Source organism: Sphingomonas elodea ATCC 31461, from assembly GCF_000226955.1.
Classification (GTDB): domain Bacteria; phylum Pseudomonadota; class Alphaproteobacteria; order Sphingomonadales; family Sphingomonadaceae; genus Sphingomonas; species Sphingomonas elodea.
Genome location: NZ_AGFU01000021.1, coordinates 1 through 57,671 on the forward strand (window position 1 = coordinate 1; position 57,671 = coordinate 57,671).

General features: G+C 68.1%; 48 protein-coding genes (1 of these 48 running past the window's edge). 27 read left to right on the forward strand and 21 right to left on the reverse strand.

The features are described 5' to 3' along the window. From KK7_RS0107145 to KK7_RS0107205, 13 genes are all read left to right on the forward strand, one after another. A partial coding sequence (locus KK7_RS0107145) for an FAD/NAD(P)-binding protein (protein ID WP_010543956.1) occupies positions 1-919 on the forward strand: 919 nt, incomplete at its 5' end. Positions 920-970: 51 nt separating this feature from the next. After that, positions 971-2,011, forward strand: a complete 1,041-nt coding sequence (gene hppD / locus KK7_RS0107150) for a 4-hydroxyphenylpyruvate dioxygenase (protein ID WP_010543957.1) — start codon at positions 971-973, stop codon at positions 2,009-2,011. 124 nt (positions 2,012-2,135) lie between these two features. Further along, positions 2,136-3,413 (forward strand): homogentisate 1,2-dioxygenase, encoded by a 1,278-nt coding sequence (hmgA, locus tag KK7_RS0107155; RefSeq protein ID WP_010543958.1) that lies wholly within the window; start codon positions 2,136-2,138, stop codon positions 3,411-3,413. A 30-nt stretch (positions 3,414-3,443) separates the two neighbouring features. After that, positions 3,444-3,812 carry a Rieske (2Fe-2S) protein gene (locus KK7_RS0107160; protein ID WP_010543959.1) on the forward strand — a complete coding sequence of 123 codons (369 nt, stop codon included), beginning with the start codon at positions 3,444-3,446 and terminating at the stop codon, positions 3,810-3,812. Continuing rightward, the gene (locus KK7_RS0107165; RefSeq protein WP_010543960.1) at positions 3,809-4,963 is read left to right on the forward strand and encodes an isovaleryl-CoA dehydrogenase; all 1,155 of its coding nucleotides are present in this window, start codon (positions 3,809-3,811) and stop codon (positions 4,961-4,963) included. The genes KK7_RS0107160 and KK7_RS0107165 overlap by 4 nt, the downstream gene beginning before the upstream one ends. A gap of 6 nt (positions 4,964-4,969) precedes the next feature. Beyond that, positions 4,970-6,571, forward strand: coding sequence for a carboxyl transferase domain-containing protein (locus KK7_RS0107170; protein WP_010543961.1), 1,602 nt, complete (start codon positions 4,970-4,972; stop codon positions 6,569-6,571). 110 nt (positions 6,572-6,681) lie between these two features. After that, the gene (locus KK7_RS0107175) at positions 6,682-7,077 is read left to right on the forward strand and encodes an endonuclease domain-containing protein (RefSeq protein WP_237709155.1); all 396 of its coding nucleotides are present in this window, start codon (positions 6,682-6,684) and stop codon (positions 7,075-7,077) included. 5 nt (positions 7,078-7,082) lie between these two features. Further along, positions 7,083-7,610, forward strand: a complete 528-nt coding sequence (locus tag KK7_RS0107180) for a nuclear transport factor 2 family protein (RefSeq protein ID WP_010543963.1) — start codon at positions 7,083-7,085, stop codon at positions 7,608-7,610. Further along, complete coding sequence (locus KK7_RS0107185) at positions 7,607-7,921, forward strand: DUF3088 family protein (RefSeq protein WP_040597969.1); 315 nt, start codon at positions 7,607-7,609, stop codon at positions 7,919-7,921. The genes KK7_RS0107180 and KK7_RS0107185 overlap by 4 nt, the downstream gene beginning before the upstream one ends. Beyond that, positions 7,918-9,846, forward strand: coding sequence for an acetyl-CoA carboxylase biotin carboxylase subunit (locus KK7_RS0107190; RefSeq protein WP_010543965.1), 1,929 nt, complete (start codon positions 7,918-7,920; stop codon positions 9,844-9,846). The genes KK7_RS0107185 and KK7_RS0107190 overlap by 4 nt, the downstream gene beginning before the upstream one ends. Then, on the forward strand, positions 9,843-10,307 hold the full coding sequence (locus tag KK7_RS0107195; RefSeq protein WP_010543966.1) for a GNAT family N-acetyltransferase: 465 nt from the start codon (positions 9,843-9,845) through the stop codon (positions 10,305-10,307). Before KK7_RS0107190 ends, KK7_RS0107195 begins: the two co-directional genes overlap by 4 nt. After that, the gene (locus tag KK7_RS0107200) at positions 10,308-10,757 is read left to right on the forward strand and encodes a MaoC family dehydratase (protein WP_010543967.1); all 450 of its coding nucleotides are present in this window, start codon (positions 10,308-10,310) and stop codon (positions 10,755-10,757) included. Next, a complete protein-coding gene (locus KK7_RS0107205; protein WP_272941568.1) occupies positions 10,712-11,992 on the forward strand; it encodes a flavin monoamine oxidase family protein in 1,281 nt (426 codons plus the stop codon). Before KK7_RS0107200 ends, KK7_RS0107205 begins: the two co-directional genes overlap by 46 nt. Positions 11,993-12,368: 376 nt before the next feature. Here the strand turns inward: KK7_RS0107205 and KK7_RS0107210 are convergent, their stop codons facing one another. The 5 genes from KK7_RS0107210 to KK7_RS0107230 form a co-directional block, all read right to left on the reverse strand. Next, entirely contained in the window at positions 12,369-13,835 is a 1,467-nt protein-coding gene (locus tag KK7_RS0107210; RefSeq protein WP_010543969.1) for a flavin-containing monooxygenase, read from the reverse strand. A gap of 51 nt (positions 13,836-13,886) precedes the next feature. After that, a complete protein-coding gene (locus KK7_RS0107215) occupies positions 13,887-18,104 on the reverse strand; it encodes a translocation/assembly module TamB domain-containing protein (RefSeq protein ID WP_010543970.1) in 4,218 nt (1,405 codons plus the stop codon). Further along, positions 18,104-20,293, reverse strand: a complete 2,190-nt coding sequence (locus KK7_RS0107220; protein WP_237709156.1) for an autotransporter assembly complex protein TamA — start codon at positions 20,291-20,293, stop codon at positions 18,104-18,106. Before KK7_RS0107220 ends, KK7_RS0107215 begins: the two co-directional genes overlap by 1 nt. A 240-nt stretch (positions 20,294-20,533) precedes the next feature. Then, on the reverse strand, positions 20,534-20,980 hold the full coding sequence (locus KK7_RS0107225; protein WP_010543972.1) for a MarR family winged helix-turn-helix transcriptional regulator: 447 nt from the start codon (positions 20,978-20,980) through the stop codon (positions 20,534-20,536). Between the two features lie 204 nt (positions 20,981-21,184). Further along, positions 21,185-21,991, reverse strand: a complete 807-nt coding sequence (locus KK7_RS0107230; protein WP_010543973.1) for a prepilin peptidase — start codon at positions 21,989-21,991, stop codon at positions 21,185-21,187. Positions 21,992-22,198: 207 nt separating this feature from the next. Between KK7_RS0107230 and KK7_RS0107235 the strand changes: the two genes are divergently transcribed. Then, complete coding sequence (locus KK7_RS0107235; RefSeq protein ID WP_010543974.1) at positions 22,199-23,386, forward strand: acetyl-CoA C-acyltransferase; 1,188 nt, start codon at positions 22,199-22,201, stop codon at positions 23,384-23,386. Between the two features lie 99 nt (positions 23,387-23,485). On the opposite strand, the gene KK7_RS0107240 is transcribed toward KK7_RS0107235, so the two are convergent. Then, positions 23,486-23,968: an SH3 domain-containing protein gene (locus tag KK7_RS0107240; protein ID WP_010543975.1), complete on the reverse strand. Its 483-nt coding sequence runs from the start codon at positions 23,966-23,968 to the stop codon at positions 23,486-23,488. A gap of 74 nt (positions 23,969-24,042) precedes the next feature. On the opposite strand from KK7_RS0107240, the gene KK7_RS0107245 reads away from it, so the two are divergent. Beyond that, positions 24,043-25,041 carry a 2-hydroxyacid dehydrogenase gene (locus KK7_RS0107245; RefSeq protein WP_029623009.1) on the forward strand — a complete coding sequence of 333 codons (999 nt, stop codon included), beginning with the start codon at positions 24,043-24,045 and terminating at the stop codon, positions 25,039-25,041. Positions 25,042-25,178: 137 nt separating this feature from the next. On the opposite strand, the gene KK7_RS0107250 is transcribed toward KK7_RS0107245, so the two are convergent. From KK7_RS0107250 to KK7_RS0107260, 3 genes are all read right to left on the reverse strand, one after another. Next, positions 25,179-26,582: an NAD(P)H-dependent flavin oxidoreductase gene (locus tag KK7_RS0107250; protein WP_010543977.1), complete on the reverse strand. Its 1,404-nt coding sequence runs from the start codon at positions 26,580-26,582 to the stop codon at positions 25,179-25,181. Between the two features lie 79 nt (positions 26,583-26,661). Next, positions 26,662-27,795: a glycosyltransferase gene (locus KK7_RS0107255; protein ID WP_010543978.1), complete on the reverse strand. Its 1,134-nt coding sequence runs from the start codon at positions 27,793-27,795 to the stop codon at positions 26,662-26,664. 12 nt (positions 27,796-27,807) lie between these two features. After that, positions 27,808-28,692, reverse strand: a complete 885-nt coding sequence (locus KK7_RS0107260) for an alpha/beta fold hydrolase (RefSeq protein ID WP_010543979.1) — start codon at positions 28,690-28,692, stop codon at positions 27,808-27,810. 18 nt (positions 28,693-28,710) lie between these two features. On the opposite strand from KK7_RS0107260, the gene KK7_RS0107265 reads away from it, so the two are divergent. The 6 genes from KK7_RS0107265 (at position 28,711) to KK7_RS0107290 (ending at position 35,965) form a co-directional block, all read left to right on the forward strand. Continuing rightward, positions 28,711-30,060: a protein adenylyltransferase SelO family protein gene (locus tag KK7_RS0107265; protein WP_010543980.1), complete on the forward strand. Its 1,350-nt coding sequence runs from the start codon at positions 28,711-28,713 to the stop codon at positions 30,058-30,060. Between the two features lie 60 nt (positions 30,061-30,120). Continuing rightward, complete coding sequence (gene astD / locus KK7_RS0107270) at positions 30,121-31,536, forward strand: succinylglutamate-semialdehyde dehydrogenase (RefSeq protein ID WP_010543981.1); 1,416 nt, start codon at positions 30,121-30,123, stop codon at positions 31,534-31,536. Positions 31,537-31,621: 85 nt separating this feature from the next. Next, positions 31,622-32,563, forward strand: coding sequence for a PilZ domain-containing protein (locus KK7_RS0107275; protein ID WP_100207534.1), 942 nt, complete (start codon positions 31,622-31,624; stop codon positions 32,561-32,563). A 41-nt stretch (positions 32,564-32,604) separates the two neighbouring features. Beyond that, on the forward strand, positions 32,605-33,786 hold the full coding sequence (locus tag KK7_RS0107280; protein WP_010543983.1) for a molybdopterin molybdotransferase MoeA: 1,182 nt from the start codon (positions 32,605-32,607) through the stop codon (positions 33,784-33,786). Positions 33,787-33,843: 57 nt separating this feature from the next. After that, a complete protein-coding gene (gene lexA / locus KK7_RS0107285; RefSeq protein WP_010543984.1) occupies positions 33,844-34,518 on the forward strand; it encodes a transcriptional repressor LexA in 675 nt (224 codons plus the stop codon). A 535-nt stretch (positions 34,519-35,053) separates the two neighbouring features. Next, positions 35,054-35,965 (forward strand): hypothetical protein, encoded by a 912-nt coding sequence (locus KK7_RS0107290; protein ID WP_138983929.1) that lies wholly within the window; start codon positions 35,054-35,056, stop codon positions 35,963-35,965. A gap of 308 nt (positions 35,966-36,273) precedes the next feature. Here the strand turns inward: KK7_RS0107290 and bla are convergent, their stop codons facing one another. Both bla and KK7_RS0107300 read right to left on the reverse strand, forming a co-directional pair. Then, positions 36,274-37,131, reverse strand: coding sequence for a subclass B3 metallo-beta-lactamase (gene bla / locus KK7_RS0107295; protein ID WP_010543986.1), 858 nt, complete (start codon positions 37,129-37,131; stop codon positions 36,274-36,276). Further along, entirely contained in the window at positions 37,128-39,242 is a 2,115-nt protein-coding gene (locus KK7_RS0107300) for a ComEC/Rec2 family competence protein (protein WP_193378001.1), read from the reverse strand. Before KK7_RS0107300 ends, bla begins: the two co-directional genes overlap by 4 nt. Positions 39,243-39,321: 79 nt before the next feature. Here KK7_RS0107300 and gltX point away from each other — a divergent pair, with 79 nt between their 5' ends. Beyond that, on the forward strand, positions 39,322-40,746 hold the full coding sequence (gltX, locus tag KK7_RS0107305; protein WP_029623011.1) for a glutamate--tRNA ligase: 1,425 nt from the start codon (positions 39,322-39,324) through the stop codon (positions 40,744-40,746). Positions 40,747-40,774: 28 nt separating this feature from the next. Then, positions 40,775-42,058, forward strand: coding sequence for a citrate synthase (locus tag KK7_RS0107310; protein ID WP_010543989.1), 1,284 nt, complete (start codon positions 40,775-40,777; stop codon positions 42,056-42,058). Positions 42,059-42,191: 133 nt separating this feature from the next. Here the strand turns inward: KK7_RS0107310 and KK7_RS20280 are convergent, their stop codons facing one another. The 5 genes from KK7_RS20280 to KK7_RS0107335 all read right to left on the reverse strand — a co-directional run bounded on the left by KK7_RS20280 (position 42,192) and on the right by KK7_RS0107335 (position 48,924). Beyond that, positions 42,192-42,662, reverse strand: a complete 471-nt coding sequence (locus KK7_RS20280; RefSeq protein WP_010543990.1) for an RICIN domain-containing protein — start codon at positions 42,660-42,662, stop codon at positions 42,192-42,194. Positions 42,663-42,828: 166 nt separating this feature from the next. After that, on the reverse strand, positions 42,829-44,682 hold the full coding sequence (locus KK7_RS0107320; RefSeq protein ID WP_010543991.1) for an ABC transporter ATP-binding protein: 1,854 nt from the start codon (positions 44,680-44,682) through the stop codon (positions 42,829-42,831). A 157-nt stretch (positions 44,683-44,839) separates the two neighbouring features. After that, positions 44,840-46,792 carry a glycoside hydrolase family 97 protein gene (locus KK7_RS0107325; RefSeq protein WP_010543992.1) on the reverse strand — a complete coding sequence of 651 codons (1,953 nt, stop codon included), beginning with the start codon at positions 46,790-46,792 and terminating at the stop codon, positions 44,840-44,842. Continuing rightward, positions 46,789-47,508 carry a GDSL-type esterase/lipase family protein gene (locus KK7_RS0107330; RefSeq protein WP_010543993.1) on the reverse strand — a complete coding sequence of 240 codons (720 nt, stop codon included), beginning with the start codon at positions 47,506-47,508 and terminating at the stop codon, positions 46,789-46,791. The genes KK7_RS0107325 and KK7_RS0107330 overlap by 4 nt, the downstream gene beginning before the upstream one ends. An 87-nt stretch (positions 47,509-47,595) precedes the next feature. Next, a complete protein-coding gene (locus KK7_RS0107335; protein WP_010543994.1) occupies positions 47,596-48,924 on the reverse strand; it encodes an MFS transporter in 1,329 nt (442 codons plus the stop codon). 161 nt (positions 48,925-49,085) lie between these two features. On the opposite strand from KK7_RS0107335, the gene KK7_RS0107340 reads away from it, so the two are divergent. Both KK7_RS0107340 and KK7_RS0107345 read left to right on the forward strand, forming a co-directional pair. Beyond that, entirely contained in the window at positions 49,086-50,705 is a 1,620-nt protein-coding gene (locus KK7_RS0107340) for a L,D-transpeptidase family protein (RefSeq protein ID WP_010543995.1), read from the forward strand. Between the two features lie 23 nt (positions 50,706-50,728). Continuing rightward, entirely contained in the window at positions 50,729-51,046 is a 318-nt protein-coding gene (locus KK7_RS0107345) for a hypothetical protein (protein ID WP_010543996.1), read from the forward strand. A gap of 41 nt (positions 51,047-51,087) precedes the next feature. Here KK7_RS0107345 and KK7_RS0107350 read toward each other — a convergent pair whose 3' ends face one another. Next, positions 51,088-51,456 (reverse strand): hypothetical protein, encoded by a 369-nt coding sequence (locus tag KK7_RS0107350; RefSeq protein WP_010543997.1) that lies wholly within the window; start codon positions 51,454-51,456, stop codon positions 51,088-51,090. Between the two features lie 312 nt (positions 51,457-51,768). Between KK7_RS0107350 and KK7_RS0107355 the strand changes: the two genes are divergently transcribed. Further along, a complete protein-coding gene (locus KK7_RS0107355) occupies positions 51,769-53,259 on the forward strand; it encodes a DUF885 family protein (protein ID WP_010543998.1) in 1,491 nt (496 codons plus the stop codon). A gap of 93 nt (positions 53,260-53,352) precedes the next feature. After that, the gene (locus KK7_RS0107360; RefSeq protein ID WP_010543999.1) at positions 53,353-53,655 is read left to right on the forward strand and encodes a hypothetical protein; all 303 of its coding nucleotides are present in this window, start codon (positions 53,353-53,355) and stop codon (positions 53,653-53,655) included. A 4-nt stretch (positions 53,656-53,659) separates the two neighbouring features. Here the strand turns inward: KK7_RS0107360 and KK7_RS0107365 are convergent, their stop codons facing one another. The 4 genes in view from KK7_RS0107365 to KK7_RS0107380 are tightly spaced (at most 35 nt apart) and all read right to left on the reverse strand, a layout consistent with a single transcriptional unit that may run on beyond the window. After that, positions 53,660-55,078: a sensor histidine kinase gene (locus KK7_RS0107365; RefSeq protein ID WP_010544000.1), complete on the reverse strand. Its 1,419-nt coding sequence runs from the start codon at positions 55,076-55,078 to the stop codon at positions 53,660-53,662. Then, positions 55,075-56,127: a DUF2336 domain-containing protein gene (locus KK7_RS21805; protein ID WP_010544001.1), complete on the reverse strand. Its 1,053-nt coding sequence runs from the start codon at positions 56,125-56,127 to the stop codon at positions 55,075-55,077. The genes KK7_RS0107365 and KK7_RS21805 overlap by 4 nt, the downstream gene beginning before the upstream one ends. Positions 56,128-56,162: 35 nt before the next feature. Further along, positions 56,163-57,371 carry a hypothetical protein gene (locus KK7_RS0107375; RefSeq protein WP_237709159.1) on the reverse strand — a complete coding sequence of 403 codons (1,209 nt, stop codon included), beginning with the start codon at positions 57,369-57,371 and terminating at the stop codon, positions 56,163-56,165. Beyond that, positions 57,371-57,671 carry the 3' portion of an exo-beta-N-acetylmuramidase NamZ family protein gene (locus KK7_RS0107380; protein ID WP_010544003.1) on the reverse strand. The gene runs 896 nt beyond the window's last position, so 301 of the gene's 1,197 nt are visible here — the last part of the coding sequence; its start codon lies beyond the right edge, outside the window; the stop codon is at positions 57,371-57,373. Before KK7_RS0107380 ends, KK7_RS0107375 begins: the two co-directional genes overlap by 1 nt.

A 57,671-nucleotide genomic window follows, 5' to 3' on the forward strand; every position in this document is an offset into this window, starting at 1 on the left:
GGCGGTCGGCAACCTGCCGCCGCATGATCCGCCCGGCCTCGACCCGACACAGCTCTCGGCGACCCGCTACAAGGGCGACCCCTGGGACCCAAGCGTTTCCGAGGGCCTCTCGGACGACGATACGGTGCTGGTGATCGGCACCGGCCTCACCATGGTCGACGTGGCCCTGCTGCTGGAGGCGCGCGGGTTCGGCGGCAAGATCGTCGCGGTCTCGCGCCGCGGCCTGCTCCCCCGTGCCCATGCCGCCGGGCAGGACTGGGACAAGATCCGCGAGCGCCCCCGCACCAAGGCCTCCACGCTCGTCCGCACTGTTCGCGACCGCGCCGAACAAATCGGCTGGCGCAACGCGGTGGACGAGCTCCGCCCCTTCACCCAGCCGATGTGGGCCAATGCCAGCGAGGACGAGCGCGCACGCTTCCTCCGCCACCTGCGCCCCTGGTGGGACGTGCATCGCCACCGCCTCGCCCCCGAGGTCCATGCCCGGCTGCAGGCGCTGATCGACCACGGCCAGCTGACGGTGCTCGCCGCCAAGACGCTCGCGTTCGATGAGGGACCGGACGGGATCGCCGTCACCATCCGGCCGCGCGGGCAGGATGCGACGGAAACGGTCACCGCCCAGCGCATCGTCAACTGCACCGGCCCGCTCGGCGACCTCGCCCGCAGCCGCGAGCCCCTGCTCCAGCGCCTCGCCGCACGCGGCGTGATCCGCCCCGACCCCGCGCATATCGGCATCGATGTCGACAATCAGGGTCAGACGATCGCCGCCGACGGCCGCGCCAACGCCAACCTTTATGCCCTCGGCCCGATGACCCGCGGTGCGTTCTGGGAAATCGTCGCGGTGCCCGACATCCGCACCCAGACCTGGGCCGTCGCCCGCCGCCTGTCCAACGCGCACTGGGTCGGCGGCGAGGGTCTGTAGCAAACTGGTAACATTTGACACTAAATCGGGAATTGGGGTATCAGGTCTCCCATGACCGATACCGCCAATCCGCTCGGCCTCAACGGCTTCGAGTTCGTCGAGTTCACCTCGCCCGATCCGGACGCGATGGCGCGCCAGTTCGAGCAGCTGGGCTTCGTTGCCAGCCACCGCCACCCGCGCAAGAACATCACGCGCTACAAGCAGGGCCGCATCAACCTGATGCTCAACCGCGACGATGCCGGCCGCGTCGCCGCCTTCCGCGGCGAGCATGGCCCTTCGGCCAGCGCGATGGCGTTCCGCGTAGCGGACCCGAAAAAGGCGATGGAATGGGCGCTCGCCCACGGCGCCAAGCCTACGGACGAGGACGACACCGTCATCCAGGGCATCGGCGGCTCCTATCTCTATTTCATCCAGGACGAGATCGACCTCTATGCCGACTGGGCCGAGTTCCCCGGCTGGCGCGAGGCAGAGGCGGCGAACAGCGTCGGGCTCGACCTGCTCGACCACCTCACCCACAATGTCCGCCGCGGCCAGATGCGGGTGTGGAGCGAATTCTACCGCACGCTCTTCGGCTTCGAGGAGCAGAAGTATTTCGACATCAAGGGCAAGGCGACCGGCCTGTTCAGCCAGGCGATGATCGCGCCCGACAAGGCGATCCGCATCCCGCTGAACGAGAGCCAGGACGACGCCAGCCAGATCGAGGAATTCATCCGCGAATACAACGGCGAAGGCATCCAGCACCTCGCGCTGACCACGGACGACATCTACGACACGGTCGAGCGCCTGCGCGCCCGCGGCGTGCGGCTGCAGGACACGATCGAGACCTATTACGAGCTGGTCGACAAGCGTGTCCCCGGCCACGGCGAGGACCTCGAGCGGCTGCGCAAGAACCGCATCTTGATCGACGGTTCGGTAGAGAATGACGAGGGCATCCTGCTCCAGATCTTCACCGAGACGATGTTCGGGCCGATCTTCTTCGAGATCATCCAGCGCAAGGGCAATGAAGGCTTCGGCAACGGCAATTTCCAGGCGCTGTTCGAGAGCATCGAGCTCGACCAGATCCGCCGCGGCGTGATCAAGGTCGACGCCTGACGAGTTCGGAGAGGGAGAGAGCCGGGGGTGCCGTCGCAGGAACAGTGGCATACCCCGGCCCCACCGAACGTCCCCCCTCCCCTTTCGATCGACAAGGGGAGTCGTGCTGGAGAGGACGAGCCTTGTGACCACCTATTTCCCCGGCTTCGGCAACCATGTCTCCACCGAAGCGGTGCCCGGCGCGCTGCCCATCGGCCGCAACAGCCCGCAGCGTCCGCCCTATGGCCTCTATGCCGAGCAGCTTTCCGGCACCGCCTTCACCGCGCCGCGTGCCGAGAATCGCCGCAGCTGGCTCTATCGGCTGCGTCCCAGCGCCGAACATCCCCCTTATCAGCCCTACGCAGGCGCTCCGCTGTTCTCGCCGCACACCCCGGCAAAGCCGCTTGCGCCCAACCGCCTGCGCTGGAACCCGATCCCCACCCCTACCACGTTGGTCGACTGGATCGACGGCGTGGAGACGATGCTCGCCACGCGTGATCCCGCTGATCTGGAGGGCGTGGTCGTCCACCGCTACGCCGCCAATCGCGACATGCACAATCGAGCCTTCGTCGATGCGGACGGCGAACTGCTGTTCATCCCCCAGGCGGGCGCGCTGACGCTGCTGACCGAGCTCGGCCGGATCGATATCGCGCCGGGCCAGATCGCGGTGATCCCCCGCGGCATCCGCTTCCGCGTGCTGCTGCCCGAAGGCAGCGCCGCCGGCTATGTCGCCGAGAATTACGGGGCGCCGTTCCGCCTGCCCGATCTTGGGCCGATCGGCGCCAACGGCCTCGCCAACCCGCGCGACTTCGAGACGCCGGCCGCCTGGTTCGAAGATCGGGACGAGCCGTTCCAGCTTGTGCAAAAGTCGTTGGCAAGTCTGTGGATAACCACGCTTCCCCACAGCCCGCTCGACGTGGTGGCATGGCACGGCAACCTCGCCCCCTATCGCTACGATCTCGCCCGGTTCAACACGATCAACACGGTGAGCTTCGACCATCCCGATCCGTCGATCTTTACGGTCCTCACCTCGCCCAGCACCGTGGCGGGGCGTGCGAACGCCGATTTCGTGATCTTCCCGCCGCGCTGGATGGTCGCCGAGGATACGTTCCGCCCGCCCTGGTTCCATCGCAACGTGATGAGCGAGGCGATGGGCCTGATCCACGGCGCCTACGACGCCAAGGCGGAGGGCTTTGCGCCCGGCGGTCTTTCGCTCCACAATCTGATGGCCGGCCACGGCCCCGACGTCGCCAGCTGGCGCGGCGCGACCAATGCCGCGCTCAAGCCGCACAAGATCGACGGCACCATGGCATTCATGGTCGAGACCTGCTGGCCCTATCGCCCGACCGAGCATGCCCTGGCGCAAGCCCAGCCAGACTATGACACGGTGTGGGAAGGCTTCCCGAAGGCACAGCTGCCGTGAGGTTCCTCCCCATGCTTGGAAGGATCTGACATGGACCGCCTCACCACCACCCCCGCCGGCGTGACCCTCGGCCCGCTCGACCTGATTGCCGACGGCAACGCCCGCAACTTCGTGCTGGAGATGCGGGCCGGTCGCTTCCACGGCTTCGTCGTCCGTCGCGGCAAGCAGGTCTTCGGCTATGTCGACCGCTGCGCGCACATGCCGGTGCCGCTTAGCCAGCAACTCGACGCGTATCTCACCCCCGATGCCACCCATATCCAGTGCAGCTGGCACGGCGCGCTCTACACCGTGGAGGAGGGCCGGTGCGTCGGCGGGCCTTGCGTCGGCGCGCGACTGCTTCCATGGCCCATAACCATAATCGACGGCATGATCGTGACCGTTGGAGAGGAACAAGCATGACCCCGGACTTCGACTTCGCCCTCGGCGATTCCGCCGACATGATCCGCGATACCACCGCCCGCTTCGCCCGTGACAGGATCGCCCCCCTTGCCGCACGGATCGACGCGGAGGACTGGTTCCCGCGCGACGAACTCTGGGCGGCGATGGGCGAACTCGGCCTGCACGGCATCACCGTGCCCGAGGCCGATGGCGGCCTCGGCCTCGGCTATCTCGAACATGTCATCGCCTGCGAGGAAGTCGCCCGCGCCTCGGCCTCGATCGGGCTCAGCTACGGCGCGCATTCGAACCTGTGCGTCAACCAGATCGCCCGCTGGGGCAATGCCGAGCAGAAGGCCAAACATCTCCCCAAGCTGATCTCGGGCGAGCATGTCGGCAGCCTTGCGATGTCCGAGGCGGGCGCGGGCTCCGACGTCGTCTCGATGAAGCTCAAGGCCGAGAAGACGGATCGCGGCTATGTTCTGAACGGCACCAAATTCTGGATCACCAACGCGGCCTATGCCGACACCCTCGTCGTCTATGCCAAAACCGGCGAAGGTTCGCGCGGCATCACGACCTTCCTGATCGAGAAGGACATGCCGGGCTTCGCCATCGGCCAGAAGATCGACAAGATGGGCATGCGCGGCTCGCCCACGGCGGAACTGGTGTTCACCGATTGCGAGGTGCCCGAGGCGAACATCATGGGCCCGCTCAACGGCGGCGTCGGCGTGCTGATGAGCGGGCTCGACTATGAGCGTGCGGTGCTGGCGGGCATCCAGCTCGGCATCATGCAGGCCTGCCTCGACGTCGTCCTGCCGTACCTGCGCGAACGCAAACAGTTCGGCCAGGCGATCGGCAGCTTCCAGCTGATGCAGGCCAAGGTCGCCGACATGTACGTCGCGCTCAATTCGGCGCGGGCCTATGTCTATGCCGTGGCGCGCAGCTGCGACGCGGGGAAGACGACTCGCTTCGACGCGGCGGGCGCGATCCTGCTGGCGAGCGAGAACGCCTTCCGCGTCGCCGGCGAGGCGGTGCAGGCGCTGGGCGGCGCCGGCTATACCAAGGACTGGCCGGTCGAACGCTTCCTGCGCGACGCCAAGCTGCTCGATATCGGCGCCGGGACCAATGAGATCCGCCGCATGCTGATCGGCCGCGAACTGCTGGGGGCGGCGTAACCTATCATGTCTGCCCCCGTCCTTCCCACCGCCGTCAACCCGGACAGCGAGCAGTTCCGCGCCCAGGCCGCGCACCACCGCACGCTCGCCGAGAAGCTGCGCGCCGATGTCGCGCAGGCAGCGCTTGGCGGCAGCGAAACCGCCCGTGCCAAACACGTCGCGCGCGGCAAGCTGCTCCCCCGCGAGCGGGTCGAGCGGCTGCTCGACCCCGGCAGCCCCTTCCTCGAGATCGGCCAGCTCGCCGCCTGCGACCTGTATGACGGGGAAGTGCCCGGGGCGGGCGTGATCGCCGGCATCGGCCGCGTCTCCGGCCGCATGGTGATGATCGTGTGCAACGACGCCACCGTGAAGGGCGGCACCTACTACCCGATGACGGTAAAGAAGCATCTCCGCGCGCAGGAGATTGCCGAGGCCAACCGCCTGCCGTGCATCTACCTCGTCGACAGCGGCGGCGCCAACCTGCCGCACCAGGCCGAGGTGTTCCCGGACAAGGATCATTTCGGCCGGATCTTCTTCAACCAGGCCAACATGAGCGCGCAGGGCATTCCGCAGATCGCCTGCGTGATGGGCAGCTGCACCGCCGGCGGCGCCTATGTGCCCGCCATGTCCGACGAGAGCGTGATCGTTCGCAGCCAGGGCACGATCTTTCTCGCCGGCCCGCCGCTGGTGAAGGCGGCGACCGGCGAGGAGATCAGCGCCGAGGACCTGGGCGGCGGCGACTTGCATAGCCGCCGCTCGGGGGTGGTCGATCACCTGGCGGAGAATGACGAACACGCGCTGACCATCGTCCGCGACATCGTCAGTCACCTCCCCGCCGATCGTGTGCCGGATGTCGCGCTGAAGGAGCCGCGCCCGCCGAAATACGCGCCCGAGGAACTGTACGGCATCCTCCCCGCCGATGTGCGCGCGCCCTATGACGTGCACGAGGTGATCGCGCGCCTGGTCGACGGCTCGGAATTCCACGAGTTCAAGGCGCTCTACGGCAGCTCGCTGGTCTGCGGCTTCGCGCATATCTGGGGCATGCCGGTGGCGATCCTCGCCAATAACGGCGTGCTCTTCTCGGAGAGCGCACAGAAGGGCGCGCATTTCATCGAACTCGCCTGCCAGCGCCGCATTCCCCTGCTCTTCCTCCAGAACATCTCCGGCTTCATGGTCGGCGGCAAATATGAGGCGGAAGGCATTGCGAAACATGGCGCAAAGCTGGTGACGGCGGTGGCGACGGCGAGCGTGCCGAAGCTCACCATCCTGATCGGCGGCAGCTTCGGCGCGGGCAATTACGGCATGTGCGGCCGGGCCTATTCCCCCCGCTTCCTGTTCAGCTGGCCCAATGCCCGTATCAGCGTGATGGGGGGCGAGCAGGCGGCGAGCGTGCTGGCGACGGTCCACCGCGACGCTGATAAATGGTCGCCGGAGGAAGCGGAGGCGTTCAAGGCGCCCATCCGCCAGAAATACGAGGACGAGGGCAATCCCTGGCACGCCACCGCGCGGCTGTGGGACGACGGCATCATCGATCCGGCGCAGACCCGCGACGTGCTGGGCCTGGCGCTGGCGGCGACGCTGAACGCGCCGATCCCGGAGCGGCCGCAGTTCGGCGTGTTCCGGATGTGAGCGGGGAAGCGACCCCTCCAATTCCTCCCCGGGACGGGGAGGGGGACCGCGCGGCGAATCCGCGTGGTGGAGGGGAAACGCCCGAAATCCTCCGCACGCCCCGCCGCACGGTGGAACAGGCTCGTCAGGACCGCGCGAGGCTGGAACTGCCGGAAGTTCTCCTCCGGCAACAGTTGCGCAAGCGCCCAGGGGGCTTCAAGTTCCGGCAACAGAATCCACAGCTCGGTTATCGGATCGACTTTGCCTGCCTGGAGGCGCGGCTCGCGATCGAAGTAGACGGCGAGGCCCATGCACGTAGCGACCGGCCGAAGCGTGACGCTTGCCGCGATCATCGCCTCGAACAACGCGGCTTCGCAACGCTTCGCATCCCCGCCAATGAAATCCTGCGCGATCTCGATGCCGTTCTGATCCACATCGTTCGCGCCTGCCGCGCGCGACTTCCCCTCCACCACCGGCCTTCGGCCGGCGGTCCCCCTCCCCGTTCCGGGGAGGAATTTGAAGGCTGAACCCCATGCTCCTCCCCCTCCTCGCCCTCACCCTGGCGCCGCAGACCGCAGGCCTGCCGCCACCCGCCGCCAATCCAACCCGCAGCGTGCCCTCGCCGACCAAGCTGCCGCCGGCCAACCCGCTCGCCCCGCCCGACGGCAGCGACGAGCGCGCCGTGCTCGCGACGGTCGACCGGCTGCTCGGCGGAATCAACACCCGCGACGCCGCCGCGATCGGCGCGACGCTGCGGACGGAAGGCGGTGCGACGGTCGTGACGGAGGCTGCGAACGGCCCGGCAACCGTCCGCACGATGACCTGGCCCGAACTGCTCGCCCGCTTCCAGCCGGGTGCCGAGCGCTTCGACGAGCGCATTTCCAGCCCCGCGGTGGAGATCGACGGCGACATCGCGATGGTGTGGGCACCCTATGTCTTCCGGCTGAACGGCGCCGTCCATCACTGCGGCACCAACCATATCAGCCTCGTCCGCGAGGCCGGCGCCTGGAAGATCGCCAGCCTCAGCTGGAACCAGCGCACCACCGGGTGCCCGGCATGACGGCGCGCGACACGCTGTTCGTCCTCGACACCGACTGGGCGGACCCCGCCTATGGCGGCACGCGGCGCTTCTACTGCAAGGACTGCGTGACCGTGGAGGGGCTGCTCGCCGCCTTCCCGGAGCGCGCCGGCGCCATCGAGGTGGTCCGCGTCCCCTGGCCCCGTCCCCGTGGCCCAGTGGTCGCCCGGTTGGGCGAAGCGAACCAGAACCTGCCCGCGCTCGCCTTTGCCGAGGGCGGTTTCGCCAATGACATCGAGGGCGTGCTCGCCGCGCTCCACACCCGCCACGGCTTTCCGGAGCGCCACCCGTGATCCAGTCCCTGCTCATCGCCAATCGCGGCGAAATCGCCTGCCGCATCCTCCGCACCGCCCGCGCGATGGGCATCCGCACCGTCGCCGTCTATTCGGATGCGGACGCCAACGCGCTGCACGTCCGCCAAGCCGATGACGCGGTGCATATCGGCCCGTCGCCGGCACGCGAAAGCTATCTGGTGGGCGAGAAGATCATCGCCGCCGCCAAGGCGACCGGCGCCGAAGCGATCCACCCGGGCTATGGCTTCCTCTCCGAGAATGCCGAGTTCGCCGAGGCGGTGCTCGCCGCCGGGCTCGTCTGGGTGGGCCCGAAGCCGGACAGCATCCGCGCGATGGGCCTCAAGGACGCCGCCAAGGCGCGGATGATCGCGGCGGGCGTGCCCGTCACGCCGGGCTATCTCGGCGAGGACCAGAGCCCCGAGCGGCTCCAGGCCGAAGCGGAGGCGATCGGCTATCCGGTGCTGATCAAGGCGGTCGCCGGCGGCGGCGGCAAGGGCATGCGGCGGGTGGAAAGCGCAGGCGACTTCGCCGACGCGCTCGCGAGCTGCAAGCGCGAGGCTGCCTCCTCCTTCGGCGACGACCGGGTGTTGCTCGAGAAATACATCCTCTCGCCCCGCCATATCGAGGTGCAGGTGTTCGGCGACAGCCATGGCAATGTCGTCCACCTGTTCGAGCGCGACTGCTCGCTCCAGCGCCGCCACCAGAAGGTGATCGAGGAAGCCCCCGCCCCCGGCATGGATGCCGGGACGCGCGCGGCGATCTGCGGCGCAGCCGTGCGCGCGGCCCAGGCGGTCGACTATGTCGGCGCAGGCACGATCGAGTTCATCGCCGATGCCAGCGAGGGCCTCCGCGCCGATCGCATCTGGTTCATGGAAATGAACACCCGGCTCCAAGTCGAACACCCGGTGACGGAGGAGATCACCGGAGTCGACCTGGTCGAATGGCAGCTCCGCGTGGCAAGCGGCGAGCCCTTGCCCAAACGGCAGGACGAGCTGTCGATCAATGGCTGGGCGATGGAAGCGCGGCTCTATGCCGAGGATCCGGCCAAGGGGTTCCTGCCGAGCGTCGGTCGGCTGGAGATTTTCCGCCCCTCGCCCGACGTCCGCTACGAGACCGGCGTGTACGAAGGCGCGGAGATCACCGGCTTCTACGATCCGATGATCGCAAAGATCGTGGTGCATGCCGAAAGCCGCCTCGACGCGTGCGAGGCCCTTGCTCAGGCCTGCGCCGCAACGGACATCTTCCCGGTCAAGACCAACGCACCGTTCCTGTGGCGGGGGCTGGATGACCAGGATTTCCGGGCAGCCCGCATCAACACCGGCTTCATCGCGGAAAAGGGCGACGCCCTGCTGCCCCCGGCAGAGCCGACCGACGACATGGTCAAGCAGGCCGCAGCCGCGCTGATCGTCCAGGAATATCAAGGCGCGCCCACCATGCTGCACGGTTGGGACGACGACCTTCTGGGCGCACCGCAGCCTCATCCGTGGCGCGGCGCCCTCGGGTTCCGCCTGAATGCAGCGGTCAACCGGCGCGTTGCGGTGGCCGTCGACGGGAAGGTGCATGTCACCGAACTGCCTGCGAACTGGCGAAACGCCACGGTCATCGCCGAACCCGTGGCAGACGGCGTGGCGGTGAACGACGACGGCCTGTCGTTCCTCGCCGCGCTGCCACGCACGGGCCCCACGAGCGGGGCCGCGGCCGCTGACGGCGCCCTGCTCGCCCCCATGCCCGGCCGAATCACCGCGGTGGATGTCGCCCCCGGCGCGCAGGTCACCAAGGGCCAGCGGCTCGTCACGCTGGAGGCGATGAAGATGGAGCACGCCCTCACCGCGCCGTTCGACGGCATTGTCGCCGAGCTGCCGGTCACCGCCGGCGGTCAGGTGACCGAGGGCAGCCTGCTCGTCCGCGTGGAGAAAGCGGCGTGATCTTCCGCGACGCCACCCTCGCCGACCTGCCCGCGATCGTCGCTTTGCTCGACGACGACGCGCTCAGCCAAGGCCGCGAAGATCCCTCGCTGCCGCTCGATCCCCGCTACGAGATGGCCTTTGCCGACATTGATTCCGATCCCAATCAGCGGCTGATTGTCGCAGAACGGGACGGCGATGTGGTCGGCACGATGCAGCTGAGCTACCTTCCCGGCATCGCCTTTCGCGGTGCCTGGCGCGGCCAGATCGAGGCGGTACGCATCGCCTCCTCCGTGCGCGGCCAAGGGCTTGGCGCGCAAATGATAGGATGGGCCGTCGAGCAATGCCGCGCGCGCGGCTGCCTGATGGTGCAGCTCACCTCCATGCGCGACCGGCTGGATGCCCACCGCTTCTACGAAAAGCTCGGCTGGACCAAGAGCCATTTCGGCTTCAAGCTGAAATTGCACGAGGGACATGGGTAGATGGCACGCTTTTTCGACGAATGGCAGCTCGGCGACCGCATCGAGCATGCATTGCGGCGCACGGTGACGGAAACCGATAACCTCCTGTTCACCACCCTCACCCACAATACCCAGCCGCTGCACCTTGATGCAGAAGCCGCCCGCGCCTCCGAATTCGGCCAGATCCTGGTCAACGGCACCTACACGTTCAGCCTGATGATCGGCATCACCGTGGCGGATACCACGGCGGGATCGCTGGTCGCCAATCTCGGCTATGACAAGCTGACCATGCCCAAGCCGGTCTTCCTGGGCGACACGCTGCGCGCCAGCTCGGAAGTCGTGGAACTGCGCCCCAGCAAGTCGCGGCCGGGCCAGGGCATCGTCACCTGGCGGCACCAGATGCACAACCAGCGCGACGAGCTGGTATGCGAGTGCCTCCGTTCCGCCCTGCTGCGCAGCCGCTCGGCCTGATCGCGCGTTCGGTGCCCATGCAGGACCTCGACGTGATCGTGATCGGCGGCGGCGCGGCGGGCATCGGCGCGGCCCGGACGCTTGCCGATGCGGGCAAGGACGTGCTGCTCGTCGAGGCCGATACGCGGCTCGGCGGCCGCGCCCGGACCGAGCATGTCGACGGCATGGCGCTGGATCTCGGCGCCGGGTGGCTCCATTCGGCGGAGCATAATCCCTGGGTGGAGATCGCCGCTCTGCACGGCTTCGCTCTAGACCAGACGCTCCCGCGCTGGCGCGAGCAATGGCGCGGGCTCGGCTTTTCCGTCGCCGAACAGCGCGAGGCAGGGCAGGCCTTCGCGAGCTTCGAAGCGCGGCTGCGCACCGATCCGCCGCCAGGGGACCGCGCCGGCGCGGCGCTGACGCCGGGAAGCCCGTGGAACGTGTGGATCGATACGATCAGCGGCTTCGTCAACGGCACCGATACGGCCAAGCTCTCGATCGCGGACTATCTGGCCTATGAGAATGCCGCGACCGAGACGGACTGGCGCGTGCCCGCCGGCTATGGCGCGCTGGTAGCGGCACAGGCGAACGGGCTGCGCACCGCCCTTGCCACGCCGGTCACGAGTATCGATCGGTCCGGCACCCGCCTCCGGGTGGAGACATCGCGCGGGACCCTGGACGCCGGACAGGTCATCGTCACCGCTTCCACCGATGTGCTGGCGCAGGGCAGCATCGCGATAGCCGGGCATGACGCGCTGTTCCACGCCGCTGCCGCGCTGCCGCTGGGCGTTGCCGACAAGCTGTTCCTCGGCATCGACCACGGCGAGGACGACCTCGACGCCAACGCCCATCTGCTCGGCGACCCCCGCAACGCGATCACGGGCACCTACACGCTGCGGCCGTTCGGGCGCCCGGTGATCGAAGTGATGTTCGGCGGCGAGGGTGCCCGCGAGATGACCGAACGCGGCCTCCAGGGCGCGGCCGACTTCGCCATCGAGGAACTATGCGCCCTGCTCGGCGGCCAGTGGCGCCGGCGGCTGCGGCTGTTGGCGGGCTCGGCCTGGAGCCGGGAGACGCATATCCGCGGCAGCTACAGCCACGCCCTCCCCGGCCGCGCCGCCGCCCGCCAGATACTGTCGACACCGGTGGATCCGCGGATCCGCTTCGCCGGCGAGGCCTGTTCGGCGACCGAATTCTCCACCGTCCACGGGGCGTACAAGACCGGCGTGGCGGCTGCCCGCGGATTGCTCGGATAGGTTCGGCTTCGCACGGAAACGCCGCGCTCCGGGGCGTGCGGTTCCTAGCCGCCGCTGCCAGTGCCTACTTAGGTCGTCCTGACCATGTGAAAGCCAGACCTGATCGGCGTCGGACGATCTCAGCGAGAATGCCCACGAAGGTCACGAAGGCGAGGCCGGCAAGCCCCTCGTCGCCGCTATGCCCAGCGTGGGAGAACTGCCAGATTTGGTAGAAAACCAATAGAGCGGCTACGGAGAGCTGAACCCATCGAAGGGCCACGTAGACGTGGCGTCCACGTGCGCGCTGGATAGTTTGCACGGACATCAGCGTTGAATACTGCACTTGGGTAGCGTCTGCAATTGGGGCGTTAGCCAACACGGCACCTTCAGCGCAGCCCTATGCCGCCGCCCGCTTCGCCGGCTCGGGATTGGAGAACAGCATCTCGTCATCGATCCCGCCGAACTTCAGCGCCATCAGGTCGCGCGTGTAGCTCTGGTGGACGCGCCATGGCTTGCGATGGCCTTGCCGGGGCAACATCGCCAGCGCGCGCTGCACATAGCCGGAGGTAAAGTCGAGAAAGGGCTGCGCCTCTACCGGGCCGCTCGGCTGCGGCGTCACCTGCCGCATGCCGCGCTTGGACATCGCGCCCAGCAGCCGGGCGACGTAGCTGGCGGTCAGGTCGGCCTTCAGGGTCCAGCTGGCATTGGTGTAGCCGAACGCGATCGCGAAGTTCGGCACGCCGGAGAACATCATGCCCTTGTAGGTGAGCCGCTCGGCCCAGTCGACGCGCTCGCCGTCCACCGTCACCGGAATGCCGCCCATCAGCTGGACCTCCAGCCCGGTCGCCGCGATCACAAGGTCGGCGGGCAGTTCGCGGCCCGATTGCAGCCGGATGCCGGTGGGAACGAAGCGATCGATCCGATCGGTCACCACCTCCGCCCGGCCTTCGCGGATCGCGGCGAACAGGTCGGCGTCGGGTACCAGGCAGAGCCGCTGGTCCCAGGGATCGTAGCTGGGGGTAAAATGGGTGGCGACGTCATACTCCGGCCCCAGCTCGCAGCGGACCATCTCGACGAGGCGCTCCTTGGCCTTGGCCGGGTGCTTGCGAGCCAGCCTGTAGAAATACTGGCCGAGCAGCACGTTCTTCCAGCGGGTAAGGCCATAGGCGCTCCTGGCCGGCAGGTGCCGCCGCAACCAGTTGGCGATCCCGTCCTGCGAGGGTCGCGCGACGATATAGGTGGGAGAGCGCTGCAGCATCGTGACATGTGCCGCCTGCCGGGCCAGTTCGGGCACGAGCGTCACCGCCGTGGCGCCGCTGCCGATCACCACCACGCGCTTGCCGGCATATTCGATATCCGGTGTCCAGAACTGCGGGTGGACGATGCGGCCTGCGAAGTCCTCCCGCCCCTCGAACACGGGAAGATGGCCGCGCTCGTAATTGTAATAGCCGGCGCAGAGGAACAGGAAGCTGCAGCTGAATTCGCGGGTACGGCCGGCGGCCTCCACCGTTACCGTCCACAGCGCCTCCTCGCTCGACCAGGCGGCCGCGACCACCTTGTGCCGATAGCGAATGTGCCGATCGATACCGAACTCGCGGGCGGTATCCTCCAGATAGCGCAGGATCGCATCGCCGTCGGCAATCGCCTTCGCATCCGTCCATGGGCGGAAGGAAAAGCCGAGGGTGAACATGTCCGAGTCCGAACGGATGCCGGGATAGCGGAACAGGTCCCAGGTACCCCCCATCCGCTCGCGGCCTTCCAGGATCGCATAGGTGCGGCCGGGGCACTGGGTTTGCAGGTGATAGCCTGCCCCGATGCCCGATAGCCCCGCGCCCACGACGAGAACGTCGAAATGTTCGCGCATGTTTTGCCTCTCCGCGAGGCATGGTTGCACGACTATTGCCGGCGCGCCACCTCAATAATCCCGCGAATAGCGCAATGTCGCACCCGATCCGCCGAACGAACTGGTCTGCGACAACACGCTGAGCGCCCGCGACAGCGATATCTCCAGCTGCGTCGCGGTGAAGCCGCGGGCGTCCGTAACGATCTCGATATAGATGTTGTTGGTAATATACTTGCCTGCCGCCAGCGACGTACCGCGCCCGGTGGTATCGTCGGCACCGAGAACGCGCAGCCGGTCGATGCCGGTCGCCGACTTGAGCTGGCCGAGCGGATTGAGCCCGCCGCCGGTGGCGCGCAGCGAGTTGAGCGCCGCGGCCAACTGGATCGCCTCGGTGGCGGACAGGTTCGTCACGTTGGTACCGAAGAACAGCCGCGACAGCACCTCGTCCTGCGGCAGCGCCGGGTTGGAGGTGAAGGCGATCTGCGGCTTCTGTGCGGTGCCGGTGATGTTGAGGATCGCGGTCACGCCCTCTGCCGTGGTGTTGGCGGAGATGTCGATCGTCGGGTTGGTCAGCTCGGCGCCCTGGAAGCGGATGATGCCCTTGGTCAGATCGAACCGGCGGCTGGCGAAGCTGTAGGTGCCGCGGACCACTTCCATGGTCCCACGGACCTGTGGGGCAAGCGTGGTGCCGCCGATGGTGATGTTGGCCTGCCATTCGGATTCCAGGCCCATGCCGCTCACCATCAGGCGATTGTCGGCGCGCACCCGGATCGCCAGATCGAAATTGGCGAAGGCACGTGCCGGCTTCTTCGCCTGCGCCAGCTGGTTGGGGTCGAGATCACCCTTGCGACGGACCCCGGTCAGCTCGGGGATCTCGGCCGCACCCTGGCGGATGATCTGGTACTTGGCCTCGGGGATGTTGATCTGCCCCTCGATCTTCTGGACATCGGCGCTCTTGGTGATGGTGAGCGTGCCGCTCGCCGTTGCCCCCAGCGCCTCGCTGCGGGCCAGCCGCGCGTCGTCCAGCTTCACCGTGATCGCCATCGGAAAGCCGTCCGCCGAAGAGAGGCCGACGCGGCCGCTGGCGCTCACGGTGCCGTTGCCGGCGCGTGCGCTCGCCTGGTTCAGCACGAAGGCGTCGTTGGAAAACTGACCGTCGATCTTGAGGTTGGTCAGACGGGTGCCGGTCCCCTCATTGTCATAGGTGAGGTTGTCCGCGCGGACGACGCCGTTCAGCAGCGGTCGGTCGACGCGGCCGGTAAAGTCCGCCGCCATGCCGATCGCGCCGGTCAGCTGTTGGTTGGGCAGGCCGGTAAAGGCGAAGGGCAACGCCGCCGGGCCGTTGTAGCGCACGCCGCCGGAAAGCTGCGCCGCCATCAGCCGCTCCGTCCAGCTGCCGGCGCCCGGGCCGAGCGGCCGCAACGTCGCAACGACGCGGCCGATGGTGCTGGTTCCCCGCCGGATGAGCGCGCGCAGGTCGCCGCCGTCGGGCAGCAGCTTGCCGACCATGCTGATGTGCACCGGGGTGGAGACGCGCACCAGGCTGGAGCGGGTCAGATCGTCGATCTCCAGTCGCAGGTCGGCGCTGGGGAACGCATCGGGCGAGGTCTGGGCGAAGTCGAGGCTGCCGGTGGCAGTGCCACCGATGCCGAGATCGGGCACGAACGCGTTGACGATCGCAAGATCGAGCTTGTCGAGACGCGCCTGCAGCACGGTGCCGTTGCCGTAGCGCCCGGCCAGTCGCACGCTGCCCTGATCGAAGTCGATCTGGGTGGGGAGCAGGCGATAGACGCCGTTCTCCACCGCGATCCGTGCGGCGGAGGGCGTGCGGAACTTCACCCCGCTCGCTTGGCCCTGGAGTGCCGCGGTCCACAGGCCGGGGGTCATCCGCCCGTTGAGCGCGACGTCGAACGCCACACCGGACGATCCGCTCGCCACCGCCTGCACCGTACCGTTGCCGCCCCGATAGTCGATCTTGGCGCGCGCCGTGCGCAGCAGGAACTCGCCGCGCTTGAGGTTGGCGATCTGCACGTCGGCGACGACCTGCGGCTGTTCGGCGAGCACCACGCTGGCGGTGGCGATCGCGCGGCCGATGGTGAGTTCGGCGACGCCGGGGATCGTGGCGTTGTCGGCGGTCGCACGCAGGTCGGCGCGCTGGAACTTGCCCTCGGCACCCAGCGTGGCGACGCCGTCCACGCCAGAGCCGCGGAAGGTCAGCTGGCCTGCGAACGGGCCCGCCGGAGTCGCCTGCAGCTGGCCGGCAATGTCCATGCCGGCAAACTTCGCGGCATTGACCTGGATCGCCAGCGCCTTGCCCGTGCGGACGAGCACATCGGCGTTGAACGGCCCGTAACTGCTCTCGCCGGTCGCGGTGACCGCATAGGCATCACCCCGCCCGATGACCTTCGCCTCGACCTTCGCCAGCCCCACGCCCAGCCCGGGCTTTTCTGCACGGAGCAGCAATTGCGGCGCGTTGAGCGTCCCCGTAACGCGGGCGCTGAGCGGCCCATAGGCATCGGAAACGGCATCGGCGGTAAGCCGGATCGGCCCGGCGGGATCATAGGTCCCCTGCCCGCGCAGCACACGGAACTTGGGTGCACGGACGCGGACATCGGCAATGCCAATGATGCCCTTGGGATCCAGGTTGAGCCGGGCCGAGGCGATCGTGTTGCCGCCCAGGAAGTTGCGGACGCCCTCGTTGAACAGCTTGCGGCTGCGCCCGGCAATCTTGCCGCGAATCCCCCAGCCGCCGCCAGGCGCAGTATACAGCTCGGCATCGGTATTGAGGTCGACAACGCCGACGCCGGCGATGGTATAGTCGTTCACGCGCCCCTTGAGCGCGCCGGTGTAGCGGCCCGTCGCCATGTCGGCGGCAACGATCGCGATCGCGTCGATCTTGTCCGATTTCAGGCGCAGATTGTCTGAGAGGATCCGGCTGCCGGAGATTGCGAGGTCGCCATTCACGGTCACGTTGGTGACTAGCCCGCCCGCCGCGGCGTTGAGGCCGGAGACGCGCGCGGCCTTCGCGCGCACCGGCACCAGGATGCGATCGGAATCCACCCGCGCCCGCCCTTCGGCATAGAGCTGCTCGACCACCGTCTCGCCGAAGCCGATTGCCCCGGCCGAGAGCTTGTACTCCACCATCGGCGTCGCAAAGGCGCCTTCAAGGGCCAGCGATGCCCGTACCGACCGCCCGACGAGCTTGGGCGCGATCGTACCCGGTTTCAGCAGTAGCGCATCGACATGCACGCCGCGAAACCGGTTGTTGCCCAGGTCGACGAGCCCCCGTGCCTGGGCGGAAAGCGCATCGGACTTGAGCTTGATCACGCCGTCCGCCTTGCGATCCGCCCAGCGGAAATCGGTATCCAGCCGCAGACCCGGTGCGGTAAGCCGTTCGACGGGACCGGCCATGTACAGGCCGGGGTACGTCATGCCGCGGATTTGGAAGCGGCCATCGTCCGCCGTCAGGCCGAGATCGGCGAGGGTGCGCCCGCCCAGCGTCGCGACACCCTTGCCCTGCCAGTGCTTCCAGTCGCCCGCCCCCTGCACACTGGCGACCAGCGGTGCCTGGAGTTTGGCGAGCCCCGCAACCAGACCGCCCTTCGGCGCATCCAGGCGCAAATCGATGTCCAGACGGTTGGCAGACGGCACCGCATCCAGCCGCAGCGTCAGCCGGTCGCCGCCAGCGACGCCGCGCGCCATCAGCGTGCCGGCATTCGCGACGAGCTGCGCGCGGCCATCCGCCAGATGCGCGGAACCGCTCAGCCGGGCGATATGGCGCTGTCCGTCCACCGCCGGTGCGATATCGATCCGCGCGACGTTCACGCGCGCGACGTCGATGTTGAGGTCCGGCAGTAACGGCGCGTTGGGATCGCCCGATGGCTTGAGCGCGGGGAGCCGCGCCAGACGGATCTCGGGGCTTTCGAGGTTCCGGATGTCGATGCGGTTCTTGAGGTAGGACAAGGGCCGCCAGTCGAGCCGGATCTCTTGAGCGGTAGCGAACACGCCCTGGGTATCGTTTACCCGAACGTCCCGCAAAATCATGCCGCCATAGATCGACCCGTCGATCCGTCCGATTCGGAAGCCGAGGCCCGATTCGAGCTGCAGCTTGCCCAGCTGATCGGCGATCAATCGCCGACCGGGCTGGGTGTCCAGCCCGAGCACCGCCAGGCCGGCCAGCGCGACCAGCGACACGACCCCCAGCGCGACCCATTGCAATAGCTTCACCCACAAGGGGCGGCCGGTGCGCACGACCGTCACGGTCTCGGTTTCGGGCATGTCGTCCGCCATTAGAATGCCTGCCCGATCGAGATGTACAGCGCGACCTTGGACTCGCCCCTGCGACGCGCGATCGGTGTGGCCACGTCGATGCGCAGCGGACCGAAATTGGTGTAGAGGCGGCCACCGATACCGGCGCCGAAACGCAGGTTTCGCCCGGTGGGCGTCACACCCTCATACACCTGCCCGGCATCGAGGAACGGCACGATGCCGTAGTTGCCGAAGCGATAGCGCGCCTCGATGCCGAACTCGTTGAAGGCGCGTCCGCCCACCGGCTTGTCGTCCGGAGAACGCGGCCCCAGTTCCTGATAGCCGAAGCCGCGGACCGAGCCGCCGCCGCCGCCATAATAGCGCCGTGAGGGCGGCAGGTCGTCCCGCCCGATCCCGTTGATCGAGCCGACCCGCGCGCGCCCGGCGATCACGATATTGCTGGTGACCGGGTAATAGCCGTCCACTTCCAGCATCATCCGTGCATAGGGCCGCGCCTGGCCGCGCACCGAAGTTTCGGCGCTCAGATTGCCCTTGATACGATAACCGCGCGTCGGGTTGAGCAGATCGTCCGAGGTATCGTACCCGACAAAGGTGGGAATGGCGGCGATGAGCCAGGTACCACGGTCGCGCTTGCCGGCCTGGAAATTGTACCGGTCCTCGTTCGATCCGACGAGCTCGGCGCCGTAATAATAGGTCCAGCGCTTCTGCCAGATCGGCGTGGAATCGCGTGAGATCCGCGCCGAGAGCGTGGAGGTGAACGCTTCGAACGCGTCGTAATCCTGATGGTTGAGCGACGCGGTGATCAGCAAGGTCCGATCGCGCCGGCCAGCATTGGACCTGCGGAAGGTAGTGGTCAGCGCCTGTTCCTGCGTGCCGAGGATGCTGCTGACGGTGAGCGCGCCTTCGGGCGGGAAAAGGTTGCGGTGCGCCCAGCTTGCCTGCGCCTTGATGCCCTGCCCGGTGCTGTAGCCAAGTTCACCGGCCAGCGTTCGCGCCTTGCCCGCCACCTGCCGCACGAGAAGATCGACCTGCTCGGTGCCGTCGGGCCCCGGCTTGCCGGTGCGCTGGGGCTCGACCGAAACGGTGGAGAACAGCCCGGTCGCGATCAGAGCCTGGCGCAGATCGTCGACCTTGCGGCTGTCATAGATCGCGCCCTCGCGATAGCGGCGAAAGATGTTGATATGCTCGGCCTCGAATACCTGCCGACGCCCGGCCACCTGGATCTGGCCGAAGCTGGCACGCGGCCCGAGCGTTACCGGCAGCGTATAGTCACCGCTATGGGTGGCGTCGTCGAGCACGATGTCGCGCTGGCCGACCTCCAGGAACGGATAACCCTGCTGCGGCATGCGGAGCGAAACATTCGCCTCCGCTGCGAGCACGCGGTCGGCCTGGATCGGATCGCCCGGGTTGAGATTGAGTTCGCGGTCGAGCAGCCCGGGCGGCACGGTCGGGTCGCTGACGATCCGGATGGTGCCGAGGCGATAGAGTTTGCCCGGCGACGCCGTGATGATCGCCTTCACTGCGCCAGAATTGGGCGGATCCTGCGCAATCGAGGAGCTGGCGGTCGCGTCGTAATAGCCGAGCGACTTCATCAGCCGGAGCGCCAGTTTCTCGTCCTCGCGGGCACGGGCGGAAACCATGGCGGCGTTGGCGGCCTTGCCCTTGCCTTGCCGCAGCGCGGAAAGCTCGCGGAACTGCCCGTCCAGTCGAAGCGCGTCGAGGCCGGTGACGTCGGTGGTGTAGCGGATCGCCGGCGCCTTCTCTCCGTCCTCCGGCTCGTCGCCCACCGGTTGGACCTTGAAATCGGCGAGCAGAGGCAGCGGGGCGGTGAGCTCCGGCGCTTCGGGCCCGGCTGGCACAAAGCCCTGCTCGTCCATCGGGGCAGCTGAAGAAGATGTGACCGGAGAGGCAGGCTGGGAGCGCTCGGCCGGAGTCGTCGGCTTCGGCGCCTGCTGAAATCCGTTGAGCGGCTCCAGCGGCGCGTTGATGTCGTCGCTCAGCTTGGGAAGCGCCTCCTCGAAAGCCTTGTCGGGCACGATCGGGGCACGCTGCTGTGCTTCGGCGGCAGCAGAAGGCTCGGCCGCAGGCGGTGCGGATTGCGGCGCGCCCTGCCCCGGCTTCGGATCGTTCAGCTGGGCATGGGCAATAGCGGGCACGAAGCCCGTCCCCGCCAGCGCGGCGACCCAAACAACCCGAACCCCTTTTCTCACGCGCCTCCTCCGGGAGCCGCGTTCAAGTCCGGCCCGCCCGCCTCCGTAACGGTCTGTTGCCGATTTTGCTCCCCCTGATGCGTCGCTCCAAGCAATGCGTGCGATCAAACGCAAGGCCCGGCTGGCCTCGCGGGACGGGATTAGCCGGGTGGACGCGTCGTTGCGATAGGCTTGCCGGTACCTACGCGCCGCGCGGAAAGCACCATGTGTCGAAAAGAAATTGGGCAAAGCGGCGTGCGATCAGTCCTCGCCAAAAGCGGCGGCCGCGATCTCGATGCGGGCCAGCATCGCCGAGAGCTGTGCCTTTTCGTCTTCGGAGAAGCTGGAGAATAATCGCCGTTCGAGCTCCAGCGCCTTGGGAGCAACCTGTTCGTAGAGTTGCCACCCCTCCGGCGTGAGCGCGACAAGATGGGACCGCTGATCGTTGGGATTGGCGGCGCGAGCGATCAGCCCGCGTTCCACGAGGCCAATCGCAGCGCGGCTGACCGTCACCTTGTCCATCCGCGTTCGCCCGCAAAGCGCCTGCTGGCTCATCGCCCCGCCTTCCGCCAGCACAGCCACGAGTCGCCATTCCGGAATGCGCAAGCCGAAAAGGTTCCGGTATGCGGTGGCCACTGCGTCAGAAACTGCGTTGGTCGCAATGGACATGCGGTACGGCAAAAAGTCGTTCAATCTCAGACTGTTCATTTCAGCCTTTTACCCCCGCTTAACCATTTCGTACGTGACAACGCTGGCAGGTTGCAAATTTTGCAATGATACCGGTAACAGTTCGCACTTGCAGCAGAAGCCCGTGCAGTGCAGAAAGATTGGGCCTTTCAGGCATCCTCTCCTAAGACTTTCATAGGCCGCCCTCCGGGGCGGCCTTTTTTTTGGCCGCAATGCCGCCACCAATCAATCCCGAGGGATGCTGGTGATGACGACGACCCCAGGCTCGGGCGTCGGCTTGGGCTCCAGCTGCTGGCCGATCCACACCGCCAATGCACCCGCTGCCAGCATCACACCGAACGGCAGCCGGTCCGTTGCGCGCACCCGCCGTCCGGCGCTCATCATGCCCAGCACGGCAGCGATACCGGTAAGGCTGGCGACGAGCAGCACCAAGGGCAAGGCCTGCCAGCCGAGCCAGCAGCCGATCGCGCCGAACAATTTCGGGTCGCCGCCGCCCAGGCCCTGTCGCCCGCGGAGGCGCCGATAGGCCCAAGCGACCATCCAGAGCAGGCCGAAGCCCAGCACGCCCCCTTCGATCCGGCCGATCAGCGGCGGCCAGAGCCCGAGCGCACCTGCCCCCAGCCCCGCAATGGCCAGCCCCAGGTTGAGCGCGTTCGGGAGCCAGAAGGCGGCAATGTCGAGCGCCGCCAACGCCAGCAACAACCAGCCGAACACGGCCCCCGCAGCGCCCTCCAGGCCGGGTGCGACCAGTCCGGCGACGAAACCGATCGCCATGCCGATTACCTCCGTCACCCAGTGGCTCGGCAGGATTGCCGCGCGGCAGCGGCGACAGCGGCCACGCTGGAGGAGGAAGCTGAGCACCGGCACCAGTTCGGAGGCACGCAGCGACGCGCCGCAGGAATCGCACGCCGAGCGACCGGTCGCGACACTGCGCCCCTCGGGCCAACGGATCGCGACGGTGGCGATGAAGCTGCCGAACACAGCACCCAGCACACCCAGCAGGAGCGGCCATCCCCAGGTTTCGATCGGCATCACGCGGCGCCTGCCTGCTGCGCGCAAGGCGCTAGGCCCCGAACGGGGCGAGCCAGAACAGCAGCCCGTTCTGCCTGCTGATCGGGGCACTCCCTTTCGGCCTGTGGAAGAAGTTCACGCACCATGCCTTCCTGCGGGAGCGCGATGGCTTTTGCAAACCGGGCGCCGGCCCCCTAGATCCTCGGCAAACACCCGAGAGGAGCCTGTATGTCCGCCGATCCCATCGTCATCCTGTCCTATGCCCGCACCCCGATGGGCAGCCTGCAGGGTAGCCTCGCCGATGCCTCCGCCACCGATCTGGGTGCGACCGCGGTCGGTGCCGCGGTCGAGCGCGCTGGGCTGAAGGGGGAGGCGATCGAGCGGATCTATATGGGCTGCGTACTGCCCGCGGGACTAGGCCAGGCGCCCGCCCGCCAGGCCGCACTCAAGGCCGGGCTACCGCAGCACATCGAGGCGACGACGATCAACAAGATGTGCGGATCGGGCATGCAGGCGACGATCATGGCCGCGGAGGCGCTGGCGGCAGGCTCGGTCGACCTGCTGATCGCCGGGGGCATGGAGAGCATGACCAACGCGCCCTACCTTTCGATGCGCCACCGCAGCGGCGCGCGGATCGGCCATGACGTGCTCAAGGACCACATGTTCCTGGACGGGCTGGAGGACGCCTATGAGCCCGGCCGCCTGATGGGCAGCTTCGCCGAGGAGACGGCGAAGGAGTATCAGTTCACCCGCGAGGCGCAGGACGCCTTCGCCATCGCCAGCCTGGAGCGCGCGAAGGCCGCGCAGACCAGCGGCGCCTTCGACCGCGAGATCGTCCCCGTCGAGCTGCAGGGCCGCAAGAGCGTGACGACGGTGGCACTCGACGAGCAGCCGACCAAGGCCGATCCGGCCAAGATCCCGACGCTCAAGCCCGCCTTCACCAAGGACGGCACGATCACCGCGGCCAATGCCTCGTCGATTTCGGACGGCGCGGCGGCGCTGGTGCTGGCCCGCGCTTCGGTGGCGGAGAAGCTGGGCCTTACGCCGATCGCCCGGATCGTCAGCCACGCCGCGCACGCCCATGCCCCGGCACGGTTCACCACGGCCCCGGTGTTCGCGATGCGCAAGGCGCTGGAGAAGGCCGGCTGGGAAACCGGCGATGTCGACCTGTTCGAGGTCAACGAGGCCTTTGCCTGCGTGACGATGATCGCGATGCAGGAACTCGGGCTCAGCCACGAGGCGGTGAACGTCCATGGCGGCGCCTGTGCGCTCGGCCACCCGATCGGCGCCAGCGGCGCGCGGGTGCTGGCGACGCTGCTGTCCGCGCTCGAGACCAAGGGCCAGAAGCGGGGTCTGGCCTCGCTGTGCATCGGCGGCGGCGAGGCAACCGCCGTCGCGGTAGAACTGATGGACTGAAGCGGTTCGGGGTGGGGCAGTGTCTCAAAGAGACCAACTTCTGGTCTGGAATACCTCCACTAACCCCTCCTCCAAGGAGGAGGGGCTTAGAGACGAGGATTACCGCACCGTCTCGCCGGGATCGGTACCCCAGATGCGCGCCTGCTCGACATACCCGGCCCGACCGCCGGCATCGAACCAGCACCAGCCGCTGCTGCACGCGCTGATCTTGCCCACCACACCCGGGGCCGCTCGCCAGCTGATGTGGGAGTCGTTCGCCGGCGTACTGTGCAGCTCGGCCACGCCGCCGATCACGATGGCGGTGCGCTTGTCCTCCAGCAGATTGGCCTGCATCCAGCCCTCCGCGCCGTCCGGATCGCGCACTTTCAGCCAGGCGCCATAGCTGGCGGTCACCTTCAGGGGCAGGCCGCGGCGCTGGTAGAACCAGTTGGTGGGATAGTTGCGTCCGGGCCCGGTCCGCATCCGCGCCTTGCTGGCCTTGAGCGAGGCATAATAAGGCGGCTTGCGCTCCGCATGCGCGGGGATGGCCAGCGCGACGAGCGCCAGGGCCGAAAGTCCGATCGTGAAACGCCGCTGCTGCATGGCCGCACCTATCGTCCAGCACGGCCTTCGCTTCAACCGTTGACTGCACCCGTGGCACCCGCCAAGCCGTTGCCATGGCCGATACCAAGCGACCGTCCCGCCCCAGGGTGATCGTCACCCGCGCGCTGCCGCACGCCAGCGAAGCGCGGATGGCGGAGCTGTTCGACTCGGTCCCCAATTCCGACGACGCGCCGATGGACGCCGCCGCACTCGCTGCCGCCATGGCCGACGCGGACGTACTCGTCCCCACCGTTACCGACCGCATCACTGCCGAATTGCTTGCGGCGGCGCCCCAGCGACTGCGGCTGATCGCCAACTATGGTGCGGGGGTCGGGCATATCGACCTGAAGGCCGCCCGCGCCCGCGGCATCGTCGTCACCAACACACCCGGCGTGCTGACCGACGACACCGCGGACATGGCGATGGCGCTGATCCTCGCCGTGCCGCGCCGGCTGGTGGAGGGCGACAAGCTGGTCCGCTCGGGCGATTGGCGCGGCTGGAGCCCCACCAGCATGCGCGGCCACCGCATCGGCGGGCGCAAGCTCGGCATCCTCGGCATGGGCCGGATCGGCCAGGCCGTGGCACAGCGCGCCCGGGCGTTCGGGCTGCAGATCCATTATCACGGGCGGCACCGGGTACACGAAGTGCTCGAGCATCAGCTGGGTGCCACATACCATGAAGATCTCGATGCGATGGTGGCGGCGATCGACATCCTGTCGATCCATACCCCGCATACCGCGACCACCAGCGGCCTGATCGATGCGCGACGGCTCGATCTGCTGGGCCCGGAAGGCTGGCTGATCAACACCGCGCGCGGCGAGATCGTCGACCCCGAGGCGTTGGTCGCGGCACTGCAGGAACGCCGCATCGCGGGCGCGGGTCTCGACGTCTATGTCGACGAGCCGAAGGTCGATCCGCGGCTGATCGCGCTGGAGAATGTCGTGCTGCTGCCGCACCTGGGCTCGGCGACGTTCGAGGCGCGCGAGGCGATGGGGATGAAGGTCATCGCCAATATCCGCAGCTGGGCCGACGGGCACCGCCCGCCGGATCAGGTGTTCGAGGGGTGGCTTTGAAATTCTGAATTTCTAAGCCCCTCCTCCTTGGAGGAGGGGTTTGGGGGTGGAGGGATTCCAGAACGTTTGCGGGTCTCTGTGAGACACTGCCCCACCCCAACCCCTCCCCTAAAGGGGAGGGGCTGAGTGTCGTCCGATCAATCCCCGGTCAGGATCCGGTCGACCAGCTGCTTCACCGTCGGCACGAACCCGTTCGAATAGAAGGGATCGCGCTTGAAGTTGTAGGCGGCATGGCCGGCGAACATCAGGTTCTGGTCGGTCTCGCCACCATGGGCGATGTCCTGCAGCGTCTTCTGGATGCAGAAGCTGCGCGGATCGGCCAGGCGGCCGGTAGAGTTGGTCTCGCTATCCGCCCAGGACGAGAACGCGCACTGGCTGAGGCAGCCCATGCAGTCGGCCTGATCCTTGCGGATGATCTGCTGGTCCTCGCTCGTCACGAACACCAAAGTGTTGTCCGGCGTCTTGAGCGCGCTGGTGAAGCCGAGGCCGAACCACTCGCGGGCGCGCAGCAGGTCGTTGCGCGTCACCCAGAAATTCTTGCCCTTCACGCCCACGTCGAGCTGGAAGGTGTGGTCGCCCGCCGCCTCGGTCGAGTAGGGAATCTGGCGCTCGCTGCGCGCTTCGAGATGGCGCAGGAACGGGTTGCGCACCGCGCTCGAATAGAAGCCGGTCGGCGAGAAGCGGTGCAGCAGCACGTCGCCTTCCTCGATCTCCATCAGCTTGGCCTTCCAGCCTTCGGGGATCGGGCTTTCCTGGGTCAGCAGCGGGCGCGTGCCGAACTGGAAGGCGATCGCGCCCAGCTCGGGATTGTCGATCCAGTCGTTCCAGTCGCGCAGGTACCAGACGCCGCCGGCCATCACGATCGGCACGCTGTCCGGCAGGCCGCCCTCGCGCATCACCTCGCGCAGCGCCTTGACGCGCGGATAGGGATCCTGCGGCGCGCGCGGGTCCTCGGCGTTGGACAGGCCGTTATGGCCGCCGGCGAGCCAGGGATCCTCATAGACCACCGCCGCCAGCCATTCCTGCGCCTTGGAATAAGCCCGCTTCCACAGCGCGCGAAAGGCGCGGCCGGAGCTGACGATCGGCAGGTAGCTCACCTCGTGGTGCGCCGCGATCTCGCTGAGCTTGTACGGCATGCCCGCGCCGCAGGTGACGCCCGCCACCATGCCCTTGGTACGCTCCAGCACGCCCTGGAGGACGCGCTGGGCGCCGCCCATTTCCCAGAGCACGTTGATGTTGATCGCCCCCTTGCCACCAGCGATGTCGAAGGCGCGCTTCACCTGCTGGACGGCACCTTCGATCGCGTACTGGATCAGCTCTTCGTGGCGCTCGCGGCGCGTGAGGGCACGGTAGATCTGCGGGATGATCTTGCCATCCGCGTCATAGCTGTCGGCGTTGACCGCGCTGACCGTGCCGATGCCGCCGGCGGCCGCCCAGGCCCCCGCGCTCGCATGGTTGGTCGCTGCGACGCCCTTCCCACCCTCGACCAGCGGCCAGACCTCACGGCCGTTATAGTTGATGGGCGAAAGACCCTTGAACACACTGCCTCCACAAAAATTGCCGCGCGACGCTAGCCGGAACGGCCGCAACAAGCGAGTAACAAATAGGACCGGACCGGTCTCAGCCCAGCACGCCCGGCCGCCCCATCGCCTGGGCGTAGAGCCGCGCATAGGTGGCAACCATCTCCGCCTCGTCGTACAGGGCCGCCGCCCGCAGCCGGTTCGCCTCACCCACCCGCTTCCGCTCGTCCGGATATTGCGCGAGCAGGTCGAGCCGGTCCCGTAGCGAGACCTCGGTCCTGTCCGACGAGAGATACCGCCGATTGGGCTCGGAGACCATTGCCGCAATATCCCCTACCTCCGGGGATACCACCGGAAGCCCGGCGGCCATCGCCTCCAGCACCGATACCGGGGCCTGCTCGCTCTTCGACGAGAGCGCAAACAGGTCGAACAGCCCCAGATAGCGATGCGGATTGGCGATGAAACCGGGCAGGAACACCTGGTCCTCCACCGCCATCGCCTCGGCCTGGTCGAGGATCGCCTGGCGCTCGGGCCCCTCGCCCAGGATCACCAGCTTGAAGCGCGAGGTCATGCCTGAGACGGCGCGGACCAGCATCGGCAGGTCCTTCACCGGGCGAAGGCCCGCGAGACAGCCGATGAACACCTCGCCCTTGCGGCGCTTCTCCAGCATCGGCAGCAGCTTCGGATCGAGCTGGCCCGTATAGCGTGCGGTGGCCACGCCGTTGGCGATCCGCACCAGCCGCTCGGCCGGCTGCTTCCAGAATTTGGTCGCTACCTGCTCGAGCTTTTCGGAAGGCACCACCAGCGCATTGGCGGCGGGCAGCGCCATGCGGCGATACATGTTGCGAACGGTGCTCAGCCTCTCCGCCTCGTCAGCGTTGAACCCGTCTTCGTGATGGATGATCGGCGGCAGGCCCTTGCCGAACACCCGCGCCGCCATCACCCCGTCGATCGCGCCCCAATTATAGGTGAGGACGAGGTCGAAGCGCCGCATGAACCGTGCGATCTGCTCGTACCGCTTGACCGAAGGCTTGCCGGTGAGCGGCGGCGGATCGAGCGCGATCTCGTATTTGACGTGGCGGTCGATCGCCTCACGGGCGCCGAACTGGTCGGGCATCGCCGAGACGATGGTGTGCCGCGCGCGGTCGCCGAACGCGTTCATCAGCTGCACCGCCCGCGCTTCCTTGCCGCCGAGCGCGAAGGTCGAATGTAGATGGAGGATATGGATCGACATGGGGGCCGGTGTTTAGCGAGGGTTTGCCGCCACCGCCACCTTCGCCAGCAGCCGCTCGATCCCCGCCACCGCCGCCGGCTCGTCCAGCGTCGGCGCGTGGCCCACGCGCTCGACCGTCACCAGCTCGGCGCCCGGCACCCGCGCGACCATCTTCTCGGCCGTCTCGGCGCGCAGGATGTCCGATCGCTCGCCGCGCACCACCAGCAGCGGGCGTCCGGCGAGCGCGTCGATCGTCGGCCACATGTCCGGCCCGGCCTCGTTGCCCGGCACGCGGAACGGCTCGGCGATCTTCATGTCATAGTCGAGCACGATGCGGCCCTGGCTGCTTACCCGGTGGAGCCGCTTGGCCATCGCCAGCCAGTCCTCGATTGCATAGTCGGGATAGACGTCCCCGTTCGCCTCGGCGACGCCGCGCGCCGCGTGCATCCAGGTCGGGTACCAGACCTGCTTGCCGACATAGGTGCGGATGCGCGCGAGCCCGGCCGGGTTCAGCTCGGGCCCCACATCGTTCAGCACCGCGCCGGCCAGCCTGCCGCCGTCCGTCGCCGCGAGCAGCATCGTCACGATGCCGCCGAGCGAGGTGCCCACGGCCACGAACTTCTCGATCTGCAGCTCGGCGAGCAGCGCCTCGACGTCCTGGAGATAGGCCAGCGGCACATAGGTCATCGGATCCTTGGCATAGGCGCTTTCACCCCTGCCCCGGAACTCGACGCACAGCACCCGCCAGTCGCCGGCGAAGCGTGCCGCCAGATCGGCGAAGTCGCGGGCGTTGCGGGTCAGGCCGGGAAAGCAGATCAATGGCGGGCGGTCGGCGCGCCCCGGATAGTCGCGATAATGCAGCCGCAGGCCGTCTTTCGACCACCAAACGCCATCGGAGTAGTTGCGCCGAGCATCCATCGCGCCCCATATCGCCGCATGGCCTTCGCTCCGCAACAGGCGATCCTCGCACTCGGGGATGGCTTCTACGATCCGGTGACCCCGGCGACCTTCCCGCAAACCATCCTGCGCTACCGCAACGACCGCGCCGCGGCGAGCGTGGGGCTCGAAGGACTAAGCGACGCCGAATGGATCGCCCATTTCGGCCGGTTCGAGCCCCTGCCCGGCAGCCTGCCCCAGCCGCTGGCGCTGCGCTATCACGGCCACCAGTTCCGCGTGTACAATCCCGAGATCGGCGACGGCCGCGGCTTCCTGTTCGCGCAGATGACCGACACGGGCGGCCGGCTGATGGACCTCGGTACCAAGGGATCGGGCCGGACGCCCTATAGCCGCTTCGGCGACGGCCGGCTGACGCTGAAGGGCGGCGTGCGCGAGATCCTCGCGACCGAAATGCTGGAAGCGCTGGGCGTCGAGACCAGCCGCACCTTCTCGCTCATCGAGACCGGCGAATCGCTCCATCGCGGGGACGAGCCCTCGCCCACCCGCTCCTCGGTGCTGGTGCGGCTCAACCATGGCCATATCCGCATCGGCGTGTTCCAGCGCCTCGCCTATTTCCAGGACGAGGACGGGCTGCGCACGCTCACCGCCTATGTCCTGCGCCACTATTTCGGCGAGCCCGACGGCCCCGACGCGCCGCAGCGGCTGCTCGCCCATGTCGTCGCCCGCACCGCGCGGATGGCGGCGCAGTTCATGGCGGCGGGCTTCGTCCACGGCGTGCTCAACAGCGACAATATCAACGTGACCGGCGAGAGCTTCGATTACGGCCCATGGCGCTTCACCCCGAGCTGGGCGCCGCATTTCATCGCCGCCTATTTCGACCAGAACGGCCTCTATGCCTTCGGCCGCCAGCCCGAGGCGATCTACTGGGACGTGATGCAGCTCGCCATCTCGCTCCGCCTGATCGCCGAGGAGGCGCCGCTGATCGAGGCGCTTGAAGGTTTCGCGCCCGCCTATCAGCAGGGCGAGGCCGAGGCGATCCTCTGGCGGCTCGGCGTTCAGCCCCGCGACGCGGCAAGCGACCGAACGCTCACCGAAGCGCTGGAAAAGGCGCTGCACCAGTCCGGCGTTCCCCTCGATCTCTTCTACTTCAACGCGTTCGGCGGACAGCTTTCCGACCAGTTCGGCAGCGAATTCGACGAGGTCCGCAGCCGCCTGTCTGACTACCGCCCGCGCAAGGCGCGCGATCACGCCTATTGGCAAGGCTCCCCGTGCGGAATGCACATCGACGAGGTCGAATCGCTCTGGTCCGCCATTGCCGATCGGGACGACTGGGCGCCGCTCTCCGCCAAGATATCCGCAATCCGCCGGATGGGCGAGGCTCTGGCCTAGCACCAGAAAATCGGGCAAGAGCAGGGACAACGGGGCAACGAACCAACAAAAAGAAGGCCCATGCCGGAACAGGAACTCCTTTCGACCGAGCCCGCAACGGGTGCCGTCCTCTGGCGGCACGCAATCGGGGACGCCGATACCGAAGTCGCGATCGCCCGCGCCAGTTGGGCGCAGTGGGCCGCCCGCCCGCTCGCGGTGCGGATCGAGGCGCTGCGCCGTTTCGCCAACGTCGTGCGGCAGAAGGCCGATGCCTTTACCGACCTGATCGCGCGCGAGACCGGCAAGCCGCTCTGGGAAGCGCGTACAGAGGTCGAGACGGTGATCGCCAAGGTCGACATCTCGGTCACCAGCTATTCGGAACGCACCGGCCAGCGCCGGATCGAAGCGCCGATGAACACGCGGCTGGCGCTGCGGCACAAGCCGCACGGCGTGCTGGCGGTGCTGGGCCCCTACAACTTCCCGGCGCACCTGCCGAACGGCCACATCGTGCCCGCGCTGCTCGCCGGCAATGCGGTGGTGTTCAAGCCCTCCGAGAAGACACCGGCCTGCGGCGCATTTCTCGTCGAATGCTTCCACGCTGCCGGCATCCCGGAGGGCTGCGTCCGCCTGCTGATCGGCGGACCGGACCAGGGCAAGGCGCTGGCCAGTCATCCGGATATCGACGGCCTGCTGTTCACCGGATCGGCGAATACCGGCATCGCGCTCAATCGCCAGTTCGCCGCCCGTCCGGAGAAGATCCTCGCGCTCGAGATGGGCGGCAACAACCCGATCGTGGTGTGGAACACGCCCGACATCTACTCCGCCGCCGTACTGGTGGTACAGTCCGCCTTCACCAGTGCCGGCCAGCGTTGCACCGCCGCACGGCGGCTGATCGTCGATCAGAAGCTGTTCGATCCGCTGATGGAGGAACTCCACAAGCTGATCGGCCGCCTGATCATCGGCGAGCCGCACGCCGATCCCCAGCCCTTCATGGGTCCGGTGATCGACAACAACACCGCCGACATGCTGACCGAGAGCTTCCTGACCCTCTCCACCATGGGCGGGCGGCCGCTGCGGCACATGGAACGGCCCATCGAGAACCGTCCCTTCCTCACCCCCGGCGTCATCGACATGACCGACGCGCGTGAGAAGGTGGACGTCGAGCTGTTCGGCCCGGTGCTCCAGGTATTCCGCAAGACGAGCTTCGAGGAGGCGATCGCGGAGGCGAACGACACCCGCTATGGCCTCTCCGCCAGCTTGGTCAGCCAGGATCCCAAGCTCTACGATCAGTTCTGGGCGAATATCCGCGCGGGCATCGTCAACTGGAACAAGCCCACCAACGGCGCCTCCTCGGCGGCACCGTTCGGCGGCGTGGGCTGGTCGGGCAACCATCGCCCCAGCGCCTATTATGCCGCGGACTATTGCGCCTATCCGGTCGTCTCTTCGGAATCCGAGCAGGCGCGCGCCGCCATGGGCGTGGGGCTGCGCGACGCCTGAACGTTAGGCGTTTCGCAACCTTCTCGCTTAACGGCGACTTCAATCGCACGCGCCCATGCTTCCCGCCTTCGGACGGGATGACAACATGGATTCGGGGCACACGTCCGCGACGATTTTCAGCCTGACGCACGATCTGCCGGTACCACGCCACCCGGGCGGGGAGTCGGCGGACGGGCTCGATCCGGCCCAGCTTGCGCTGGAGGGGCAGACGCTCGACTGCGGTATCCGCTGGATCGGCCAGTCCGGCGCGCACCTGCGCATTGCCGGGACCCTTGTAGAGCAGGCCCCGGCCCGGCTGGAAATGCCAGGCGCCGGGCCCCTTATCGGCCGCACCCTCTGGTCCGAGGGCGGCGATGCGGGGCTGGCATTCGACACGCCCGTCGACGTGCTGGGCCTGGTCGCCCGCAACCTCGCCCGGGCCAGCGCCGAGCGCCGCCGCCTGCCCCGCATCGAACTCCGGCAGACCGTCGGCATCCACCGCGGTAGCGACGTCGAGCAGGTTCGCACGCGCGACATCTCGCAAGGGGGCGTCGGCGTCGAAGCGCGGTCGCTCGCCCCCGGCGAGGCCGTGCGGCTGACCTTTGATGGGCTGCGGTCGTTGGAGGGCCATGTCCGCTGGGTCGCAGGGGACACCGCCGGCATCGTCTTCGCGGAGGAACTGGGCTGGCAGACCCTCTTCCCTTGGCTTCGCGGCATCCAGCAGGCACCGCCCGCCGCGACGGGAAGCATGGACGCGGAGGGATTGCTGCTGGACAAGCTGGCGCTGCGGCTCGACCTGCCGGGACGGGTGCGCGAAGGCCCGCACTGGTGGAATTGCCGCATCCACGCGCTTACCGCGCACCAAGTGGAGTTCGAGGCACGGCAGAACTTTGCCGCCGGCGTCGGGCTTTGGGTCGCGCTGCCCGAGATCGGCGGCGGCCCTGTGCGGGTGCTGGCCGCCCGCTACGGGCGGACACTCGCCGCGTTCCGCGTGCCGCTGCGCGACGCGGACCTCCGCATGCTCACGGCAAGCCGTCGCGCCGGCTGAAGCCGCTTGCATCGGGGCGTGGGTGCCGCCAAGCGAGCGGCATGGCACTCCTTCCCATCGCCGAGGCACAGGCGCGACTGCTCGCCCTTGCCGGCCGCATGCCGGTCGAACGGGTTCCGCTGGCCGAGGCCGTGGGCCGCTGGGTCGCCGAGCCGATCGCCGCCCGCCGCACCCAGCCCGAAAGCGATCTCTCGGCGATGGACGGCTATGCTATCCGCTTCGCAGACTTGCCGGGCCCCTGGCGGGTGATCGGCGAAAGCGCTGCGGGCAACGGCTTTGACGGCACCGTCGCGGCAGGCGAGGCGGTGCGCATCTTCACCGGTGCGCCCCTACCCGCCGGCGCGGATAGCGTGCTGGTGCAGGAAGAGGCGAATCGCGACGGCGACGCGCTGCACCTCGCCGGCGAAGGGCCGAGACATGTCGGGCGCAACACCCGCCGGCGCGGGCTCGACTTCTTCCAGAACGACGTGCTGATCGCGCCCGGCGAACGGTTGACCCCGGCCCGGATCGCGCTCGCGGCGATCGCCGGGCACGCCGACATTGCCGTGCGTCGCAAGGTCCGAGTGGCGATCGCCGCGACCGGCGACGAGCTGGTGCCGCCGGGGGAGCCGGTAGGGCCTGCCCAGTTACCCGAATCCAACCGGATGATGCTGGCCGCGCAGTTCGCCGATCTGCCGGTCGACATCGTCGATCTCGGCATCCTGCCCGACGATCTTGTCACGCTGACCAACGCCTTTGCGACCGTCGATGCCGACTTGCTGGTCACCAGCGGTGGGGCCTCGGTGGGCGATCATGATCTGGTGCGTCCCGCGCTGGAAGCCGCAGGGGCGACAATCGATTTCTGGCGGATCGCGCTGCGCCCCGGCAAGCCGATGATGGCGGGCCGGCGCGGCGACATGGTCGTACTCGGCCTGCCGGGCAATCCGGTGTCGGTGTTCGTAACCGCACTGCTCTTCGCCAAGCCGATGGTCGCGCATCTCGCCGGGGCCGCAAACCCCTTCCCCACACCGCGACTGGTGCTGCTTGGGGAAGACCTGCCCGCCAATGGCCCGCGCACCGACTATATCCGCGCGGTGACGCTCGACGGCCGTGTCCATCCCGCCGCAATCCAGGACAGTTCGATGCTGCGGACGCTGGCCCGCAGCACCTGCCTGATCATCCGTGAACCCCATGCGGCGGCGGCAAATGCGTTCGAATTGGTGGAAATCCTCGACATCGCTTGACAGCCTTCGGGAACATTGCATAAACGTTCCCAGTCTGTTCTAGACCCGGAGGATTGGATGCTCACGCGCAAGCAGCACGAGCTGATCTGCTTCATTGCCGACCGCCTCGCCGAAACCGGCGTGTCGCCCTCGTTCGAGGAGATGAAGGAAGCGCTGGACCTCAAGTCCAAGTCGGGCGTGCACCGGCTGATCAGCGCACTGGAGGAACGCGAGTTCATCCGCCGCCTGCCCAACCGCGCCCGCGCGCTGGAGGTGCTGCGCATGCCGGAGCGCGGCGAGCGCAAGACGGTGGCCAAGGCTGCCAAGCCCGCCGCTGCGCCCGCGCCGGCATCCGTGCCTGCACCTGCCAACGACGTTCTGGAGATTCCGCTGCACGGCCGCATCGCCGCCGGCACGCCGATCGAGGCGCTGGAAGGCTCGACCATGCTGCCGGTGCCCGCCGCGCTGCTTGGTGCCGGCGAGCATTATGCATTGGAAGTAGCCGGCGACTCGATGGTCGAGGCCGGGATTCTCGACGGGGACTATGCGCTGATCCGGCGCACCGAGACCGCACGCGACGGCGAAATCGTCGTGGCGCTGATCGACGATGCCGAAGCGACGCTGAAGTATTTTCGCAACGAAGGCTCGATGGTGCGGCTCGACCCCGCCAACCGCGATTATACCCCTCAGCGCTACCGGCCGGACCAGGTGCGGGTACAGGGTCGGCTCGCAGGCCTGTTGCGGCGCTACTGAACGGCAGGCCCGGGAAAGCAAGCTGTGGTCGGCCCGGCACCTGCGGCTGTGGCGGTCGCCTTGCGCCGAATCTGCTCTGCCCGCTTGTCATCAGTCGTTCGGCGATCAGAGCGTTGAAAACCTGTCGGTCGGTAGTTCGTCAGTACCGGTAGCGTGATCGCGTGGTGCATACAGCGCTCTCGGCGTGCCGCCTGGGGCAGGAACAAAATCCGGCCTGTTCGGGTGTTCGCGTCGGATGGCGGCTTTTCGTTCGGACCGGGATCGTGACGTCGTCCGCGGTTCGCGATGACAGGACAAGCGATCGGCTGCCACGCTCCAGAACCGGTCTCCAGACTTGCGGGTAGCATATCGGCCCCTCGCCAAGGGGGCATGATTGCGTCCGCCTTTGGCAAGGTACCGCAATCGGACAAAGTTCGCGTCTGGTGTTCTGGTGCTTTTAGTCTGGTAAGAACGCCGCTCGTTTCGTGCGCTTTTTCTTCCGCTTCGCTGGAAACCATGACAGGATCGGCTGCGGCAAAGCTGCGGGAGTATGGCCGTGTTCAGAGTCGCATGGACGGTATTGGCAGCAATGCTGTTGCCGGAAATCGCTTTCGCGCAGAGCCCCCAGCAGTCTGCGCAGCAGAGCACAGGTTCCGCCGGGGAGCAGCCGGCCCCGACCGGCGACCCTATCATCGTGACGGGCCGGCCGCTGCCCAGCAAGGAAGAGATCCGCGCGCTCGCGCGCGACGTCACCCCCCCCAGCACCTCCAGCGAGCCCCTCGCCCGGTTTCACGACTCGGTATGCTTCGGCAGTGTCGGGCTCGATCGCGACACACTTATCGGTATCGGTGATCGGCTGGCAGCCGACGCGGAACTGGCCGGGCTCAAACTTGCCGGCGAGGGTTGCAAGCCGAATGTGGTGATCCTCTTCGTCGACGGCGTGGCGGCGGAAGTGGACAAGCTCGTTCGGCGCAAATGGTGGGTGTTCGGCGATCGTCTGCCGAGCGAAATCCGCACGATCGTTGAAGAGCGGGGACCGGTACGCGCGTGGAGCAACAGCGAGGTACGGAGCAGCGATGGCGACCGGGTCGACGCGCAGGGCTTCCTGAAGGTGACCACGGCCTCGCGCATCGTCGCGTCGACCCGGCGCGATACGCTGGCTTCGGTGGTGCTGATCGAACGCAGCGCCATCGTCGGCAAGACGATCAGCCAGATCGCCGATTATGTGGCGATGCGCGCACTGGCCGGCGCACGCCCGCATCGGGCAGGCGGACGCGAAACGATCCTCGCCCTGTTCGACGGTGCGACCGAAAGGACGCCGCCGGAACTGACTTCGTTCGATCGTGGATATCTGCGGGGCCTCTATACCGGTCCGGCCAATGATTTCGCCGGAACCAGCCAGAGCAAAATCGTCCGCGCGATCCTCAAGGCCAAGGACGAAGAGATCGCCAGGACCGCCGGCAAGTGATCGACGGAATCCGATCGTGCTAACCGTTTATCGCAGGGGACCAGAGAGACGCCGCACGCGCCTGCGCCGTCATCGCGATCTGCCGACCCGCTGAACCGTAACGAAACATCTTCCAAGAACATCGTCTTATGCGAAGTTGCGGGGATATGGCCTTAACCGTGCAGGCCAGCCGCTCCACCAGCAAATACTGGGCTGTCCACAAGGCCGGAGAAGGGATCGCTCGACGCAGAGCCCAGCGCCTTCGGCCGCCCGGGCCGGACAACCCGCAGATTCTCCGGGTGTCGACCGCCGCTGGCGCCGCGGGCGCCTCAGTTGCGCTGCGCCTTCAGGGCCACTTCGAACGCCTTCTGCGCCGCGTCCACCCGTCTGGGCAGTTCGCCGGGATCGACGAAGGCCTCCGCATCGCCCGCCAGCTGCTTCGCGCGCTTGGCCGCAAGATCGAACTGCTCGGCATGGAAGCTCAGGAACACGTCGGCCTGCGTCGCACGCAGCTTGGCGAAGGTGGCGCGGAAATCGGCGGATGCGGCGTCATAGCCATGGCCCGGCGTCAGCGGCTGGTCGGCCACGCTCAGGCTGCAGGCGAACAGCACGGTGAGGCTGTCGCCACCCGAGGGCACCTGCAGGGTGAAGCTGGTGCACCCCTTGCTATGCCCCGGCGTCAGGTGCGCGACGAGCGTGTTGGTGCCGAGGCGGATCTCTTCGCCGTCCTTCAGCGGCGCGTCGACCTTCACCGGCGGCGCCGCGATGGTGATGTCCGGGCGATAGTCCGCCCGGCCTGCCTCGAGCGCCGGTGTGTCCGCCGCGCTCGCGAGCAGCCTGGCCCCGGTACGCCGCTTGAGTTCGGCGAGGCCGCCGTCATGGTCCCAATGGGCGTGGTTGATCAGCAGGATCTTCACGTCGGCCAGCTTGAAGCCCAGCTTCTCGATATTCGCGGCGATCAGCGGCGCGCTCTCGGCCATGCCGCCGTCGATCAGCACGTGCCCCTGGGGACTGGTAATCAGATAGGCGGAGATACCCGCCGTGCCGACATAATGGACGTTGCCGAGGATCCGGAACGGCGCCATGGGCCGGTTCCATTCGGCCCGCACCGTGGCCCAGTCGGTGCCCTGGGCCATTGCCGGGGAAGCCAGGCCAAGTATCGAGGCCGCAAGCAAAATCCGGATCATCGTCGATCTCCCTTTGCGGCGCTGAATGGCGGCTGGACGGTGGGCGGGTCAAGCCAGGGATGGTGGTATGCGCCTGCCACCGTCCGCACCGTGCCGCTGGCGAAGCCCACGGCCACCCCGCCCGTCCGTGCCAGTGTCGCCCGGTCGAGGCGCAGCCATCGCGGGCGGCAGGCGCGCGGCAGGCGCCGTTCGCTCACCACCACGTCGCTGGCGGCGCACACCGCAACCAGATCGCGCCAGGCGACGGGATAGGCGCTCCGCGTCGCGGCCACGCGCCAGAGGCGGCGACCGCCGGCAATGTCCGCAACGCACAGATCGGGGCTGCACCGCGCATCCGGGCGGTTCTCGAGCAACGCCAGCGCATCCGCCTCCACGCCGCCATTCTCGCCAAGTACTGCACGGGTGAAGTCCCCTGCCCGAGCCCGCAACAGGGCGAAGCTGCCGTCCGGCATGCGGAGCGCAGCGTGCCGGCCGTCGCCGGTCACCAGCAGGTCCGGCGCCGGCGTGGCCCAGGCCCAGAGCGCCCCCACCGCCAGCGGCACCAGCCCGGCAAGCCGGATGCGCGTCCGCCACAGGCCGAGCCAAAGCCCGCCCGCGATCATGCCGGCAAAGGCGCCCACCGGCATCCCCGGCAGCACCGCCACCGATCCGGGGGCGGCCGCCACCGCATGGGCGATCCACAGCAGCAGTGTCATCGCCTTGCCCGTCAGCCACCAGAAAGGCGCCCCCGCTCCGACCAGGTCGGCAACCAGCGCCAACGCCTCCAGCGGCATCACCACGAAGGTGGTGAGCGGGATCGCGACGATATTCGCGAGCGCGCCGTACACGCCGCCCTTGTGGAAGTGGAACAGGCCGATCGGCATCAGCGCCAGCTCGACGAGGATGCCGGTGAGCAGCAGCGACCCCGCCCCGCGCGCCAGCCGCCCGGCCAGCCCTTCCTCGCGCGCCTCGAACCACCGTCGCATGTACGGGCTTTCGTGCAGCGCGACGATCGCGGCGACGGCGGTAAAGCTCAGCTGGAAGCTCGCGCCTGCCAGCGATTCCGGCCAGAGCAGCAGCACCAGCATCGCGCCTGCCGCGACCAGACGCAGGGTCAGCGCCTCGCGCCCCAGGCTGAGCGCCACCAGCACCAGCAGCGCCGCGACACAGGATCGGATCGTCGGCACCTGGCCGCCGGTGAGCCAGGTATAGCCGATCGCCGCGAGCGCTCCCGCCCCGGCCGCCACCAGCGGGAGGCGGATGCGGAGCGCCAGCCATGGGCTCAGCGCCAGCAGCCGCAGCACCCCCAGCATGGCCGCGCCGGTGACGGCAGTGACGTGCAGCCCACTGACCGAGAGCAGGTGCGCAAGTCCGGCGCGCCGCATCGCCTCGCTGTCCGCCTCGGAGATCGCGCCCTCGTCCCCCGTCGCCAAAGCGCTCGCGATGCCGCCGGCGCTCCCGGGCAGGCGCGACTCGATGTGCGCGGAGAGCGCCGCGCGCAGGTCCTTGGCTGCCCGCGGCGGCGCCCGGCGCAGGATCACCGGATCGAGCGCCTTGCCGGTCGCCCCCAGGCGATCGAACCAGGCGACCCGGCGGAAATCATAGGCACCGGGCACCGACGGGCCCGGCGGCGGCACCAACCGCGCCCGCAGCGTGATCGACGCGCCGGGACCGAGCCCGGGCGGCACGTCCGCCGTCTCCACATTCACCCGCAGCCGTGGTGGCAGATCGGCTCGCCCGACCGGTGCCAGCACCAGACGCACCAGCCCGCGCGCCGAGAGCGAGTCGACTCGCAGCACGGCGGCATCGAACGTCGCGACCACGGGCCGCCCCAGCACCGGTGCCGAAACCTGTTCCGCCCGCCACCAGATCGCGGCGCAGCCCGCCGCCACGAGCAATCCTGCCAACAGCAGCGCACGACCGGCTCGACCCGGCAGTATCGCACCCGCGACGGTTACACCGAGCGCCAGGACGATCAGCCCGGCCCAGTGCCGCGGCTCTCCCAGCAGGAACCAGCCGGCGATGCCCGCACCGAAGGCGATCGGCACCCACAATGGCAATTGTCCCCGCTCTGCTTCCAGCCAGCGTTCGATCCGGTCCCGCCCCTTGGGGAATCCCCTCCCCGCCCCCATTTGAAGGCCCGGAAACCCCGTGCTAGGGGCCGCGGCGGCTGAACTGGCCATCGAGACAACAGACTGGGAGCATGCGCGCTTGAGCGCAACACAAGAAACCACCCCCGCCAAGCCCGTCGTGACGCGCTTCGCCCCCTCGCCCACCGGCTTCCTCCACATCGGGGGCGCGCGCACCGCGCTGTTCAACCTGCTGTTCGCCCGCCATCATGGCGGCAAGTTCCTGCTGCGCATCGAGGATACCGATCGCGCACGGTCGACCCAGCCGGCGATCGAGGCGATCCTCGACGGGCTGCGCTGGCTCGGGCTCGATTGGGACGGCGACGAAGTCTACCAGTTTGCCCGTGCCGCTCGCCACGCCGAAGTGGCCCAGGCGATGCTCGAAAAGGGCGCGGCCTATCGCTGCTACCTGACCCAGGACGAACTCGCCGCGATGCGCGCCGAGGCGGAAGCCGCCAAGAAGCCGCTGCGCATCCGCTCGCCCTGGCGCGACCGCACCGATGGCGACCCTTCGGTGCCACACGTCGTCCGCCTCAAGGCGCCGACCGAGGGCTCGGTGACGATCCGCGACCATGTCCAGGGCGAAGTAACGGTGCAGAATGCCGAGATCGACGATCTCGTGCTGCTGCGCTCGGACGGCACGCCTACCTACATGCTGGCCGTGGTCGTCGACGACAACGACATGGGCGTAACCCATGTGATCCGCGGCGACGACCATCTCAACAACGCCTTCCGCCAGCTGCCGATCTACCGCGCAATGGGTTGGGACGAGCCGGAATATGCCCATATCCCGCTGATCCACGGCGCGGACGGTGCCAAGCTCTCCAAGCGCCACGGTGCGCTGGGTGTCGACGCCTATCGCGACGAGCTCGGGCTGCTGCCCGAGGCGGTGTCCAACTACCTTCTCCGCCTCGGCTGGGGCCACGGCGATGACGAGATCATCAGTCGGGAACAGGCCGTCGAATGGTTCGATCTTGCAGGCGTCGGCAAATCACCAAGCCGGTTCGATCTGAAGAAGCTCGAAAACCTCAACGGCCATTATATCCGCCAGTCGGATGATGATCGCCTGGCCGATCTGGTTGCGGCGCGCCTGCCGTTCGAAGTCAGCGACTCGCAAGCCGACCTTCTGCGCCGCAGCATGGCAGCCCTGAAGCCGCGTGCCGCCAATCTCCTCGAACTGGCGGACGGCGCGGGCTTTCTTTTTCGCACCCGCCCACTGGAATTGGACGAGAACGCGGCCGCTCTGCTAGAGGGCGACGCGCGCACCCTGCTCGCCCAGTTGCACACCGCGCTTGACGGATTGGCAACGTGGGATACGGAGGCGCTCGAAGCGGCGGTACGCACCGTCGCCGACGACGCGGGCGTGAAGCTCGGCAATCTGGCGCAGCCGCTGCGTGCGGCGTTAACCGGCCGCCGAACTTCCCCGGGTATCTTCGATGTCCTGGCGTTGCTGGGACGCGAGGAAAGCCTCGCCCGCATCGCAGACCAGATGCGTACGCCCGCCTGAAAAACGGGTCGAAGGAAAGGACGACATAATGAGCGATACCGCCAAGCTGCATGTTGCAGGCAAAGACGTCGAATATCCGGTCCTGAAGGGCAGCACCGGCCCGGACGTCGTCGATATCCGCAAGCTCTACGCGCAGACCGGCGCCTTCACCTACGATCCAGGTTTCACCTCGACCGCAAGCTGCGAATCGGGCCTGACCTTCATCGATGGTGACGAAGGCGTTCTGCTGCACCGCGGCTATCCGATCGGCCAGCTCGCCGAACATTCGAGCTTCATGGAGGTCTCGTACCTCCTGCTGAACGGCGAACTGCCGACTCAGGCCGAGCTCTCCAAGTTCGAGAACACGATCACCCGTCACACCATGCTGCACGAGCAGCTGGCCACCTTCTACCGCGGCTTCCGTCGCGATGCGCACCCGATGGCGGTGATGTGCGGCGTCGTCGGCGCGCTTTCGGCCTTCTACCACGACTCGACCGACATCACCGATCCGCAGCAGCGCATGATCGCGTCGCACCGCCTGATCGCCAAGATGCCGACGATCGCGGCCATGGCGTACAAGTACAGCGTCGGCCAGCCGTTCCTCTATCCGAAGAACGATCTGAGCTATACCGGCAACTTCCTGCGCATGACCTTCGGCGTTCCGGCCGAGGAATATGAAGTGAACCCGGTGGTGGAGAAGGCGCTCGACCGCATCTTCATCCTCCATGCTGATCACGAGCAGAACGCCTCGACCTCGACCGTCCGCCTCGCCGGTTCGTCGGGCGCCAATCCGTTCGCCTGCATCGCGGCCGGCATCGCGTGCCTGTGGGGCCCGGCGCATGGCGGCGCCAACGAAGCCGCGCTCAACATGCTGCACGAGATCGGCCGTCCGGAGCGTATCCCCGAGTTCATCGCCCGCGCGAAGGACAAGAACGATCCGTTCCGCCTGATGGGCTTCGGCCACCGCGTGTACAAGAACTACGATCCGCGCGCGACCGTGATGCAGAAGACCGTGCGCGAAGTGTTCGCCGCGCTCAACGTTTCGGACCCCGTGTTCGAAGTCGCGCTGCAGCTCGAGGAAATGGCGCTCAAGGACGATTACTTCGTCGAGAAGAAGCTGTTCCCGAACGTCGACTTCTATTCGGGCGTGATCCTGTCTGCGATCGGCTTCCCGACGACGATGTTCACCGCGCTGTTCGCCCTTGCCCGCACCGTCGGCTGGGTGGCGCAGTGGAACGAGATGATCTCGGATCCCGAGCAGAAGATCGGCCGTCCGCGCCAGCTCTACACCGGCCCGACGCAGCGCGACTACGTGCCCGTCGGCCAGCGCTGAGCGCTGCCCTGGGTTTCGGCCCAGACGGCGGAACAAGAAAACGGCGCCCCGCTCCTGCGGTGGCGCCGTTTTCGTTTCCGCGAATGCAAGGCCGCGACGGCTGCAATCCAACCGTCGCGGCGCGCGGTCTGTGTCAGGCGCTCTCGAGCTCGGCCAGGTCTTCCTCCAGCGCCCGCAGCGTTGCGGAGAACAGGATCCACTGCTGCGCCGGTGAGCCGTTGTTCGGGTAGAGCCAGACGGGGTTGCCGTTCTGCAGCCCCCGGTTCTGGTCGTCGACGACCATGCCCGGCGCCCCGACCGACGAGATGAAGCTCTGCGAGCCGAAGAAGGTCCATTTCTGCAGATTGTTGGACGACTGGCGGTTGTTGATCACCAACCGAGTCTCTGCGTTCGGCGACGGTGCCGTCAACACCAGCGGCGTCGGGCTCGCCTGGCTGGCGACCAGCGTGATATACTGGTTGAACATATTGATATCCCACAGGATCAGCGCCGGATTGGTCACCGTCGACTGCTGCAGGATCACCACCGGCGCACCGGCCTGCACATTCTGCACGCCCAGCACATAATTGGGATCGAATGCATATTGAATGATAGCCTGAGTCATTGCCCTCTCCTCTGATTGGAATGCGGCACCGTTGAAGCCGCAGTGCGTGGGCGACCCTCTTCCCCTGCAATTGGTGTAGCGACCAACGCCAAGGGCTGGCGACAGCGACCCCCTCCGTTCCGGCGACGATGTCCGCGAAATCGGTCGAGTGCGGAGCGTTTCCGACTTAACCCGCGGCGTGGCGCTCCACCAGCCGCAGCGCCGGACGGGGGCTGAACCCGAACATCCGCCGCGCGGTGCCGGCGACGAAGCGCGGCAGCTCGCGGCGTTCGACCGGCGCATCCAGCCCCTCGGCCTGCAGCGACCAGAGCCGCTGGAAGGCTCCGCCCGCGCGCAGCAGCGTGAGCGGCGGGCCGTCCTCGACGATGCGGCCGTGCTCGACCACGATCACCCGGTCGAAGCCCACCACGGTCGAGAGACGATGCGCGACCGCCAGCACCGTGCGGTGCGCCATCAGCGCGTCGAGCGCCTGCTGCACCTCGATCTCCGAGCCGGTGTCGAGCGCCGAGGTCGCCTCATCGAGCAGCACGATCGGCGCCTTGCTGAGGAAGGCGCGCGCGATGCCGATCCGCTGGCGCTGGCCACCCGACAGATTGGTACCACGCTCGCCAACCACCGTGTCATAGCCCTGCGGCAGCAGCGCGATGAAGCCGGCGCAGTGCGCCGCCTCGGCAGCGGCACGGACTTCGGCATCCGTCGCGTCGGGACGGGCAAAGCGGATATTCTCCAGGATCGAGCGGTGGAACAGCAGCACTTCCTGCGGCACCACGGCAACGGCCTGGTGCAGGCTGTCCTGCGTCACCCGGTCGATCGGCTGGCCGTCGATCAGCACGCGGCCGCCTTGCGGATCGTGCAGGCGCTGGACAAGCTGGAGGATGGTCGACTTGCCCGCGCCCGAGGGACCGACGATGCCGATCTTCTGCCCCGGCGCGACGGTCAGCGACAGGTCGTGCAGCACCGGGCGGCCAGGGTGATGGCCGAAGGTAACGCCTTCGATCCGCACTTCGCCTTGCGTCGCCACCAACGGCGCCGCATCGGGCGCATCGTCCAGCGCGTGCGGGGCACCGACGATCTCCAGCGTCTCGCGCAGATAGCTGAACTGCTGGCTGGTATCGATCAGCGCCATGGCAAGGTCACGCGAGCCGTTGAGCATGCGGAAGGTCATGGCGCTGACGACGACCACGTCGCCCGCCGTAATGCCGCCCGCACTCCAGCGCTCCACCGCCCAGACCAGCGCCGCACCCACCAGCAGCACCAGCGCCACGTCATGCAGCACGCGGATCCGCTCGACGAACATCCAGCCCCGCTTCTGCGCAGCTGCCTCGGTCTCGAAGAAGCCGCGCAGCCGCTCCGACTCGCGGGCGCGCGCGCCGAACGACTTGATCGCGGCGATATTGCTGACCAAGTCGACCATCTCGCCGCCGCTCTCGCTGGCGGCACGGGCAAAGGCCTTGTGGTACTTGTCACCCCGCAGGCCGAGAAAGACCAGGCCCGTGCTCGCGGCGACGAAGATGCCGGTGATCGCCACCGCCATGCGCCAGTCGATCGTCAGGAAGATCAGCAGCGCGCCGCCAAAGGCGATCAGCGGCGGCGTCACTTCCATAAGAATCCGATGGGTGAGCGCCGCGAACGAGCCGGTCAGCGCCCCCACCCGGTGGCCGAGCGAGCCGCCGCGCTGGTTCTGGAAGAAGCCGATATGGTGGCCGGTAAGATAGTGGAACATGTCCAGCCGGATGCGGACACCGCTCTTGACCGTGATGTTGCACAACAGCATCGCCGAGCCGCGCACCAGCCCGTTCTCCAGCGCGACCAGCCCGACAAAGGCGCCCAGCGCAATGTAGACGGCCGACCGCGACGGCGCGGCGACGGTCATCGCGTCGATCAGCAGCTTCATGGCATATTGCACGCCCACGGCCGTCGCGGCGCCGCCCACCACCAGCAGCGCCAGCAGGGCGAAAGCCAGCGGCCGGCGCGTGACATAGTGGAGCAGGAACCGTCCCGGGCTCTTCAGGAAGGGCATGGCGGTCCCCGTCGGGGCGTGTGGGCGCTGCATTGCAACATTCATGCGGCCAAAAAGCCGGGGGGCGCATGAACCGTGTGTGAACTTTGCCGAAACGACCGGCGAAGAGAGGAATTGCGGCGACGAAATGCGGCAGAATCTGGGCAGCCGCCCCGACTCAGCGCTCCTCCAGGATCGCCGCAGCGCCGCCCGTCGAAGCGAGGTCGAGCGTCAGCCTGTCCTGGCGGGCCACCCGCCGCGTCTCCAGCTGCACTGCATCGGGTGCCGCCCCGTCGCGCCAGATCCGCGCCTCGGCACCGCGGGAGCCGAGGAAGTCGAGCGGCACGGACACGGTGCGCGCCTTTTCGTTGTTCATCGCGCCCAGATACCAGTGCTTTCCCTTGCGCCGGGCGAGGACGATGTACGCGCCGGTCTCGCCCGCCAGGAAGCGGGTCTCGTCCCAGCTCGCCGGCACCGCCTTGATGAAGTCGAAGCCGGCAGGGCTCGCCGCATAGGTATCGGGGCTGTCGGCCACGGCCGCGAGTGGCGACAGATAGACAACATACATCGCCAGCCCGTGCGCACGCGTCGTCTGCACCAAAGGCAGGTCGTTGCGGATCTGGAAGTCCGCCGGCGTCACGTTGCGGAACCCGCCGGGCGTATAGTCCATCGGCCCCAGCAGCCCGCGCGTATAGGCCAGCATCACGTTGCTGCCCGCCGTCGCCCGCCGGCTCCACTTGTTGTACTCGGCGCCCATCACGCCTTCCTGGGTCACGAAGTTCGGCCAGGTGCGGGTGAGGCCGCGCGGCGGGAAGGCACCGTGCAGATCGACCATCAGATGGTGCCGCGCGGCCGCGCCGAGCAGCTTCTGGTACCAGTTGACCATCCACTGGTCGTCACGATCCATGAAGTCGATCTTGATACCGGCGATGCCGAGCTTCTCGTAGAGCGCGAGCGCGTCTTCCATCTGCTCGTCGAGCGCCTGCCAGTGCGCCCACAGCCACAGCCGCACCTTCTTGGCCCGCGCATAGTCGGCGACCTCCTGCAGGTTGATCGCATCGGCCCATTTGGTGATGTCGACGCCCGGACGGCGCACCCCGCCCCCGCCGGCGCCGGCATACCAGCCCTCGTCGATCATCGTGTAGGGGAAGCCGTTCTCGGCAGCGAAGTCGATGAATGCCTTGGCCACGGCGGTCGTGGTGCGCTGGCCCGGCAGCCTGGCGATCACCGGCCCGTTCCACCAGTCCCAGCTGGTGAGGCCCGGCTTGATCCAGCTGGTGTCCTCGATCCGGCTCGGGCTGGAAAGGTTGGTTAGCAGCGTCGATTCGTGGAGCTTGCCGAGCTGGTCGGCCAGCATCACCACCCGCCACGGCGTCACGATCGGGCTGCCGATGCGGGTGTGCACCGCAATCCGCGGATCGTCAAGCGAGGGCGAGAGCTTGATCTGCAGCCCGGGCCCGCCATCGCCGCGACCGGTGAGGTACATGCCGGCAAAGTCGATCAGGTCCGCCTCGGCCAGCGCGAAGGCGCCCTTCCCCGTCTCGCAGGCGAAGGGCAGGTCGAACAGATTGTGGTCGCGCAGCCGGGTGGTGTCGACGGGATCGAACTCGCCTTCGTGGCTGGATCCGAAACGGCCGACATTGAAGCCCCAGCACTTCCACGCCTGCGGGAAATAGAAGCCGGTGCGCTCGTAGCGGACGATGGCGGCCGCCGTCGCCTGCTGCACCGGCACCACGGTGCGGAAGGCGACGCCGTCATCATAGGCGCGCAGCACCAGGTCCATGCGCCGCCGGGCGCCGCCGCGCTCCTGCAGATGGATGGTCCGCTGGTTATAGTGGTCGCGGCCCTCGTCGGCCTTGCCGAGCACGATCCTGTAGCGCGTATCGGCGCTCGCCGCCTCGCTGCCGGTGATCGCCATGCCCCAGCCGAGCATGTCGCGATCGAGGTCGAGCGCGATCGGCGACGGCGCAAGGATCAGCTCCCCGCGCCGCTGGACCATGTAGTTGGGCGTACCCTGCCGATCGAGCGCAACCACGATCCGGTTGGTACCGTCCGGCGAGACCAGCTCGAGCGTCTGCCCGGCGGCCGGAGCCGCCATCAGCAGCGCCGCCGATCCGAGCAGGGCCTTCACGCGCGGCGGGCCTTCAGGATCGGCTCGATCACGGTGGCCATCGCGTCATAGCCGGCTTCGGTCGGGTGGACGCCGTCATAGGCGAGGCCGGGCTTCATCGCGCCCTTCGCATCCCCCAGCACGGGCGTGTAGTCGACCCAGGTCAGCCGCTCGGCCTTGGCATAGCCCTGCAGCCAGGCGTTGATCTCGCGGATCGGCCCGACCACGTCGAGCCCCTGGCGCCACGGGAAATGATCGGCCGGCGGCACCGAGGCTAGGATCACGCCGATTCCGTTCGCCTTGGCGATCTGCGCCATCATGCGGAAATTGTCGTAACTCTGCGCGCGGGTCATCTTGCCCGTGTTGCCGGCAATGTCGTTGGTGCCCGCCATGATGTGGACGAAACGGGGCTTGAGATGGACCACGTCCGCCATCATGCGCAGCACCATCTGCGGCGTCGTCTGCCCGCCGATGCCGCGGCCGACGCGACCGGGGGTGAAGAAGCCGGGGCGCTTGCTCTTCCAGCCCTCGGTGATCGAATCGCCGAGGAAGACGATGTTCACCTTTTCGCCGGACGACAGGATGCGGGCGTTGTCGGCGGCATAACGGCTGAGTTCGGGAAAGTCCTCGTGCAACAGCCGCTCCTTGCGCTGCTCCCAGCTTTCCTGCGTCTGTGCGCGGGCGACGAGGGGCAGCGCAAGCGCGCCGGCAAGCAGCGAACGGCGACGAACGGACATCACGAACTCTCCTGGGGAAGTGCCTGGTCTTGAAGGCCGAGCCTGGCGCAACGCATGTCCAGCGTCAAACCCGCCCGGCCCGTTGCATCAATGCAGCGAAGCGCTACCGCTCGCCCGCACGGGCTTGGCCCGCCCGGCGGCGACCGCGAAGCCGCACAGCACCACGTAGCAGAGCGCCGGCACGATCAGCGCGAAGGCATAGCCGTGCAGGTCCGCCACCTTGCCCACCAGCAGCGGCAGCACCGCGCCGCCGACGATGGCGGTGCAGAGCAGGCCCGAGGTCGCCTCCTCGCTCGCCGCCGACCGTTCGAGCGTCAGCGTGAAGATCACCGGGAACATGATCGAGTTGAACAGGCCGATCGCCAGCGCGACAAAGCCCGCGCTCACCCCGCCGACCGCGACGACATAGAGGCACATCGCCGCCGCGATGACGGTGAACAGCGCGAGCAGCTTGTCGGCCCGCACGCGGGTGAGCAGCAGCGAGCCCAGCGCACGGCCGACCATCGCGCCACCCCAGTAGAAGGCGACGGCCTTGCCGGCCTCCTGCAGCGACACGCCGTGCACGCCGTCGCTCCCCATCAGCGTACCGAGCAGCGGCACCCCGAACGGCGCGTCGGACTGGCCCCAGACGCTATTGTCGTTGAGGAACAGCGCCATTTGCGTGCCGATCGACACTTCGGCGCCGACATAGAGGAAAATGCCGAGCGCGCCGAACAGTGCCCAGGGCGAGGAGAAGGCATTCAGCAGGCCGGACGCAGCTGCCTGCTTCGGCGCCGCGTCGGTCACCACGCGGCGGCTGAGGAAGAAGAACACGGCGAGCGCGAGGATCAGGCCGCAGATCCACAGATAGGCGGTATCGATGCCCGCCAGCGCCTCGGCGCGCACGCCCGCATCGACCACCGCGCCCGGCTTCACCTCGACGCCCTTCAGGAACAGGTGCGCCCCCAGCAGCGGGCCGAGGAAGGTGCCGAAGGAATTGAAGGTCTGGCTGAGCACCAGCCGGAAATGGCTGCCCTTGGGATCGCCCAGCGCCGCCGCCAGCGGGTTTGCCGCCACCTGCAGCACGGTGATGCCGCTCGCCAGCACGAACAGGCCGAGCAGCACCAGCCAGTAATTGGCGAGGTTTGCCGCGGTCAGCATGATCAGGCACGCCACCGCCATGGTGCACAGCGCCAGCAGGATCGACGGCACCGCCTTCAGGCGCGAAACCAGCGCGGCGGCCGGCAGCGATACGACGAAATAGGCGAAGAAGAAGGCGAAGGCGCTCGCCTGCGCCTGCAGGTTGGTCAGCGTGAAGATGCCCTTCACCGCCGCCACCAGCGGGTCGACCAGGGAGGTGATGAACCCCCAGGCGAAGAACAGCGTTGTTACCGCGGCAAATGCCATCGTGGTCTGTGTCGAACGAGCGGTGCTCAAGCGATCCCCTCCTGCCCCTTGGATTTTCTACGGGCGCGACGCTTCCCGACAACGTTGGCAGTTGTCAAGCAGGGGCACCGGTTTTCGCACTCGCATCCAAGGGCATGGCTCGCCTATAGGCATAGGCGTTGGTAAACGACGCGACGAGTGGAGTATTGCGCGTGGACGAAGTGAAGAAAGCGATGCGGGTGAAGGTGCTGGGCAGCGGAGGGTTGGCGGCATTGGCGCTTGCCGGCTCGATCGCGTCGCCCGCCGCAGCGCAATTCCGTCTGATCCCCGCGCCGAAGCAGACGCCCGCCGCGACGCAGACCGCCAAGCCCGCGCAGACCCAGACGCCCACGGCGCGGGCACCGCAGACCCAGACGCCCGCCGCCGCCCCGACGGCCAAGCCCGTGGTGCAGGCCGCCCCCGCACAGCCGCAGGTAACCACGCCGCCGGTGGTGGCGCCGGTCCTCCCGCTGCCGGTGCTCAGTGCCAAGCAGATGGCCGAGCTGCGCCAGTTGCTTCCCGATGCCAGCCTCGCCCAGGGGCTGCGTCGGATGACCAGCACGGTCACCCTGCCGAACGACAGCGAGGGGCTGGTGCGTGCCGCGCTCGATTATGCCCGGGCGGTTCATTCCGGCCGGCTCGACGGCAGCGACTTCATCAAAGACTGGGGCCTCCGCCCCGCCGCCTTCGATCCGCTGCCCGGCTTCATCGACGCCGTGAAGCGCGACAGGATCGCCGCCTGGATGCGCTCGCTCCCACCGCCCTATGCCGGCTATGACGGGCTGGAAAAGGGCCTGGTCGCCTATCGCGCGATCCTCACCGCCGGTGGCTGGCCCAAGGTCGCGGCGGGGCCGGACCTCGCCAAGGGCGCGAGCGGCGCCCGCGTTCGCGCGCTCCGCAAACGGCTGGCGGTCGAGGACAAGCAGGTTTCCGCGAGCGGCGACACGTTCGACCAGAATTTGCAGGACGCCGTCGTTCGTGCCCAGCGTCGCTACGGCCTGCGCCCCTCGGGCGTGGTCTCCACCGGCACGCTGGCCGCGCTCAACGTGCCCGTCGAGGACCGCGTGCGCCAGATCATGGCGAACATGGAGCGCTGGCGCTGGCTGCCGCAGCAGCTGCCCGCCAAGCGCATCCAGGTGAACATCGCGGCCGCGGTGATGACCGTGTTCGAAGGCGACAGCCCGATCGCCTCGATGAAGGCGGTGACCGGCCGCCCCGGCAACGAGACGCCGATGCTCCAGTCGCGCATCCACTCGATCGTGCTCAATCCGCCGTGGAACGTGCCGAGCGGCATCGCCGCCAAGGAGCTTTGGCCCAAGGGCGAGGCCTATCTGAAGGCGCATGGCTATCGTATCATCGGCACCGGGCCCGATCGCCGTCTCCAGCAGGAGTCGGGTCCGCGGAGCGCGCTCGGCCGCTACAAGTTCGATTTCGACAATCCCTATGCCGTCTACCTGCACGACACGCCGGTACAGTCGGGCTTCAACAGCTATAGCCGCCTGGACAGCCATGGCTGCGTCCGACTGGAAAAGCCGGGCCCGCTCGCCGAGCTGCTGCTGAAGAACGACCCCAATTGGCAGCCCGATGCGATTGCGGCCCAGCTGGAAGGCACCAAGACGGTGCGCGTGCGGCTGGCCGATGCCGACCAGGTTTCGGTCTATCTGCTCTATTGGACCGCGTTTGCGGGATCCGACGGCACGATGAACTTCCGCGACGATCCCTATAGCTGGGACAAGCTGCTCGCCGAGAAGATCGAGGCCCGCGCCGCGGTCAGCGCCTCGTCCGCCTCCTGAACCCTTATCGGAAGGAAACACCCATGAAGCTGCGCACTCTCGCGATCCTGGCCGGCGCCGGCCTTACCCTGGCCGCCTGTGGTGGCAAGGACGATGGCCCCACCCCGCCCGACGCCAACGTGACCGAGATCACCGTGCCGGAAACCCCGGCCGACATGAACGTCTCGACGCAGGAACCGGCCGCGGTGGAACCCGCCAACGCCGTACCCGCTGCCGAGCCGACCGCGACGCCGACGCCGTTCAGCGACCGCGAGCAGACCGAAGCCGACGCCGCCGCCACCGGCATGACGTCACGCATCAACCGCGACAGCGACGGCGAAAATCAGGAAAAGAAGCAGTAAGCGACAAAGGAAGGCGACGCGCGGATCCGTCCGCGCGTCGATCAGCGTGCCGCGGCGTCGCCCAGGCGGGCGAGGACCAGCGCCAGCTGCGCCTGCGTATACCCGGCGGCGTGGAAGGCGGCGATTTCCTCGGCAGGGAGCGCGCTCCCCTTGTGCGAGGCGAGAACGACGAGCCGGCGCAGTGCCTCGAGCCGGGTGTCCGCCAGACGCGGGCTCGCGCGGTCGCCACCAAAAAAGATCTGCACGAAGCGTGCCCAACGACCCGGCGCCTGCAGCGAGGCAAGCCGGTCGCGCCGGGCGATGCCCACAACCTGCCATTCCAGGGGCGTCAATACAGCCGACGCAACCTCTAGCTCGGCGGGCGCAGCGACGGCGTGTCCGCCGAACTGGGTAAGATCGAGATACGCCATCGCCTGCACTCCCTGTACACAGCGGATGCAGGCCTTCCCCCGGTTGCATGGATGGGCATGCAACCTTGGCCGTTCCGCCAGAAACGTTCCACCTTGTCCGTCGCCGGCTGCGAGGGGCTCCCCCTCAACCGGCTGCGGAGACACCGGTATATGCCGGCTCCCTGAACCTGCGCTGTCGAACCGCCGCAGGTTGTTTCGATATCGACGTTCCTCTACCCCTCCGCGCCGTAACGTCAAGCAGAAATCGTACTGACCAGTACCCTAATTTCAGACGCTCGAAATCGGGCGTCGCATTGCGCATGATCGCACGCGATGCACCTGCTCTCCCGCCGCTCGCTGCTCGCCGGCACCGCCGCTTGCTTCGCCCTTCCGCCTGCTGCCGTATGTGCGGACGACGCCGATCCGCGACGCCTGCGCGAGGTCCTCGATCGTGCGGCGCGCGATCCCGAAGGAGCCCTTGCCGAGCTCCGCGGCTTCGACGCAGCCGCCCTGCCTGCCGGTGCGCGACTCGACCTGCAGGCGGCCCGTGCAGGCCTCGCGGTCGATGTCGAACTGGCCCGCCACTTTCCCGTCGGGAGGCCCGGGCGTAGCCCGTATCTCGTCACGCCCACCGGCGGTGCCTGGACACGCGCCGAGGCGCCGGCCGAAGCGATCCAGCGCGAGACACGATCGCTAAGCGCCGATGCGACGCGCGGGTTCCGGCTGCCCCGCGGGCTGATCGAGCGGACGATCGCCGCCCTTGAGGCTGCGCGTGCCGCGGCGACCGGCTCACGTGCCGAGGCGCTTGCCGAGCAGCTCGCCCTGCTGCGTGCGCAGATTGCCGATGCGCCGCCGCCTGGCATGTCTGCACTGCCGAACGGCGCCGCCTATTATGCACTGCTGCTGCGGCGAACGACCGGTGACGACATCGTACCCGAACTCTTGCGCGCCCGACTCGAGCGGGAGCGTCGACGCACCGTCGCCCGCGCCGACCGCCTGTTCGCAGCGATCGGCATTCGCACCGGCAGCCTCGGCCAGCGTTTTTCCACGCTCTGGCAGGATGCGCGCTGGCTCTACCCCGACGGCGATGCGGGCCGCAGCCTCGCAGTCGCCGACATGAACCGGCAGCTGGAACGCGTGCAGCCGCTGCTCCCCCGCTGGTTCGGCCCCCTGCCTCCCGAGGTCCGCGCCGTGCAGACGCAGCGGATGACGGCCTCAGAGGAGGCAGGAGGAAAGCAAGGCTATCGCATCGTACCCGAAGGCACACGCCCGGGGCGCTATGTCGTCGATCTCCGCGCGATCCTGCGCCGACCGGCCTGGACCCTGCCGGCCGTCGTCCATCACGAGCTGCTGCCAGGCCATATGGTCCAGCTCCCCTTGGAGGCGCGCGCGGCGCCACATCCGTTGCGCATCGACTATGCCCAGGCATTCACGGAAGGCTGGGCCATCTATGCCGAAGGGCTCGCTGCACGTGCTGGCCTATACAAGGGAGATGCGCGTGCGGAACTGGGCTTCTGCCACTGGCGGCTCTTCCGTCTCTGCCGTGCCATCGGCGACCTCGACCTGCACCTAGCCGGCCATAGCCCCGAAACGGTGCTGGAGGATTGGCGCATGTACCTGGGCGAGCCCGCCTATTTCGCGCCCTTCGCCCAGGATTTGGATCGCTTGCTCATCGAACCTGCGGCGCGCGCAGCCGAAGCGGCAAGCTGGCTGACGATCGAAGATCTCTCCATCGGCCAAGCCCCTATTCCGTTTCACGAGGCCGTGCTCGGCCAGGGCCGTGTGCGCACCGACATGATGCGTCACATCGTCATGGGCGCATGATGCGGAGATGAACCTCCGCCTACGAAGCGGTTCAGCGTCGCGAAGCACCGACTCGATTAGTCGTCCTCCATCGAGACGTGAGAGGACGTATCCATGAAACTGGTTCAGCTTATCGCCGCCGCCGGCTTCGCCGTCACCGGGCTGGTCGGCGCAACCGCAGCACAGGCGCAAGACTGGCGCTATCGCGACGGCCATGAACGCCGCTGGGATCGCGGTGACCGTTGGGACCGGCACGAACGCTGGGAGCGGCATCGTGGCTGGGATCGCGGCCGCCATTATGGCTGGGACCGCGGCCGTCATCGCGGCTGGGATCGCGGCTATCGCTATCGCAGCAGCACGGTCTGCTGGGACGAGTGGCGCTACGGTCGCCCGATCCAGATTTGCCGCCGCCGCTGACGGTTCAGGGAGCGCCCGCCGGAGGAGACGGGCGCTCCCCCTTCTGCTGCAATGGCAGCGTCAGCACGAAGCGCGCACCCATGCCGGGCGCGCTGTCGACGACGAGGTCCCCGCCCATCGCCCGCGCCAGCCGCCGCGCGATGTAGAGCCCCAGCCCGCTCCCGCCCGGATCGGCGGGATCGACGCGCACGAACTTCTCGAAGATGCGCCCCTGATCGACCACCGCAATGCCCGTGCCCTGATCGGCAACCACCACCCGGCCCATGCCCCGCTCGCTGTCCGTACGGATGCAGATCGCCGAGCCTCGGGGGCTGTGCCGCACCGCATTGCCGATCAGGTTCACCAACACCTGCAACACCCGCCGGAACTCGCCGCGCACCCGCAGGGTCTCGTCGGGGCCCGGCCGATCGATCCGCACCCCCGCCTCCGTCGCGCGCGCTGCCAGCAGCCCCGCCGCCCGGCGCGCGGCGTCGGCGAGGTCGAGCGGCTCGTCGAGCGTCGCGAAGCTCGCACTCTCGATCCGCTGGAGGTCGACGAGGTCCTCCACCAGTCCCATCAGGTGGCGGCCGGCGGCGGCAATGTCGGCGGCATAGCCTGCATAGTCGCCGCGGATCGGCCCGTCTGCCTGGGCACTGATCGAGTCGGCTTGGGCGATGATGCGGGCCAGCGGGTGGCGCAGCGCGCGCTCAAGCCTCGCGCCGAACGCGCGAGGGAAGGCAGCACGCGGCGGCGCAGGCGCCGTCGTCTCGACCGCTTCCCCATCGAGCATTCGGGCCGAGCCGAAAAAGCCCGCGAAGCGCCCCACGGGATCCCGACGCGGCGTCGCGTCCAGCCGCACCATCTTTCCCGTACCGCGCAGCTCGGCGCGCTGGTCGTCTACCGATGCGTGCGCGTGCCAGGCGGAAAGGACCGGCAGCCTGCCCTTGTCGTCCTGTACCAGCGCGAATAGCCGGGTGACCGGCTGGCCGAGCATCTCCGACACGTCGAAGCCGAAGCGCGCGCCGGCCTCCGGCGACAGGAAGGTCAGGCGAAGGGCGCTGTCGGTTTCCCAGAGCCAGTCGCCCCCCGCCCGCAGGAAGTCGCCGTCCCGCGCGGGATCGCCGGCGGGGCGCCAGGCAGGACGCGTGCGCCAGCCGCTCACCTCCAGCCGGACCCCGCCGCGATCCGGGCCCGCGCGCACCCAAAGGTCGATCTCCGCCTCGCCGTCCGCCACGACGACGCCGCGCGACACCGCGATCCCCAGCCGATGTGCCAGCTGCGCGATTGCCGCCACACTCGGCAGCGCCAGCGGCGCGCCGATATCGCCGCCGGCGCGATCGTTGAGCGCGCGCAATCTCGGCTCGGCATCGATCAGCCGCCCACCCGTATCCAGCCGCGCCACCGCGAGCGGCACCACCGGATCGAGCGAGGAGGTGGCGCTCACCGCCTCCGCCCGATCGCAAGGCGCGCCGCCCGATAGCCCGGATCGAGCCGCAGCTGGGCGAGCACGTCCTGCGCCGCCTCCGGGTCGATCGTGTCCAGCGCGTCGATCGCATCGACCAGCCCGGCCAGGTCGCGGCGGGGATCGGCGTCGCAGAGCAGCAGGCCGATCCGAGCGATCGTCTCGCGCGGAACAGCCAATGCGCGGAGCACGAGCAGCAGCCGCTCGCTACCGGGATCGAGCAGCAGCGCGCGCGCATCCGCCGGGTCGATCGCCGCCGCCCGTGCCAGCACCGCCTCGAAGAGGCTGAGACTGCGATCGCGCAGCGCATCAATCAGCAGGCGCGGTACTTCGCGCGGCGTGGGGGCAAGCAACGCGGCAAGGCGATCCGCCGCCGCCTCGGCTCCGTTTCGGGACTCGGCGTCGGCGCCCTGTTCGCGCACGGCGGCGCATAGGACCGTGTCCAATGCTCGTCCTGCCGATGCTCCCAACTGTTCCCGCATCGCGGATGCAACCCACCAAAGCAGCCGCATATGCAAGGCTGGCGGCAACCGCCAGCGTCCCGCTTCAGGACTGTGCGCGCGGCTTTCGGCGAGCTGCAGCGCCCGCGCCGCCGCGGCGAGCTCGGGAGCCGGATGATCGGCAAGGCGGTTCAGCAGGCTCGGCTGCAACGGATCGTCGGGGGCGTGGTGCGGCAGGCCCGCGATCAGATGCGCACGCTGGACCTGGGCCAGAAGCTCGGCCGTCAGCGCGGGATCGGCAGTGAGACCGGCCGCCTGCAGCAGCGGCAAGGTGGGGCCGATACCTGGGAAGGCGCTCTCGGCCAGGGCTGCGGCAAGGCATCTCTCGATGTCCTGGACGATCCGCTCCAATGCCTGTCGCATGCCGCGCAGGGTCCGTTCGTCCAGTCGCAGCCCGTCCGGCACGGACATCTCGCAGGCCGCGGCTTCTGCCATTGCCTGGGCGTGCGATGCCGCCGCCGCGGCACGCGCCGCCACGTCAGTCGGGCCGAAGGACGTGCCCTCGCGCGGTTCGGGAGCGCCCTGCGCCATGCATCGCTGTATACCGACAGAGACTTAATCGGAGCCTAAGCCTTGCCGCGCAGCGCCTCGATCGCGGCGGTCAAGGTGCCGAGCCCATAGAGCGTCACCGCCGCCAGCCCCAGCGTCGCATGACCGGCCAGCGTGAACGGCGTGACGAGCAGCATCTGTGCCGCAGCGTTCGCCCACCAGCGCCTTCGCTGCACCGGCACCCTCTCCGCCAGCAGTTGCAGGACCACGCCGCCGCCCGCGAGCAGCAGCGACGTGCCGGTGCCGAGGACGCGAAACTCGCGCCACCCGATCGCCACGAGCAGCAGCACGAACAGCGCCACCACCGCCAACTCGATCGTCCGCGCCCGCGGCTCCTCGCCCCGCAGCGCCGCATGCGAAGCCGCCGTGGCGAAGCCGAGCGTCGCCAGCAGCGCGACCACCGCACCGATGCCTTCCCAGCCCGAGAGCACCGTCAGCAGCGCCGCGACCGAGACGACACCGCCCGCCGCCAGGGGGGCCCAGTCGGGGATGTTACGCGCCATCATCTGCGGCAGCACGAAGCGCGCGGCGCGACTGAACACCCAGCGGTCCGCCCACAGCGTCCGCCGATCGCTGAGCGCAGCCAGCACCGCATCGTTGCGGGTGGCAAGACCCTCACCGCTGCGCTCCACCGCGTGGCCGGCGCGGGCCCAGCCGGGCGCCAGCGGCACCTGCAGCGCGCCGGATTGCGCGGCGACCCGCAGCAGGGCCGACTGGAAGTCATAATCCTCCGGCATGCTGGCGATATGGGCGAGATGCCGGGTCTCGATCCGGGCGATGCCGGCCCAGCAATGCCGCATGTCGAGTCGCTCGATCGCGGCGGGAGATTCCGCGTCGTCGGTAACGAGCAGCGCGGCGTGGGGTTCGGCGGCCATCCGCTCCATCACCGGGTCGATCGTCACCAGCCCGTCCGCCAGCACCAGCACGTCGGCATCGCGCAGCACCTTCTCCGCTGCTTCCTCGGCCGAGCGGACGATGTCTACCTTCAGTTGCCCCCGCCCCGCCCGCTCGATCGCGGCGAGAAACTGGGGGGTGACCTTGCCTACCGCCACCAGCACCTGCTCCGCGCCGATCCCGGCGAGCAGGCGGATCTGGTATTCGAGCAGGGTCATGCCGCCAAACGGCAGACTGGCGACCAGCGTGCCGGGGCGATCCTGCGCCTCCTCCACCGCGAAGATCAGACCGCAGAGCGCGCGCTGGGTTGCCACCATCGCATCCGTCTCCATCAGTAGAGCAGGTGCGGCTGGCGGGCCGCGATCCAGGCAGCCTCGTCCGGCAGGGTCAGCGCGTCGAGATCGGCGGGCGTGGCGGCTGCATCGTCCACCCAAAGGCGCAAGCCCGGGCCGCCGTTGATCACGTCGATTGCCAGCTTGTCGAAGACATATTCATACGGGAAGTCGCGCCAGAGCGCATAATCGGGATATAGCGTCCGGATCGCCTTGAAGCCGAGCGCCTGCACCCGCCACGGACGGAACGCAGCATGGTCATAGGCCGGCCCCTCGGCATGAACGAACACGCCGGCGCAA

Bases quoted from the DNA above. Each gene is read 5' to 3' on its own strand.
- astD (WP_010543981.1), top strand. From the start codon at position 30,121: ATGCCGGAACAGGAACTCCTTTCGACCGAGCCCGCAACGGGTGCCGTC.
- lexA (WP_010543984.1), top strand. From the start codon at position 33,844: ATGCTCACGCGCAAGCAGCACGAGCTGATCTGCTTCATTGCCGACCGC.
- KK7_RS0107185 (WP_040597969.1), top strand. From the start codon at position 7,607: ATGACGGCGCGCGACACGCTGTTCGTCCTCGACACCGACTGGGCGGAC.
- KK7_RS0107265 (WP_010543980.1), top strand. From the start codon at position 28,711: ATGGCCTTCGCTCCGCAACAGGCGATCCTCGCACTCGGGGATGGCTTC.
- KK7_RS0107170 (WP_010543961.1), top strand. From the start codon at position 4,970: ATGTCTGCCCCCGTCCTTCCCACCGCCGTCAACCCGGACAGCGAGCAG.
- KK7_RS0107245 (WP_029623009.1), top strand. From the start codon at position 24,043: ATGGCCGATACCAAGCGACCGTCCCGCCCCAGGGTGATCGTCACCCGC.
- KK7_RS0107180 (WP_010543963.1), top strand. From the start codon at position 7,083: ATGCTCCTCCCCCTCCTCGCCCTCACCCTGGCGCCGCAGACCGCAGGC.
- KK7_RS0107215 (WP_010543970.1), bottom strand. From the start codon at position 18,104: ATGGCGGACGACATGCCCGAAACCGAGACCGTGACGGTCGTGCGCACC.
- KK7_RS0107280 (WP_010543983.1), top strand. From the start codon at position 32,605: ATGGCACTCCTTCCCATCGCCGAGGCACAGGCGCGACTGCTCGCCCTT.
- KK7_RS0107210 (WP_010543969.1), bottom strand. From the start codon at position 13,835: ATGCGCGAACATTTCGACGTTCTCGTCGTGGGCGCGGGGCTATCGGGC.
- KK7_RS21805 (WP_010544001.1), bottom strand. From the start codon at position 56,127: ATGGCGCAGGGCGCTCCCGAACCGCGCGAGGGCACGTCCTTCGGCCCG.
- KK7_RS0107235 (WP_010543974.1), top strand. From the start codon at position 22,199: ATGTCCGCCGATCCCATCGTCATCCTGTCCTATGCCCGCACCCCGATG.
- bla (WP_010543986.1), bottom strand. From the start codon at position 37,131: ATGATCCGGATTTTGCTTGCGGCCTCGATACTTGGCCTGGCTTCCCCG.
- KK7_RS0107260 (WP_010543979.1), bottom strand. From the start codon at position 28,692: ATGGATGCTCGGCGCAACTACTCCGATGGCGTTTGGTGGTCGAAAGAC.
- KK7_RS0107375 (WP_237709159.1), bottom strand. From the start codon at position 57,371: ATGGAGACGGATGCGATGGTGGCAACCCAGCGCGCGCTCTGCGGTCTG.
- KK7_RS0107310 (WP_010543989.1), top strand. From the start codon at position 40,775: ATGAGCGATACCGCCAAGCTGCATGTTGCAGGCAAAGACGTCGAATAT.
- KK7_RS0107240 (WP_010543975.1), bottom strand. From the start codon at position 23,968: ATGCAGCAGCGGCGTTTCACGATCGGACTTTCGGCCCTGGCGCTCGTC.
- KK7_RS0107275 (WP_100207534.1), top strand. From the start codon at position 31,622: ATGGATTCGGGGCACACGTCCGCGACGATTTTCAGCCTGACGCACGAT.
- KK7_RS0107165 (WP_010543960.1), top strand. From the start codon at position 3,809: ATGACCCCGGACTTCGACTTCGCCCTCGGCGATTCCGCCGACATGATC.
- KK7_RS0107355 (WP_010543998.1), top strand. From the start codon at position 51,769: ATGCACCTGCTCTCCCGCCGCTCGCTGCTCGCCGGCACCGCCGCTTGC.
- KK7_RS0107160 (WP_010543959.1), top strand. From the start codon at position 3,444: ATGGACCGCCTCACCACCACCCCCGCCGGCGTGACCCTCGGCCCGCTC.
- KK7_RS0107360 (WP_010543999.1), top strand. From the start codon at position 53,353: ATGAAACTGGTTCAGCTTATCGCCGCCGCCGGCTTCGCCGTCACCGGG.
- KK7_RS0107255 (WP_010543978.1), bottom strand. From the start codon at position 27,795: ATGTCGATCCATATCCTCCATCTACATTCGACCTTCGCGCTCGGCGGC.
- KK7_RS0107345 (WP_010543996.1), top strand. From the start codon at position 50,729: ATGAAGCTGCGCACTCTCGCGATCCTGGCCGGCGCCGGCCTTACCCTG.
- KK7_RS0107230 (WP_010543973.1), bottom strand. From the start codon at position 21,991: ATGCCGATCGAAACCTGGGGATGGCCGCTCCTGCTGGGTGTGCTGGGT.
- KK7_RS20280 (WP_010543990.1), bottom strand. From the start codon at position 42,662: ATGACTCAGGCTATCATTCAATATGCATTCGATCCCAATTATGTGCTG.
- KK7_RS0107320 (WP_010543991.1), bottom strand. From the start codon at position 44,682: ATGCCCTTCCTGAAGAGCCCGGGACGGTTCCTGCTCCACTATGTCACG.
- KK7_RS0107205 (WP_272941568.1), top strand. From the start codon at position 10,712: ATGCGAGTGCCTCCGTTCCGCCCTGCTGCGCAGCCGCTCGGCCTGATC.
- hppD (WP_010543957.1), top strand. From the start codon at position 971: ATGACCGATACCGCCAATCCGCTCGGCCTCAACGGCTTCGAGTTCGTC.
- KK7_RS0107300 (WP_193378001.1), bottom strand. From the start codon at position 39,242: ATGGGGGCGGGGAGGGGATTCCCCAAGGGGCGGGACCGGATCGAACGC.
- KK7_RS0107225 (WP_010543972.1), bottom strand. From the start codon at position 20,980: ATGAACAGTCTGAGATTGAACGACTTTTTGCCGTACCGCATGTCCATT.
- KK7_RS0107350 (WP_010543997.1), bottom strand. From the start codon at position 51,456: ATGGCGTATCTCGATCTTACCCAGTTCGGCGGACACGCCGTCGCTGCG.
- KK7_RS0107200 (WP_010543967.1), top strand. From the start codon at position 10,308: ATGGCACGCTTTTTCGACGAATGGCAGCTCGGCGACCGCATCGAGCAT.
- KK7_RS0107330 (WP_010543993.1), bottom strand. From the start codon at position 47,508: ATGTCCGTTCGTCGCCGTTCGCTGCTTGCCGGCGCGCTTGCGCTGCCC.